Source organism: Afifella pfennigii DSM 17143, assembly GCF_000688515.1.
Taxonomy (GTDB): domain Bacteria; phylum Pseudomonadota; class Alphaproteobacteria; order Rhizobiales; family Afifellaceae; genus Afifella; species Afifella pfennigii.
Map to the genome: position 1 here is coordinate 55,643 of NZ_JHZK01000008.1, position 55,151 is coordinate 110,793.

Annotated in this window: 52 protein-coding genes, 1 tRNA gene and 1 pseudogene (2 of these 54 running past the window's edge); 25 read left to right on the forward strand and 29 right to left on the reverse strand. The window is 67.1% G+C overall.

Features of this window, described 5'->3' with window-relative positions; all coding sequences use genetic code 11:
* From Q331_RS20660 to Q331_RS0108435, 4 genes and pseudogenes are all read right to left on the reverse strand, one after another.
* Window positions 1-58 (reverse strand): annotated as a pseudogene (locus Q331_RS20660) (cob(I)yrinic acid a,c-diamide adenosyltransferase); it reaches 478 nt to the left of the window's first position.
* Between the two features lie 92 nt (window positions 59-150).
* A complete protein-coding gene (locus Q331_RS0108425) occupies window positions 151-759 on the reverse strand; it encodes an acyloxyacyl hydrolase (protein WP_034491556.1) in 609 nt (202 codons plus the stop codon).
* A gap of 155 nt (window positions 760-914) precedes the next feature.
* Window positions 915-1,094, reverse strand: a complete 180-nt coding sequence (locus Q331_RS0108430) for a twin transmembrane helix small protein (protein WP_026380320.1) — start codon at window positions 1,092-1,094, stop codon at window positions 915-917.
* A gap of 109 nt (window positions 1,095-1,203) precedes the next feature.
* A complete protein-coding gene (locus Q331_RS0108435) occupies window positions 1,204-2,031 on the reverse strand; it encodes an SDR family oxidoreductase (RefSeq protein ID WP_026380321.1) in 828 nt (275 codons plus the stop codon).
* Between the two features lie 144 nt (window positions 2,032-2,175).
* Here Q331_RS0108435 and Q331_RS0108440 point away from each other — a divergent pair, with 144 nt between their 5' ends.
* Entirely contained in the window at window positions 2,176-3,132 is a 957-nt protein-coding gene (locus Q331_RS0108440) for an AEC family transporter (RefSeq protein ID WP_026380322.1), read from the forward strand.
* On the opposite strand, the gene gluQRS is transcribed toward Q331_RS0108440, so the two are convergent.
* Entirely contained in the window at window positions 3,125-4,018 is an 894-nt protein-coding gene (gluQRS, locus tag Q331_RS0108445; protein WP_026380323.1) for a tRNA glutamyl-Q(34) synthetase GluQRS, read from the reverse strand. The genes Q331_RS0108440 and gluQRS overlap by 8 nt on opposite strands.
* Entirely contained in the window at window positions 4,005-4,934 is a 930-nt protein-coding gene (locus Q331_RS0108450) for a DMT family transporter (protein WP_051630850.1), read from the reverse strand. The genes gluQRS and Q331_RS0108450 overlap by 14 nt, the downstream gene beginning before the upstream one ends.
* 158 nt (window positions 4,935-5,092) lie before the next feature.
* Here Q331_RS0108450 and Q331_RS0108455 point away from each other — a divergent pair, with 158 nt between their 5' ends.
* The 3 genes from Q331_RS0108455 to Q331_RS0108465 all read left to right on the forward strand — a co-directional run bounded on the left by Q331_RS0108455 (window position 5,093) and on the right by Q331_RS0108465 (window position 7,823).
* Window positions 5,093-5,887: a creatininase family protein gene (locus Q331_RS0108455; protein ID WP_026380325.1), complete on the forward strand. Its 795-nt coding sequence runs from the start codon at window positions 5,093-5,095 to the stop codon at window positions 5,885-5,887.
* 71 nt (window positions 5,888-5,958) lie between these two features.
* Window positions 5,959-6,915: an NAD(P)/FAD-dependent oxidoreductase gene (locus Q331_RS0108460; protein WP_245615564.1), complete on the forward strand. Its 957-nt coding sequence runs from the start codon at window positions 5,959-5,961 to the stop codon at window positions 6,913-6,915.
* Window positions 6,915-7,823: a LysR family transcriptional regulator gene (locus Q331_RS0108465; RefSeq protein WP_026380327.1), complete on the forward strand. Its 909-nt coding sequence runs from the start codon at window positions 6,915-6,917 to the stop codon at window positions 7,821-7,823. Before Q331_RS0108460 ends, Q331_RS0108465 begins: the two co-directional genes overlap by 1 nt.
* 29 nt (window positions 7,824-7,852) lie before the next feature.
* Here Q331_RS0108465 and Q331_RS0108470 read toward each other — a convergent pair whose 3' ends face one another.
* Window positions 7,853-8,932, reverse strand: coding sequence for a Leu/Phe/Val dehydrogenase (locus tag Q331_RS0108470; RefSeq protein ID WP_034491558.1), 1,080 nt, complete (start codon window positions 8,930-8,932; stop codon window positions 7,853-7,855).
* Between the two features lie 237 nt (window positions 8,933-9,169).
* Between Q331_RS0108470 and Q331_RS0108475 the strand changes: the two genes are divergently transcribed.
* Both Q331_RS0108475 and Q331_RS0108480 read left to right on the forward strand, forming a co-directional pair.
* Window positions 9,170-9,853: a DUF1007 family protein gene (locus tag Q331_RS0108475; protein ID WP_051630852.1), complete on the forward strand. Its 684-nt coding sequence runs from the start codon at window positions 9,170-9,172 to the stop codon at window positions 9,851-9,853.
* A gap of 44 nt (window positions 9,854-9,897) precedes the next feature.
* Window positions 9,898-10,866, forward strand: coding sequence for a nickel/cobalt transporter (locus Q331_RS0108480; protein WP_245615558.1), 969 nt, complete (start codon window positions 9,898-9,900; stop codon window positions 10,864-10,866).
* A 23-nt stretch (window positions 10,867-10,889) separates the two neighbouring features.
* Here the strand turns inward: Q331_RS0108480 and Q331_RS0108485 are convergent, their stop codons facing one another.
* The gene (locus Q331_RS0108485; RefSeq protein WP_026380331.1) at window positions 10,890-11,663 is read right to left on the reverse strand and encodes a gamma-glutamyl-gamma-aminobutyrate hydrolase family protein; all 774 of its coding nucleotides are present in this window, start codon (window positions 11,661-11,663) and stop codon (window positions 10,890-10,892) included.
* Between the two features lie 181 nt (window positions 11,664-11,844).
* Here Q331_RS0108485 and Q331_RS0108490 point away from each other — a divergent pair, with 181 nt between their 5' ends.
* The 6 genes from Q331_RS0108490 to Q331_RS20670 all read left to right on the forward strand — a co-directional run bounded on the left by Q331_RS0108490 (window position 11,845) and on the right by Q331_RS20670 (window position 16,907).
* Window positions 11,845-12,936 (forward strand): TRAP transporter substrate-binding protein, encoded by a 1,092-nt coding sequence (locus Q331_RS0108490; RefSeq protein ID WP_026380332.1) that lies wholly within the window; start codon window positions 11,845-11,847, stop codon window positions 12,934-12,936.
* 194 nt (window positions 12,937-13,130) lie between these two features.
* Complete coding sequence (locus Q331_RS20665; protein ID WP_034491563.1) at window positions 13,131-13,673, forward strand: TRAP transporter small permease subunit; 543 nt, start codon at window positions 13,131-13,133, stop codon at window positions 13,671-13,673.
* Window positions 13,674-13,714: 41 nt separating this feature from the next.
* The gene (locus Q331_RS0108500) at window positions 13,715-15,331 is read left to right on the forward strand and encodes a TRAP transporter large permease (protein ID WP_156953294.1); all 1,617 of its coding nucleotides are present in this window, start codon (window positions 13,715-13,717) and stop codon (window positions 15,329-15,331) included.
* 3 nt (window positions 15,332-15,334) lie between these two features.
* Entirely contained in the window at window positions 15,335-16,108 is a 774-nt protein-coding gene (locus Q331_RS0108505) for an SDR family NAD(P)-dependent oxidoreductase (RefSeq protein WP_026380334.1), read from the forward strand.
* An 85-nt stretch (window positions 16,109-16,193) separates the two neighbouring features.
* Window positions 16,194-16,382 carry a DUF3008 family protein gene (locus tag Q331_RS0108510; protein WP_026380335.1) on the forward strand — a complete coding sequence of 63 codons (189 nt, stop codon included), beginning with the start codon at window positions 16,194-16,196 and terminating at the stop codon, window positions 16,380-16,382.
* 36 nt (window positions 16,383-16,418) lie between these two features.
* Window positions 16,419-16,907, forward strand: coding sequence for a hypothetical protein (locus Q331_RS20670; protein WP_156953295.1), 489 nt, complete (start codon window positions 16,419-16,421; stop codon window positions 16,905-16,907).
* Window positions 16,908-16,926: 19 nt separating this feature from the next.
* Here Q331_RS20670 and Q331_RS20675 read toward each other — a convergent pair whose 3' ends face one another.
* On the reverse strand, window positions 16,927-18,123 hold the full coding sequence (locus Q331_RS20675; RefSeq protein WP_051630857.1) for a Fic family protein: 1,197 nt from the start codon (window positions 18,121-18,123) through the stop codon (window positions 16,927-16,929).
* Between the two features lie 249 nt (window positions 18,124-18,372).
* On the opposite strand from Q331_RS20675, the gene Q331_RS20680 reads away from it, so the two are divergent.
* On the forward strand, window positions 18,373-21,873 hold the full coding sequence (locus Q331_RS20680; protein WP_051630858.1) for an indolepyruvate ferredoxin oxidoreductase family protein: 3,501 nt from the start codon (window positions 18,373-18,375) through the stop codon (window positions 21,871-21,873).
* Between the two features lie 216 nt (window positions 21,874-22,089).
* Here the strand turns inward: Q331_RS20680 and Q331_RS0108530 are convergent, their stop codons facing one another.
* Window positions 22,090-22,314: a hypothetical protein gene (locus tag Q331_RS0108530; protein WP_026380336.1), complete on the reverse strand. Its 225-nt coding sequence runs from the start codon at window positions 22,312-22,314 to the stop codon at window positions 22,090-22,092.
* A 491-nt stretch (window positions 22,315-22,805) separates the two neighbouring features.
* Here Q331_RS0108530 and Q331_RS0108535 point away from each other — a divergent pair, with 491 nt between their 5' ends.
* Window positions 22,806-23,114, forward strand: a complete 309-nt coding sequence (locus Q331_RS0108535) for a hypothetical protein (RefSeq protein ID WP_026380337.1) — start codon at window positions 22,806-22,808, stop codon at window positions 23,112-23,114.
* Between the two features lie 66 nt (window positions 23,115-23,180).
* Window positions 23,181-24,590, forward strand: coding sequence for a radical SAM protein (locus Q331_RS0108540; RefSeq protein ID WP_169738480.1), 1,410 nt, complete (start codon window positions 23,181-23,183; stop codon window positions 24,588-24,590).
* A gap of 7 nt (window positions 24,591-24,597) precedes the next feature.
* Here the strand turns inward: Q331_RS0108540 and Q331_RS0108545 are convergent, their stop codons facing one another.
* The 3 genes from Q331_RS0108545 to Q331_RS0108555 are packed head-to-tail and all read right to left on the reverse strand — an operon-like array spanning window position 24,598 to window position 28,263.
* Window positions 24,598-24,894 (reverse strand): DUF1330 domain-containing protein, encoded by a 297-nt coding sequence (locus tag Q331_RS0108545; RefSeq protein WP_026380339.1) that lies wholly within the window; start codon window positions 24,892-24,894, stop codon window positions 24,598-24,600.
* Between the two features lie 16 nt (window positions 24,895-24,910).
* Window positions 24,911-26,626 carry a sulfoacetaldehyde acetyltransferase gene (locus tag Q331_RS0108550; RefSeq protein ID WP_026380340.1) on the reverse strand — a complete coding sequence of 572 codons (1,716 nt, stop codon included), beginning with the start codon at window positions 26,624-26,626 and terminating at the stop codon, window positions 24,911-24,913.
* A 35-nt stretch (window positions 26,627-26,661) separates the two neighbouring features.
* Complete coding sequence (locus Q331_RS0108555; RefSeq protein WP_026380341.1) at window positions 26,662-28,263, reverse strand: GMC family oxidoreductase; 1,602 nt, start codon at window positions 28,261-28,263, stop codon at window positions 26,662-26,664.
* A 317-nt stretch (window positions 28,264-28,580) separates the two neighbouring features.
* On the opposite strand from Q331_RS0108555, the gene Q331_RS20685 reads away from it, so the two are divergent.
* From Q331_RS20685 to Q331_RS0108580, 4 genes are all read left to right on the forward strand, one after another.
* Window positions 28,581-29,135, forward strand: coding sequence for a TRAP transporter small permease subunit (locus Q331_RS20685; RefSeq protein ID WP_084174920.1), 555 nt, complete (start codon window positions 28,581-28,583; stop codon window positions 29,133-29,135).
* Entirely contained in the window at window positions 29,132-30,448 is a 1,317-nt protein-coding gene (locus Q331_RS0108565; protein WP_026380342.1) for a TRAP transporter large permease, read from the forward strand. The genes Q331_RS20685 and Q331_RS0108565 overlap by 4 nt, the downstream gene beginning before the upstream one ends.
* Window positions 30,449-30,554: 106 nt before the next feature.
* Window positions 30,555-31,673, forward strand: coding sequence for a TRAP transporter substrate-binding protein (locus tag Q331_RS0108570; RefSeq protein WP_034491567.1), 1,119 nt, complete (start codon window positions 30,555-30,557; stop codon window positions 31,671-31,673).
* 273 nt (window positions 31,674-31,946) lie between these two features.
* A complete protein-coding gene (locus Q331_RS0108580; protein WP_026380344.1) occupies window positions 31,947-32,729 on the forward strand; it encodes an IclR family transcriptional regulator in 783 nt (260 codons plus the stop codon).
* Window positions 32,730-32,792: 63 nt separating this feature from the next.
* On the opposite strand, the gene arsC is transcribed toward Q331_RS0108580, so the two are convergent.
* From arsC to cpdR, 6 genes are all read right to left on the reverse strand, one after another.
* Window positions 32,793-33,215 (reverse strand): arsenate reductase (glutaredoxin), encoded by a 423-nt coding sequence (arsC, locus tag Q331_RS0108585; protein ID WP_026380345.1) that lies wholly within the window; start codon window positions 33,213-33,215, stop codon window positions 32,793-32,795.
* Window positions 33,216-33,218: 3 nt separating this feature from the next.
* Window positions 33,219-34,316, reverse strand: a complete 1,098-nt coding sequence (gene arsB / locus Q331_RS20690; protein WP_051630863.1) for an ACR3 family arsenite efflux transporter — start codon at window positions 34,314-34,316, stop codon at window positions 33,219-33,221.
* 6 nt (window positions 34,317-34,322) lie between these two features.
* On the reverse strand, window positions 34,323-34,835 hold the full coding sequence (locus Q331_RS0108595; RefSeq protein WP_026380346.1) for an arsenate reductase ArsC: 513 nt from the start codon (window positions 34,833-34,835) through the stop codon (window positions 34,323-34,325).
* A 28-nt stretch (window positions 34,836-34,863) separates the two neighbouring features.
* Window positions 34,864-35,223 (reverse strand): ArsR/SmtB family transcription factor, encoded by a 360-nt coding sequence (locus Q331_RS0108600; protein WP_026380347.1) that lies wholly within the window; start codon window positions 35,221-35,223, stop codon window positions 34,864-34,866.
* A gap of 366 nt (window positions 35,224-35,589) precedes the next feature.
* Window positions 35,590-35,664, reverse strand: a tRNA-Val gene (locus Q331_RS0108605).
* A gap of 104 nt (window positions 35,665-35,768) precedes the next feature.
* Window positions 35,769-36,131, reverse strand: a complete 363-nt coding sequence (gene cpdR / locus Q331_RS0108610; RefSeq protein ID WP_026380348.1) for a cell cycle two-component system response regulator CpdR — start codon at window positions 36,129-36,131, stop codon at window positions 35,769-35,771.
* Window positions 36,132-36,269: 138 nt separating this feature from the next.
* Between cpdR and Q331_RS20695 the strand changes: the two genes are divergently transcribed.
* Both Q331_RS20695 and hisN read left to right on the forward strand, forming a co-directional pair.
* Window positions 36,270-37,214, forward strand: a complete 945-nt coding sequence (locus tag Q331_RS20695) for an N-formylglutamate amidohydrolase (protein ID WP_245615561.1) — start codon at window positions 36,270-36,272, stop codon at window positions 37,212-37,214.
* 284 nt (window positions 37,215-37,498) lie between these two features.
* Entirely contained in the window at window positions 37,499-38,290 is a 792-nt protein-coding gene (gene hisN, locus Q331_RS0108620; RefSeq protein ID WP_026380349.1) for a histidinol-phosphatase, read from the forward strand.
* A 5-nt stretch (window positions 38,291-38,295) separates the two neighbouring features.
* On the opposite strand, the gene Q331_RS0108625 is transcribed toward hisN, so the two are convergent.
* Both Q331_RS0108625 and Q331_RS0108630 read right to left on the reverse strand, forming a co-directional pair.
* The gene (locus Q331_RS0108625; protein WP_026380350.1) at window positions 38,296-39,264 is read right to left on the reverse strand and encodes an alpha/beta hydrolase; all 969 of its coding nucleotides are present in this window, start codon (window positions 39,262-39,264) and stop codon (window positions 38,296-38,298) included.
* A 152-nt stretch (window positions 39,265-39,416) separates the two neighbouring features.
* Entirely contained in the window at window positions 39,417-39,827 is a 411-nt protein-coding gene (locus tag Q331_RS0108630; protein ID WP_026380351.1) for a hypothetical protein, read from the reverse strand.
* Between the two features lie 286 nt (window positions 39,828-40,113).
* Between Q331_RS0108630 and Q331_RS0108635 the strand changes: the two genes are divergently transcribed.
* On the forward strand, window positions 40,114-40,590 hold the full coding sequence (locus Q331_RS0108635) for an Hsp20 family protein (protein ID WP_026380352.1): 477 nt from the start codon (window positions 40,114-40,116) through the stop codon (window positions 40,588-40,590).
* Window positions 40,591-40,863: 273 nt separating this feature from the next.
* Here the strand turns inward: Q331_RS0108635 and Q331_RS0108640 are convergent, their stop codons facing one another.
* The 5 genes from Q331_RS0108640 to Q331_RS0108660 all read right to left on the reverse strand — a co-directional run bounded on the left by Q331_RS0108640 (window position 40,864) and on the right by Q331_RS0108660 (window position 44,515).
* Entirely contained in the window at window positions 40,864-41,916 is a 1,053-nt protein-coding gene (locus tag Q331_RS0108640) for a threonine aldolase family protein (RefSeq protein ID WP_026380353.1), read from the reverse strand.
* Between the two features lie 39 nt (window positions 41,917-41,955).
* Complete coding sequence (locus Q331_RS20700; protein ID WP_034491569.1) at window positions 41,956-42,471, reverse strand: DoxX family protein; 516 nt, start codon at window positions 42,469-42,471, stop codon at window positions 41,956-41,958.
* A 3-nt stretch (window positions 42,472-42,474) separates the two neighbouring features.
* Entirely contained in the window at window positions 42,475-43,272 is a 798-nt protein-coding gene (locus Q331_RS0108650; RefSeq protein ID WP_026380354.1) for an HvfC/BufC N-terminal domain-containing protein, read from the reverse strand.
* Entirely contained in the window at window positions 43,250-44,146 is an 897-nt protein-coding gene (gene bufB, locus Q331_RS0108655) for an MNIO family bufferin maturase (RefSeq protein ID WP_034491571.1), read from the reverse strand. The genes Q331_RS0108650 and bufB overlap by 23 nt, the downstream gene beginning before the upstream one ends.
* Before the next feature lie 66 nt (window positions 44,147-44,212).
* Complete coding sequence (locus Q331_RS0108660; protein WP_026380356.1) at window positions 44,213-44,515, reverse strand: BufA1 family periplasmic bufferin-type metallophore; 303 nt, start codon at window positions 44,513-44,515, stop codon at window positions 44,213-44,215.
* Window positions 44,516-45,066: 551 nt separating this feature from the next.
* Between Q331_RS0108660 and gltB the strand changes: the two genes are divergently transcribed.
* Both gltB and Q331_RS0108670 read left to right on the forward strand, forming a co-directional pair.
* Entirely contained in the window at window positions 45,067-49,722 is a 4,656-nt protein-coding gene (gene gltB / locus Q331_RS0108665) for a glutamate synthase large subunit (protein ID WP_026380357.1), read from the forward strand.
* Between the two features lie 86 nt (window positions 49,723-49,808).
* Complete coding sequence (locus Q331_RS0108670) at window positions 49,809-51,248, forward strand: glutamate synthase subunit beta (protein ID WP_026380358.1); 1,440 nt, start codon at window positions 49,809-49,811, stop codon at window positions 51,246-51,248.
* Between the two features lie 48 nt (window positions 51,249-51,296).
* Here Q331_RS0108670 and Q331_RS20705 read toward each other — a convergent pair whose 3' ends face one another.
* Both Q331_RS20705 and galE read right to left on the reverse strand, forming a co-directional pair.
* A complete protein-coding gene (locus Q331_RS20705; RefSeq protein WP_051630869.1) occupies window positions 51,297-52,607 on the reverse strand; it encodes an SGNH/GDSL hydrolase family protein in 1,311 nt (436 codons plus the stop codon).
* A 217-nt stretch (window positions 52,608-52,824) separates the two neighbouring features.
* Window positions 52,825-53,811 (reverse strand): UDP-glucose 4-epimerase GalE, encoded by a 987-nt coding sequence (galE, locus tag Q331_RS0108680; RefSeq protein WP_026380359.1) that lies wholly within the window; start codon window positions 53,809-53,811, stop codon window positions 52,825-52,827.
* Window positions 53,812-53,950: 139 nt separating this feature from the next.
* Here galE and galU point away from each other — a divergent pair, with 139 nt between their 5' ends.
* Window positions 53,951-54,850, forward strand: coding sequence for a UTP--glucose-1-phosphate uridylyltransferase GalU (gene galU, locus Q331_RS0108685; RefSeq protein WP_034491572.1), 900 nt, complete (start codon window positions 53,951-53,953; stop codon window positions 54,848-54,850).
* On the opposite strand, the gene Q331_RS20710 is transcribed toward galU, so the two are convergent.
* Window positions 54,847-55,151 carry the 3' end of an outer membrane beta-barrel protein gene (locus Q331_RS20710; RefSeq protein WP_026380361.1) on the reverse strand. The gene runs 1,210 nt beyond the window's last position, so 305 of the gene's 1,515 nt are visible here — the last part of the coding sequence; its start codon lies off the right edge, out of view — the gene reads right to left on this strand; its stop codon occupies window positions 54,847-54,849. The genes galU and Q331_RS20710 overlap by 4 nt on opposite strands.

Here is a 55,151-nt window from a genome sequence, read left to right on the forward strand (position 1 = left end):
CGAGCGCGGTCGTGCCGTCATCGCCGGTCTTGGTGTAGATCTTGTTGAGAACGACCATCAAGCCTCCGCTCGTCTAGTTTGCGTGGCGACTATAGGGCGATGCCCCCGGCTGAAGCGAGGGGCCGGCGGGTCGAAGGGGGCAAAGAAGGCTCAGAAACGATAGCCGACCTTCACTCCGGCATGGGTGAGGCCGTCATTGTCCTTGCACAGCCCGGCATTGGAGGAATGGTCGATAAAGGCCATGGCGAGGAAGTTGCGGGTAAAGGCGAAGCCGATGCCGGCGCTCTCGCGGAAGAGCAGCGAGCAACCGAGGCGCGGGCCGGTGGGCGCGGTGGAGCTGGTGCCGCCATTGTGCACGGTGCCACCGAAGGTGCCTTCCAGGAAAATCCGGTCGGTGACGTAAAGGTCCCAGGTGAGGCCGGCATAGGCCTGGCTGGTGCCGCCGGTGGTGGAGACCGTGGCGCCGAGATGCGGTCGCGGGCGCAGGACGAAATCGAGGACGCGGTTGTCGAAGGGCCTTATCGGATTGGCGAAGATCAGCTCGCCATTGATGAAGACGCCCTTCTCCGCGTTGCGCACGCGCGGACGCTCGTCGACGAACCCGCTCGGGCCGAGGCGGATTTCCTCGATGAAGGGGCGGGCGGCGACAGGTTCGGGGCTGTAGACGATTTCAGGGCTCGGGGCGGGCAGATCGGCGGCCCAGGAGGAAGCCGGGCTAAGGGCCGCGGCGAGCCCGAGGAAGAACCATTTTTTCAGCATTATTCGCCCCGTCCTGCAATCTTGCTCCTGTAGCGGCCAAAGCCGGACGGGGCAACGCGGGCGGGGGAAACGCGTCGTCTCAGGTGGTGTATTTCTGCCGCATTGTTGCCGATCGGGCACGATGGCCGGTGCCCGGCGGCGGGCCCTTGCAGGTTCTACCCGGTGGCGATCCACAGGCCGGCCATCAGCACGATGATGGCAAGGAATTGCAGGCCGACGCGCCAGCGCATCAGGCTTTGGGAGCGATTGGGGCCGCCACCGCGCATCATGTTCCACAAGCCCAGGACGAGAACCACGAGGACCGCAAGAACGGCGACGATACCGAGATATTCCATGGGTTCCTGCCTTTCTGCGCGCCAGGGCCTTTCCGCTTACGACAGCAAAGGGCGCGACGCAAACCGATCTCGGACTGAGGGTATGGCGGTGGGCCTGCACCCTTGCGACCTAGGAGGTCATGCGGATGGCGAGGCGGTTCAGCACGCGGCGCGGCAGCAGGCGGCGGCCGAGATGGGCGATCTTCGTCTGCTTGGTGACCATGTAATGGGTGCGCGGCCTGGAGCTCTCGCAGGCCTTCACCAACACCTTCATGACGGCCTCCGGACCGAGCTGGCCGACGGTATTGCCGCCCGTCTCAAGCGCCGCCAGGCGTCGCTCGTAATAGGCGCGGTGGACCGACTTCTCCGCCTCGATGTGGCGGTGGAAGGCCTTGATGGCGTTCTCCGCGATCTTCGATTCGATCGGTCCGGGCTGGATGGTGACCACCTTGATGCCGGTGCCGGCAAGCTCGATGCGCAAGGTGTCGCTATAGGCCTCCACGGCGAACTTTGAGGCGTTGTAGGCGCCGCGGAAGCCGAGCGGCAAAAGGCCGAGAACCGAAGAGTTCATGACGATGCGCCCGCTTGCCTGACGGCGCATCACCGGAACGACCCGGCGTGTCAGCTCGTGCCAGCCGAAGAAATTCGTCTCGAATTGCTCGCGCAGGGCCGCGCCGGAAAGGTCCTCGATGGCGCCAGGCTGGGAATAGCCGCCATTGTTGAAGAGCGCGTCGAGGCGCCCGTTGGTGGTCATCAGAACGGCGGCGAGCGCGGAGGCGATGGTGTCCTCGTCGGTATAGTCGAGATAGAGGGCGCGCAGCCCTTCCTCGCGCAGAGCCTCCACATCCTCGTCGCGCCGCGCCGTGGCGAAGACCTGCCAGCCGCGCCTCGCCATGGCGAGCGCGCAGTGCCGGCCGATGCCGGACGAGCAGCCGGTAATGAGGATGGAACGGGTCATGGCGTGGCTCTTTGGGCGGATCATGGTCCTAGGGGCGGCCCTTCCTTGCCGCTTCGCGCCTCGCAATCAAGCCCGCGATCAAGCCATTGTGTGGCATGTGCCCGGCGGCCTATGCGAAAGAGCCAGGCGAAAAGCGCACCCGCCATGTCAGACACCGTCTTCATCGTCCTATCGATCTTCGGCCTCATCGGCATCGGCTATTTGGCCGCGCGAACGAGGCTTTTGTCGCAGCAAACGGGCGACGCGCTCGCCGATTTCGTCTTCACCATCGCCATCCCGCTGCTTCTCTTCCGCACGCTGGCGCGCGCCGATTTCGCCGGGCTCGATCCGTGGCGCCTGCTTTCGGCCTATTTCGCCGGCGTCGTGTTCACCTGGACCGCCGGCCATATCCTGATACGCCGCCTGTTCGGGCGCGATGCGCGCTCCGGCGTCGTCGCCGGCGTGTCGGCGGGTTTTGCCAATACCGTCCTCATCGGCATTCCGCTGGTGCGAGCCACCTATGGCGAGCCAGGCATGGTCGCCGTCCTCCTCCTCGTCTCGGTGCATCTGCCGGTGATGATGGCGGCGAGCCTCGTCCTCAACGCCTGGGCGCGCCGGCGCGACGGGCTGGCGGACGAAAGCGTCGGGCGGGTGGCGATGGCGCGCCGCTTCCTTCTCGACCTTCTGCGCCATCCGATCATCATCGGCATCCTCGCCGGCGGTGCCTGGCATCTCCTGTCGCTGCCGATCCCGGCGCTGGCGGGCCGGCTCGTCGACAGCCTCGCCGACGTGGCGGGACCGCTGGCGCTGTTTGCCTGCGGCACGGGCCTTGCCCGCTACGGCATCGCCCGCAACATCCCGGCCGCGGCGATTTTGGCGGGGTTGAAGCTTTTGTTCATGCCGGCCGTCGTGCTCGTCATCGCCCAATTCGCCGGGCTGTCGCCGGTGGCAGGGGCGGCGATGGTGCTGGTGGCGGCCTGTCCGACGGGGGTCAACGCCTTCCTCATCGCCAACCGATTCGGCACCGGCGAGGCGCTCGCCTCCAACGCCATCCTCATCTCCACCGCCGCGGGCGTCGCCACCGTCAGCTTCTGGCTGCTCGTCGTGGAGGCCGTCAGCTGAGGGCAAAGCCGAGCGCGGCGCGGATCTCCCCAGGCTTGCGGCCGGCGGCGCGCAGGTCGCGCAGCGCCGTGGCGCCGGCCGATTTCGCCAGCTTCCTGCCCTCCTCGTCGAGGATGAGACGGTGATGGTGGTAGCTTGGCTCCGGCAGGGCGAGAAGGTGCTGCAACAGACGGTGCACCGCGGTTGCGGGCTTCAGGTCCATGCCGCGCACGATATGGGTGACGCCCTGAAAGGCGTCGTCGACGGTGACGGCGAGATGGTAGCTCGTCCTCACCTCCTTGCGGGCAAGGACGACGTCGCCCCATAGGCCGGGATCGGCGGCGATCGTCTGGCAGGTGCCGGAAAACGGGTCCGTCTCGCGCCAGGAGAGCGGCGGCGCTCCGGCCGTGGCGCGGCGCATGTCGAGGCGGAGCGCATAGGGCCTGCCGCCCGTCATCTCCCGGCGCCGGCGGCTCTGAGGCCAGTCGCGCTCCGGCCCCGGATAGAGCGGGGCGCCGTCCGGATCGCGCGGCCAGGGCTTTCCGCCGGCCTCGCTCGCCGCCACCTTGGCGGCGATTTCCGAGCGGCTGAGGAAAGCGGGATAGACAAGGCCGAGACGCTCAAGCTCGCCGAGCGCAGCCGCATAGGCGGCAAGCCGCTCGCTCTGAAAGAGCACCTTTTCCTCAAAGGCGATGCAAAGCCAGGCAAGGTCCTCCAGGATCGCCGTTGCGAAGGCGGCGCGGGCGCGGGTCGGGTCGGTATCCTCCATGCGCAGGTAAAGGCGGCCGCCAAGGCGCCGTGCCGCCGCTTCGTTGGAAAGGGCGCTATAGGCGTGGCCGAGATGCAGATAGCCGTTGGGGCTCGGCGCGAAACGCAGGACCGGTGGTGCCGTCTCAGACGCCGGCATCGAGCTTCACCTCCCTGCCGGCGCGACGCTCGCGGTAGAGGAGATAAAGGCCGCTCGCCACGATGATGGCCGCGCCCAGAGCCGTCGTCTCATGCGGCACGTCGCCAAAGACGATGAAGCCGAGGCCGGCCATCCAGATAAGCTGGGTGTAGACGAAGGGCGCCAGCACCGGCGCCGGCGCCAGTTCGTGCGCCTTGATGAGAAACCAATGGCCGATGCCGCCGAAAATGCCGGTGGAGAGCAGCAGGAGCCAGGCGAAGGCGCCGGGGACCTCCTCCCACATAGCGAGCCCCGGCGGCAGCATGGCGAGCGAGGCGATCGCCGCCGGCAGGATGATCATGCTCTCCGCCGTCTCGCGGCCCGCGAGGAGGCGCGTCAAGAGTACGTAGAAGGCATAAGAGGCGGTGGCGGCGAGCGAGATCAGCATCGCCGGCTGAAAGGCGCCGGGCACCGGCCGGATGATGAAGAGCGCGCCGACAAAGCCGATGAGGATGGCCGCCCAGCGCCGCGGGCCCGCCCATTCGCCGAGCAGCGGGCCGGCAAGGGCGGTGACGATGAAGGGGGCGAGAAAGAAGATGGAGGAGGTCTCGGCGAGCTGCAGATAGCGCACGGCGATGAAGTTGAGCGTGGTCGTCGCCAGGAGGAGCAGCCCGCGGGCGATCTGCAAGGGCCGTTTGCGGGGCAGGTGGCGCGGCCATGCCCGCCAGGGCCGCAGCAGGGCGATGGCGAAGAGAAGATGGGTGAAAAACCGCATCCAGACGATCTGGGCCGATGAGAGTTCGGCGCTCAGATACTTCGCCGTCGTGTCGAGACAGGCGAAGCAGAAGAAGGCGAGAAGGATGAGGCCGAGAGCGCGAAGCCGCTGCCGCAGCTCGTCGGCGGCGGAGGCCGGGGAAAGAGATGTCATCCTCGTCATGGAAAGGCCGCCTTGGAGGCGAAGGCAAGCGCTTTGACGGTTCGCGGCCGTCTTCGCCGCCCGCCCGGGCGATGCCGGCGCGATAAAGGCGTTGCGCCGGCGCCCGCTTTCCTCTTCACATGCCGGCCTGTGGCAAGGCCAGGAAAGGAGCCAATCGGATGCTGCGTCGCTGGGCCGAGCTGACCAGCCCCGGGATCGGGGCTTTGGACGGAATGCGCGGCGTGGCGGTGCTGCCGCTCGGCGCGACGGAGCAGCACGGGCCGCATCTGCCGACGGGCACCGATACGATGATCGCCGAAGGCATCGTCGCGGAGGCGGCAAAGCTTATCTCGCCGCAGACGGAAGCTGTCTTGATGCCGACGCTGGCCGTCGGCGCCTCGCTGGAACACCGTTCCTTTCCCGGCACGCTTTCGTTTTCGGCGGCCAGGCTCATCGACGTCATCGTCGCTCTCGGCGGCGGCGTGGCGGCAAGCGGCCTGAAGAAGCTCCTTCTCCTGTCCTCGCATGGCGGCAACAATCCCGCTGTCAGCGCCGCCGCGCTGGAGCTCAGAGCCCGCTACGGCCTGGTGGCCGTTGCCACCAGCCTTGCCCGCTTCGGCCTGCCGGAGGCGCTCGCGGACGATGCGGAGCGCTCCTGGGGCATCCACGGCGGCTTCGTGGAGACCTCGCTGATGCTCCATCTTCAGCCCGCTCTGGTGCGGCGCGAGGCGCTCCGCCGCTTCGCCTCGCGTCAGGAGGAGCTGGTGCGGCGCCACCGGCATCTGCGCGCCCATGGGCCCGTCGGCTATGGCTGGCTGGCGGAGGATCTCAACCCAGCCGGCGCCGTCGGCGACGCGGCGGCGGCAAGCGCGGAGGCCGGCGCGGCGATCGCCCGCCATCAGGCGTTGGGGCTCGCCGGGCTCATCGACGAGCTCTCCGGCGCCGCGCCTGGCGATCTTGTGGCGGCAAAATAGGCGGCGCGCTTTACGCGGGAGCGCGGCTTTGTTTCAACTGCGGGAAATCTGAGGAGGGGCGCGTGCGCGAGATGCCCATCGCCATTATCGGGGCCGGCATGGCCGGGCTGGCCGCCGGCCGCCGTCTCGCAGAGGCGGGCCGCGAGGTCGTCATTCTGGAGAAGGAGGCAAGGCCGGGCGGCAGGCTGGCGAGCGAGACGCTGGCGGGGCTGGCCGTCGATGCCGGGCCGCTCTACGCCACGGCGCGCGAGCCGGCCTTCAAGGACTTCATGCAGGCGGCGGTCTTCGCCGGCCGCGCCACCGGATGGGCGCCGCGGGGCAAGCCCGACGACGAGCCCTGGCTGATCGGCCTTCCGACGATGAGCGCGCTCGCCGAATATTGCGCCGACGGCCTCGACATCCGCACCGGCCTGACGGTGGAACGGATCGGTCATGCCAGCGAAGGCTATATCCTGCAGAGCGAGGGGGCCGGGCCCCTCGGCCCGTTCGACGCGGTGATCGTGGCGATCGCCGCGCCGGGGGCGGAGCCGCTCCTCAAGGCCCATGGCAGGCCCTTTGAGAGGATCGCCGAGGTGCAGATGCGACCGACGCTTTCGGGCCTCTTTTCCTTCGGCGCCGCCTTGCCGATCGCGGCGGAGTATCTGGCCGGCATGCCGGGGATCGCGGCGGCGGCGCGCAACCGATCGCGGGCCGGGCGCGCCTGGCAAGACGAGGGCGAAATTTGGATCGTGCATGGCGATGGCGATGTCTCGCAAGAGCTCATGCAGCAATCGGACGAGGCGGCGACGGCGCGGCTCATGAAGCTTCTCGCCGATCAGGCGAGCGAGGCGCTGCCGGCGCCGATCTCGGCGAAAATCCTGCGCTATCCTCACGCGCGGGTGGACAGGCCGCTCGGCGAGGCCTGTCTTACCGGTGGGCGCGGGCGGCTCGTCGCCTGCGGTGACTGGTGCCTCGGGGCGCGGCTGGAAGCGGCCTTCCTTTCCGGCGTGGCGGCGGCGGATGCCGTGTCGGCCGGGCTTGCCGCCTGATGGACACGCTGACCCGCCTTCAGGCCTTCGTCGCGGTGGTGGAGGCGGGCGGCTTTTCGGCGGCGGCGCGCTCGGAAGGGCGTTCCAAGGCGCTGATGTCGAAATACGTCTCGGAGCTGGAGGAGGAACTCGGCGCCCGGCTCCTGTCGCGCACGACGCGCAACCTGTCGCTGACGGAGGCCGGCGAAGCGGCCTATGACGAGGCGCGCCTCATCCTGCAGCGCATCGGGGCGTTGCGCGAGAAGGTCGAGGCGACGCATGTGGCGCCGCGCGGACGGCTGCGCGTTTCCATCCCACGCGCCATCGGCGACCTCGATCTTGGCCGCGCGGTGATGGCCTTTCTCGCCGCATATCCCGATATCGATATGGAGCTTAGCCTGGAGGAGCGTTTCGTCGATCTCGTCGAGGAGCGCTTCGACGTGGCGATCCGTATCGCCAGCCTCGCCGATTCCAGCTTTATCGCCCGCAAGCTGGCGCCTTTCCGCGTCGCGGTCGGAGCCTCGCCGGCGACGATTGCCCGGCACGGACGACCGGAGCATCCGGGCGAGCTTTCGGCGCTGCCCTGCATCATCGACACCAATCTCGTCTCGCGCCATCAATGGCCGTTCAGCGCCGAGGGCAAGCGCCAGTACGTCTCCGTCTCAGGAAGGCTCACGGCCAATTCCCCGGCCGCCATCGTGACGGCGGTGCGGGCGGGGCTCGGCTTCGGGCGGGCGCCCTGGGTGAGCATGCGCGCGGAGGTGGAGGCGGGGCGGATCGTGCCGCTGCTTGAGGAATACGAAATCGACGATCTGGGCGTCTACGCGCTCTATCCGCATCGCGAGCGCATGCCGGCGAAGCTGCGCGCCTTCATCGATCATATGGCGGCCTGGTTCGAGGGCGAGCGGGCCGCCGGCCGCAGCTATTAGAGCCTTATCTCGGAAGCCTTTAGCGCTGTTTAGGCCGCCTGCGAGCGGCGCCTGGCGGTGGCAAGACGCTCCTCGGCGAGCCGGTCGGCGATGGCGGCCGTCGTCGCGCCCTCCTCGGCGGCGCGCGCGAAGATCGCCGCCAAGGTGGCGCCGATCGCCTCCACCTTCTCGGTGACCGCCTGGGCGGAGCCGCGCTTGCCGGCAAGCGCGATGGCGATGACGCCGCCGGCATTGATGGCATAGTCGGGCGCATAAAGAATGCCTCGCTCGGCAAGGCGCGAAGCGTCCTGCGGCCCGGCGAGCTGGTTGTTGGCGGCGCCGGCGACGATGGCGGCGCGGATCTGCGGAATGGTGGTGGCGTTCAGCCCGGCGCCGAGGGCGCAGGGCACGAAGATGTCGGCGCGGGCCCGATGCGCCTCCTGCGGCGCCACCGCCGCCGCGTCCCATGCGCTGACGGCCTTGTCGAGGCGGGCACGGTCGATGTCGGAAACGAGAAGCTCGGCGCCGGCCCGCGACAGCATCTCCGCGACGCGCCAGCCGACATGGCCGAGACCCTGGACGCTCGCCGTCAGTCCAGCCAGGTCGCGGGCGCCGAAACGGTGCTCGGCGGCGGCGAGAATGCCGTGAAAGACGCCAAGCGCGGTGAAGGGGGAGGGATCTTCCACGCGCGAGCCGGGCGTGCCGCGCACATGCGTCGTCGCCTCGGCGACGGCCTGCATGTCGGCCGGCGAGGTGCCGACATCCTCGGCGGTGATATAGCGTCCGCCGAGCGCCTCCACGGCCTCGCCGAACTTGCGGAAGAGCGCCGGCGCGGGCGAGGTCTCGGGGCCAAGGGCGATGACGGCCTTGCCGCCGCCGAGATCAAGCCCGGCGAGGGCGTTCTTGTAGGTCATGCCGCGCGACAGGCGCAGCGCGTCGGTCAGCGCCTCCGCCTCGTCGGCGTAGCGCCATACCCGGCAGCCGCCGAGCGCGGCGCCGAGGCTGGTGTCGTGAATGGCGATGAAGGCGCAAAGGCCGGTCGCGGTGTCCTCCACGCGCACGACCTCCTGGTGGCGATCGTAGGCGGGGTGGTCTTCAAGCTCGGGCGCGGCAAGGTGGCGCAGTTGCATGACAGGCTCCTTTGCGTTGCCTCCTGAGATAAGACGCTCCGATAAGAAGATTCGGTCGCGAAAGCGACGATGCCGTGGCGAGCGGCCAGCGATTTTTCTCCGCTTGCCCGGCCGGCGAAAAATTCTTCCGCCGCGATCATGCCGCACTTTGGCGGGAAAGAAAGAGGCGGCCCGCCGGGCTTGGGATGTGCGACAGGCAAACGGGCGACCGCGGGCTGGATGAGGAAGCGGCTTGGCATGACGGACGGCCTCTTCGTTGCAAGGATGGCGCGCCTTCTCGGCGCGATGGGCATGGCATGCGGCTTGGCGGGTATCATGGCATCTCCGGCGAGCGCGCATCCGCATGTCTGGGTCGACGTCGCCTCGGAAGTCGCCTTCGACGAGGAAGGGCGGATTATCGCCCTGCGCCACCATTGGCGTTTCGACGCGGCGTTCTCCGCCTATGCCACGCAGGGCCTCGATACGGACGGCGACGGGCGGATGACGGCAGGCGAACTGAAGCCGTTGGCGGAGGTCAACGTCTCCTCGCTCGCCGAATTCGACTATTTCACCGACCTGACCGCCGGCGGCGAGCCGGTGGAGCTCGGCCAGCCGGAGGATTACTGGCTGCAGCCGGACGGCGATCGGCTCATCCTGCATTTCACCTTGCCGCTGAAGGAGCCGCTCGCCGCGCAGGCGCCGGTCGTCCTGGACGTCTACGACCCGGAATATTTCGTCGCCTTCTCGCTGCCCTCGGAGGAGGCGGTGCGGCTGGTGGAGGCGCCGGAGGCCTGCCAGCTCACCGTGACGCTCGGCGAGGAGCCGGATGCCAGCGCGGCGGCGATGCTGGCGACCATCGGCGTCGACCAGCGCGAGCTGCCGGCGGAGCTGAAGGCGCTCACCATCGGTACGGAGAACTCCGCGAGGATTGAATGCCGGTAAGGGGCGCGCGTCCGATCGCTCCGGCCGTTTTCGGATCGGCGCTGGTGGCAGGGGCGCTTGCGCTCCTCTTTCTGCCCCAATTCGCCGCGGCGGCGACCTCGCCCTTCGGCGTCGGCCTGCCGGAGCAGGGCGGGCCGGGCCTCATTCCGCAGATCGCGGCGCTGCAGCAGCGCTTCTACCGCGAGCTGACGGCGGGTCTTGCGGCGCTGCGCGAAGACGGGCGCGCCTTCTTCTGGCTCGGCGGCGTCTCCTTTCTCTACGGCATCGTGCATGCGGCCGGTCCCGGCCACGGCAAGGTGGTGATCTCCTCCTACCTTCTGGCACATGAGCGCACGGCCAGGCGCGGCGTCCTCATCGCCTTCGCCGCCGCCTTCGTGCAGGCGCTGACCGCAATTGCCCTCATTGCCGTGATGGCCGCGCTTCTCGGCCTCACCAGCTTCGCCATCACCGATACGGCGCGGCTTCTGGAGATCGGCAGCTACGCGCTCATCCTGGCGCTCGGCGTTTTCCTGCTGTTTCGCAAGTCGCGCCCCTTCCTGGCGCGCCTCTTTCCAGCCGCCCGTCCGGCCTCGCTCGGCGCGGCGGCGAGCGTTGAGGCGGGCGATGGCGCGCAGCATGGCGAGGACGGGCATCATCACGCGCATGGATCGTGCTGCGGCCACGCCCATCTGCCCGATGCGAAGACGCTGGAGTGGGGCGGCTGGAAGGCGGCGTTCGGCGCGATCCTCTCGGTCGGGCTGCGGCCGTGCACGGGAGCGCTCATCGTCCTGGTCTTCGCCCTGTCGCAGGGCATCTTCTGGGCCGGAATCGCGGCGACCTTCTTAATGGCGCTCGGCACCGGGCTGACGGTCGCCGCGCTGGCGGCGCTGGCGGTCGGGGCGAAGGGTCTCGCGGGCCGGCTGGCCGCCTCCGGCCACGGCGCCGGCTATCTCCTGATGCCGGCGCTGGAATGGCTCGGGGCGCTCTTCATCACGCTGTTCGGGGCGACGATGCTGGCCGGCGCGCTCGCCTGAAAGAGGCGCTGTTGGAGGATGCGCTATTCGGCGGCGATGCCGAGGCGCAGCGCCTGGCGATGGCGGGCCGCCTCGGCGAAGGCGGCGAAGATGGCGCGCGAGGGCGGATCGCTCTCGGCCCAGTATTCGGGATGCCATTGTACGCCGAAGGCGAAGCTCGCCGCCTCGGCGACGCGCACCGCCTCGATGGTCCCGTCCTCGGCCGTCGCCTCCACGACGAGGCCGCGGCCGAGATGCTCGACGCCCTGGCGGTGCAGGGAATTCACCCGGATGGTGTCGCGGCCGACGATGTCGCGCAGGCGGCTGCCCTCGCGGAAGCTCACCTCGTGGGCGAGGCCGAAACGGGTATCCTGATCCTCGCTCTGCGGCGAGCGATGGTCGGCGCGGCCCTCCACCTCGTGGATCTCGGCCACAAGCGAGCCACCGAGCGCCACGTTGAGTTCCTGAAAGCCGCGGCAGACCGCCAGGAGCGGCACGCCGCGCTGCAAGAGTAGCCGGATGAGCGGCAGCGTCGTGGCATCGCGCTGGCCGTCGAAAGGCTCGTGCTTGGCCTCCGCCGCGCGTCCGTAGCGCCGCGGGTGGATGTTGGAGTGCGAGCCGGTGACGAGAACGCCGTCGGCCGCCTCCACCGCCGCGTCGAAATCGATGCGGTCGGCCATGGACGGCAGGATGAGCGGCAGGGCGCCGATGCTGGTGACGGCGCGCAGATAGGTCTCGGCGGCGGCGTGCCACTCGTAGTTGTCACCCGGCCGGACGTCGGCGGTTACCAGAATTAGGGGAGTTCCTCGGGCACGCATGCCGGTCATCCTAGCGCTCGGTTGAGGAAAAAGTCAGCCCTCTTTCCCAGCTCCCTTGGCTCTTTTCGGGGCGCTTGTCGAGAGCCTCGCAACGGGCGTTTCTCAGCCCATCGGGGCGCTAGACAGGCATTTGAGAACATGCAAGCTTTTCCGTCATAAAAACCCAAGAGGGAGGAGTAGAATGGATCGTCGTTCCTTTCTGAAGACTGCCGGTCTCGCCGGCGGCGCGGCTGCCGCATCGACCTTGGCGACGCCTGCTCTGTCGCAGAGCCGGATGGAGCTTAAATGCGTCACCTCCTGGCCAAAGAACTTCCCCGGTCTCGGCACGGCGCCTGAGAAATTCGCCGAGATTATCGGCAAGGCGACGGACGGGCGCATCACCGTCAAGGTCTTCGGTGGCGGTGAGCTGGTGCCGCCTCTCAAATGCAACGATGCCGTGCAGGAAGGCACGGCAGAAATGTACCATTCGGCCGATTACTACTATCAGGGCAAGCTGACCGGCTATTCCTTCTTCTGCGCCGTTCCCTTCGGCTTCACGCCCGCCGAGATCGATGCCTGGGTTCAGTTCGGCGGCGGCCAGGAGCTGTGGGACGAGGTCGGCGGCGAGTTCGGCATCAAGCATCTTTCCGGCGGCAATTCCGGCGCTCAGATGGGTGGCTGGTTCAAGAAAAAGATGGAGACGATCGACGACTTCAAGGGCCTCAAGATGCGCATTCCGGGCCTTGGCGGCGACGTCATCAACGCGCTCGGCGGCACCTCCGTCACGCTCGCCGGTGCGGAGATCCTTCCCGCCCTGCAGGCCGGCACGATCGACGCCACCGAATGGGTGGGGCCCTGGAACGACCTCGCCTTCGGCCTCTACAAGGTGGTGAAGAACTACCACTATCCGGGCTTCCACGAGCCGGGCTCGATGCTGAGCTTCGGTATCTCGCGCCAGGTCTGGGACAATCTTTCGGAAAGCGACCAGCAGCTGATGCGGGCGGTGGCGCTCGCCGTGAACAACAACACGCTTGCTGATTTCAACGCCAACAACACGCAGGCGCTGGACACGCTCGTCAACGAGCACGGGGTGGAGCTGGTGGAGTTCTCCGACGATATCTACCGCCAGTTCGGCGAGGCGGCGAAGGATGTACTCGCCTCGGCGGGCGATGCCGATCCGCTGACGAAGAAGGTCTATGAATCCTTCCTCGATTTTCGCCAGAAGGCGATCGAGTGGACGCGCCTCTCGGACCAGACTTACGCCAATAAGCGGGCCTTGACCCCGTTCAGCTGAGGCATGGCGGGCCGGTCCTGCACGCCGGCGGCCTCCTCCATGCCCTTTGGGGGCGGGCAAGCCCCGCCCCGTTTCTTGGCCGGCGGCGTCTTGCCATCGGTAGAGGACGGGGCCTAGGTCCTGGGTGAGTTCACGACCGGAGCTGCAGCCGTGTCCGGTCGCCGGAATCCCGCGGGCAAACCCGGAGCGAGCCAGTGAAAGCCATCATCGCCGCCATCGACGGGCTCAACTACCGCATCGGCCGCGCCGTGATGTGGCTCGCCATCCTCACCGCGCTGGTGCAGTTCGCCACGGTGATCCTGCGCTATGTCTTTTCCATCGGCTTCATCCCGATGCAGGAATCCATCTGGTACATGCACGCCATCCTGTTCATGACCGGCGCCGGCTTCACGCTGCTGCAGGACGGGCATGTGCGCGTCGACATCCTCTATCGCGACGCCAGGCCGCGCACCAAGGCGATCATCGACCTCCTGGGAGCGCTGTTCCTGCTCCTGCCGGTCTGCGTCGCCGCCTTCTGGCTCTCCTTCGGCTATGTCACCAATTCCTGGCGCATCCTGGAGCGCTCCACGGAAGTGAGCGGCCTGCCGCTCATCTTCGCGCTGAAGACCTTCATCTGGGTCTTCGCCATCCTCGTCGGCCTGCAAGGGCTCGCCTTGGCGCTGCGGGCGATCGTGGCGCTCAAGGAGCACGACGAGACTTATACGGCCGCCGGCAGTCGGCCCGACCGCGCGCGCTAGACCCAGACCTTGCCCAGCCGAGGGACGATCCAAGAGACACGATGATCGATCCCGTCCTCCTTTGCTTCATCATGTTCGGGACGGCCTGCGTCCTGTTGATGGCGGGCTTTCCGGTCGCCTTCACGCTCGCCGGCACGGCGCTCGCCTTCGCTCTACTGGGGGCCGCGCTCGACGTCTTCTCGCTGTCGCTGCTGACGGCCTTCCCGCAATCGATCTTCGGCACCATGACCAACGAGACGCTGGTCGCCGTGCCGCTCTTCGTCTTCATGGGGGTGATGCTGGAGCGCTCGCGCATCGCCGAAGAGCTCCTGGACAATATGGGCCGCCTCTTCGGCTCGCTGCCGGGCGGGCTCGCCTTCTCCGTCTGCATCGTCGGCGCGCTGCTGGCCGCCTCCACCGGCATCGTCGGGGCGACCGTCGTCACCATGGGGCTGATGTCGCTGCCCACCATGGTCAGGCGCGGCTACGACAAGCGGCTCGCCTGCGGCACCATCGCGGCCTCCGGTACGCTCGGGCAGATCATCCCGCCCTCCATCGTGCTCGTGCTTCTCGGCGACCAGCTCTCCGTCGCCTACCAGAACGCCCAGTTCTCCATGGGCATCTTCTCGCCCGACACGGTATCGGTGAACGACCTTTTCGCCGGCGCCCTCCTGCCGGGCCTGATGCTGGTCGGCCTCTATATCCTCTACCAGATCGGCTACGTCGTCATGCGCCCGCAGGGCGCGCCGGCCATCGCCGACGAGAGGCCCGAGACGCTCGCCGGCTTCGCCTTCTTCCGGCAGATCTTCCGCGCGCTTGCTGCGCCGGTGCTTCTCATCATCGCCGTGCTCGGCTCCATCCTCATCGGGCTCGCCTCGCCGACGGAGGCGGCCGGCGTCGGCGCCATCGGCGCCACCATGCTCGCCGGCTATCGGCGCGACGAAGCCCGCGGCTGGCCGATCCTCCTCGGCGTCGCCTGCATGGCCGGGCTGTTGGCGCTGACGGCGAGCTTCGACCTCAGAAGCCAGCGCACGGTGGTCAGCCAGACGGAATGGATCGCCATTGGCGCGGCGGTGGTGCTCACCTTCGGCCTCGCCTTCGGCGTCATCGTCGCCCTGATGCGCACCTTCAACTGGCGCGACCGGGACGGTGAGAGGGTGCTTGCCGCCGTCTGCCAGTCGACCATGGCGATCACGGCCATGGTCTTCACCATCATCATCGGCGCGCGCATGTTCTCCATCGTCTTCATCGGCCTTGGCGGCGCCGATTACGTGGAGGAGGTGCTCAACAACCTGCCCGGCGGCACGCTGGCGGCGGTTCTGCTCGTCATGGTCATCATGTTCGTGATGGGCTTTTTCCTCGACTTTCTGGAAATCGTCTTCATCGTCGTGCCCATCGTGGCGCCGATCCTCCTCCAGATGGAGATGCCGGACGGCGGCACGATGAACCCGGTCTGGCTCGGCATCATGATGGCGGTGAACCTGCAGACATCCTTCCTGACGCCGCCCTTCGGCTTCGCGCTCTTCTATCTGAGAGGCGTGGCCCCGCCGCAAATCAGCACCATGGATATTTATCGCGGCATCATCCCCTTCGTCTTCATCCAGCTCTTCGCCCTCATCCTGCTGTGGTTCCTGCCGCAGGTGGCGACCTGGCTGCCGCTGGCGCTCTACGGTCGCTGAGCGATGCGGGCACAGAAGCTCTTCGACCTTTCCGGCAAGGTGGCGCTCGTCACCGGCGCTTCCTCCGGGCTCGGCCGGCGCTTTGCGGCGGTGTTGGCGGCCAATGGCGCCAAGGTGGTGCTCGCGGCCCGGCGCAAGGCGCGGCTGGAGGAACTGGCGGCGGCGATCGCCGCCGATGGCGGACAGGCGCTGGCGCTCGCCTGCGACGTCACGGAGCGGGAAAGCGTCGCGGCCGCCTTTCAGGCCGCCGAGGCGCGCTTCGGTCCTGTCACGATCCTCATCAACAATGCCGGCATCGCGCCGGGCGGCGCGGCGCTCGAGATGGGGCAGGAGGCATGGCGCCAGGTACTTTCCACCAATCTCGACGCCGCCTTCTTCGTCGCCCAGGAAGCGGCGCAGCGCATGGTGCGCGCGGAAACGGGCGGTGCCATCGTCAATCTCGCCTCCGTGCTCGGCCTTGCCGTCATCAAGGGCGTTGCGCCCTATGCGGCCTCCAAGGCCGGGCTCATCCAGCTCACCAAGGCGCTGGCGCTGGAATGGGCGCGCTACAGCATCCGCGTCAACGCCATCGCGCCGGGCTGGATTGAGACGGAGATCAACGCCGATTTCCTGGCCGGGCCGGCCGGCGCGGCGATCCGACAGCAGAACCCGATGCGCCGCTTCGGCAAGGCGGAGGATCTGGACGGGGCGCTGTTGCTGCTTGCCTCCGATGCCGGCCGCTACATGACCGGCAGCCTCGTCACCGTCGATGGCGGGCAGGTGCTGGCGGGGAGCTGAGGCGGGACATCTTCAGCCCGGATGGTGTGGCGAACCGAACGGGGCCTGGCGTGTTCCTGGGGCATGAAGAGCGATGGAGAGCGCCATGCCCGCCAAGTCGAAGGCCCAGCAGAAGGCGGCCGGCGCCGCCCTTGCCGCCAAGCGCGGCGAGACGAAGAAATCGGACCTCAAAGGCGCCGCGAAATCGATGTATGAATCGATGAGCGAGCAGCAGCTTGAGGAGTTCGCCGAGGGAGCTCGCAAGGGCAAGCCTAAGCACAGCTCCGAGAGCTGAGCGCCGCCCGCCGGGCCGGGCGGCGGGGAGACGAGGATGCCGGATCGTGCTTTCATCCGATTGGCCGCGCTCGGCCTTTCCCTTCTCATCGGACTTGCGGCCTGCGGCGATGAGAGCGACAGACCCTACCTGAAGCTCGTCGGCGGCGGCTTCATCTTCAACTACCGCATTGCGGAAATGCATTATGGCGTCGTCCTCGCCCCGGAGCGCGCATTGCCGGAGGGCGCGGTGGTGGAAGCGGCCTTCGAGGATCCCGCCGGCGGGCCGCCGATAACCTTCGCGACGCCGGTGGAGGGCGGGGAGCGGAAGTTCGTCTACGACACGCCGCCGCTGACGGGAACGAGGAAGGATACGCCCTACCGCGTCACCATCCTCCTCAAAGGCGCCGACGGGGCGGAGCTGCAGCGCATCGAGAAGGATTTCACTTCTTCGGTGGAGCAGAAGGACATGCCCGACCGCCCGCTCACCGTCGGCCCGGGGTACACGCCGAACGTCACCGGGCAGAAAGAAGCCTTTACGGAGTAGGGCCACAAGAGCCTGCCTGTTAGAAAAGCTCCTGCTGGTCGGGCGGCTCGACCTTTCGCGCCCGGCGCACCCTTGCAGACATCAGAACGACTTCGGGAGCGATGAAGCGCCGCGGTTGCTTGGCGGAACGCACTTCCCGAAGAATCCCAACTTCCAGGAGCTTGTCGATAGCTGCCGCCGCCGGCGGATAGGTAACCTCGGCAATGGCAGCCGCATCGGAAATGCTGATGACAGGCTTTTCGAAGAGCGCATCAACGATCCGCAGGGCCGTGACGGACCGGGTGACCCTATGGACTTTGTCGCGATAGGTCGCTTGCAACTCACGCAGGATGTTGATCGTCTCGGCCGTCTCTTCGCAGGAGATACGAACTGCCCGCAGGAAGAACGCGACCCAGGGTGTCCAGCAACCGCGGGCGGAGACCTGGAACATCAAGTCGATATACTCATCCTTATGCTCCTCGACATAAGGGCTGACATAGAGGAGCGGTTTCTCCAGGACGCCCCGCTCGAGAAGAAAAATCGGGATCAGGATTCGGCCGACGCGGCCATTGCCGTCAGCGAAAGGATGTATGGTTTCGAACTGGTAGTGGAGCAGCGCCGCGTCGATGAGAGGCGGCAGGCCGCCATTATCGTCGCGGTTCACGTAGGCTTCCAGTTCATCCATTGCCGTCTGCGTTTCCTGGGGTGGTGGCGGGATGAATCGTGCCTCCTCTATCCTTCTGCCTCCGATGAAGTTCTGCGTTGTCTTGTATTCGCCCGGATGCTTGTGCGCGCCGCGCTCCTTGCCGAGACCGGAGAGCAACGTGCCGTGAATGGATTTGATCATCCGGTGCGAAATCGGAAGGATTCCAAGAGATTTCTCGGCCTCATCGAGGGCTCTTATGTAATTGTGAACCTCTCTCGCCGATTCGTCCGTCGTTTCCTCAGCTCCGGCCTCCAGAAGGACGAGATCGTCGGGCGAGGCGTGGGTTCCTTCCATGGAGGAAGACGTAAGGGCCTCGCTCCGCTGAAGCGGACGGATGACCATCGCTGGGTTGGCTAGATGCTTGCCGATGCCGTTGAGGTTTCCAACCGCTTGCATGGCTTCGCCGAACGCGCTGACGAGATCGCCAAGTTCAAGATTGGGCGGCAGTGGATTGGGCACGAATGCCTTCTGGCCATGCGTCGTCGGGATGAGCCTTCCGGCGGGCGATTCGGAAAAGGCGTCGTAATCCATGCATGTTTCCTATGATGCAGCGCCCATGAATTATAGAAAAACGTTAAAAACTACAAACTTTTGAGTTAACCTTCTGGTTTTCGAACAATCTGCCAATGTCGGACGGTTCGGCTGCAACCCGCCTTGACGGTCTGGCGAACGATCTCTCCCCGCGCGCGCCACAATTGAGAATGGATTTTCCCCGCGGCTGCGACAATCTTTCCGGGAAATCTGCTAATCTCGGCGAAAAAGCGCCGAGCGGGAGGATCGATGGTCTCTGGACCGACGAGATTTGCCGAGCGCGAGACGTTGCGCAACGTCAGCCTGGCGGACAAGTTCGATCTTGCGAAAGAGGACGTCCTGCTCACCGGGACGCAGGCGGTGGTGCGCCTCCTTCTCATGCAGAAGGAGCGCGACCGGCGCGCCGGCCTCAAGACCGCCGGCTTCGTCTCCGGCTATCGTGGCTCGCCCATCGGCGGGCTCGACCAGCAGCTCTGGCGGGCGGAAAAGCTTCTCACCGAGAGCGACGTCCGCTTCCAGCCCGGCCTCAACGAGGATCTGGCGGCGACGGCGCTGTGGGGCTCGCAGCAGGCCGAGCTGCGCGGCGAGGGGCGCTATGACGGCGTTTTCGGCCTCTGGTACGGCAAGGGGCCCGGCGTCGATCGCTCCGGCGACGTCTTCCGCCACGCCAATTTCGCCGGCACTTCCAGACATGGCGGCGTGCTCGCCCTGATGGGCGACGACCATACCTGCGAATCGTCCACCACGGCGCACCAGTCTGAATTCGCCTTCGTCGATGCGATGATGCCGGTGCTCAATCCGGCCGGCGTGCAGGAGCTCCTCGATTACGGCGTCATCGGCTACGCGCTGTCGCGCTTTGCCGGCGTCTGGGTCGGGCTGAAATGCATCAAGGACAATATCGAATCCACGGGCACGGTCGACGGGCGCGTGGAGCGCGTTTGCATCCGCCTGCCGGATTTCGACATGCCGCCGGGCGGGCTCAATATCCGCCGCGGCCTGCACCCGTTGGAGCAGGAAGCCCTCCTGCACGACTACAAGAAGGCGGCGGCGATCGCCTTCATCCGTCAGAGCGGCCTCAACCGCATCGTCATGCAGGGCGGGCCGAGGCCCCGCCTCGGCGTCGTCTCGCTCGGCAAGAGCTGGCTGGACACGCGCCAGGCGCTCGACCTTCTCGGCATCGACGAGGTGAAGGCCGCCGATCTCGGCCTGAGGCTGTGCAAGGTCGGCGCGCCCTGGCCCCTGGAGCCGGAGGCAATCTGCGCCTTCGCGGAGGGCCTTCAGACCATCATCGTGGTGGAGGAAAAGCGCTCGCTGGTCGAAACGCAGATCAAGGAGCAGCTCTACGGCCGCGCCGAGGCGCCGCAGGTCATCGGCAAGAAGGACGAGGAGGGCCGCGTCCTCTTCACCGCCAAGGGCGCGCTCGACGCCAATGACGTGGCCATCGCCATCGGCGAGCGGCTGATGCGCTTTGCCCCCGACGAGGCGATTTCGACCCGGCTTTCGGCGCTGAAGCGGGCGCAGAACGTCTTGCGCTCCACGCAGAGCGTTGCCGTGCGCACGCCGCATTTCTGTTCCGGCTGCCCGCACAACACCTCCACCCTGGTGCCGGAGGGCAGCCGCGCCTATGCCGGCATCGGCTGCCACTACATGGCGCAGTGGATGGAGCGTGAGACCGACGGCTTCACCCAGATGGGCGGCGAGGGCGCCAATTGGATCGGCGAGGCGCCCTTCTCCACGCGCCAGCACGTCTTCCAGAATCTCGGCGACGGCACCTACAACCATTCCGGCTATCTGGCGATCCGCGCCGCCAAGGCGGCTGGCGTCAACATCACCTACAAGATCCTTTACAACGACGCCGTGGCGATGACCGGCGGCCAGCCGAACGACGGCGGCCTCACCGTCGAGGAGATCGCGCGCCAGGTGGCGGCGGAGGGCGCCAACCGCATCGCGCTCGTCAGCGACGATCCGCACAAATACCCAAGCGGCGTGCGCTGGCCGGAGGGGATGACGATCCACCATCGCTCCGAGCTCGACGAGGTGCAGCGCGCCATGCGCGAGGTGAAGGGGCTTTCCATCCTCATCTACGACCAGACCTGCGCGGCGGAGAAGCGCCGCAGGCGCAAGCGCGGCCTTGCGGAGGATCCGGACCGGCGCGTCTTCATCAATTCCCTCGTCTGCGAGGGTTGCGGCGATTGCTCGGTGAAATCGAACTGCGTCTCCGTGCAGCCGCTTGACACCGAGTTTGGCCGCAAGCGCGTCATCGACCAATCGAGCTGCAACAAGGACTTCTCCTGCCTTAATGGCTTCTGCCCGTCCTTCGTGACGGTGCATGGCGGCGTCTTGAAGAAGGGCGTGGCGAAAGACGCCGCCCTGCCGGCCGTGCCGGAGCCTGAGATCGCCCCGCTTGAGGGCGTCAAGAGCCTGCTCATCACCGGGGTCGGCGGCACCGGCGTCGTCACCGTCGGCGCCATCCTCGGCATGGCGGCGCATCTGGAAGGCAGGGGCGTCGGCCTCATCGACATGGCGGGCCTTGCCCAGAAGGGCGGTGCCGTCACCACCCATATGAAGATCGCGTCGCGGGCGGAGGATATCCACGCCATCCGCGTCGGCGCCGAGGAGGCCGATACGGTGCTTGCCTGCGATATCGTCGTCGCCGGCTCGCAGAAGGCGCTGGCGGCGATGAGGCCCGGTGAGACCAAGGTCTTCGCCAATACCTACGAGGCCTATCCGGGCGACTTCACCCGCGACGCCGATTTCACCCTGCCCTCGCGCCGCCTCAGGCAGGCGATCGAAAGGCGCGTGGGCGAAGACAGGGCGCATTTCGTCGACGCGCAGGGGCTGGCGAGCGCGCTTTCGGGCGATGCCATCGCCGCCAACATGTTCATGGCCGGCTTTGCCTGGCAGAAGGGCGGCATTCCGCTGTCGCGTCAGGCGATCCTTGAGGCCATCCGCCTCAACGGCGTCGCCGTTGAGATGAATGTCGCCGCCTTCGAATGGGGCCGGGCCGCCGCGCATGACCTTGACGTCGTGGAGAAGGCCGCCGGCCGGGCTGACCGACAGGCGGGTGATGCCGGCGAGGCGGAAAGCCTCGCAGACCTCATCGACCGGCGCGCCGATTTCCTCGCCGGCTATCAGAACGCCGCCTATGCACGGCGCTATCGCCAGAAGGTGGAGGCGCTGGCGGAGGCGGAGGCGCGCCTTGCGCCCGGCGCGAGCGGGCTGGCGGAGGAGGTGGCGCGCTCGCTCTTCAAGCTGATGGCGGTGAAGGACGAGTACGAGGTTGCGCGGCTCTTCACCGACGGCTCCTTCCGGCGCGAGCTGGCCGGCACTTTTTCAAGCTACGACCATCTTGGGTTCCACATGGCGCCGCCGGTTCTCGCCCGCCAGGACCGGCAGGGCCATGCCAAGAAGCAGAGCTTCGGGCCGTGGATGATGAAGCTCCTGAGGCCCTTGGCGGCGATGCGCCATGTGCGCGGCTCCTTCGCCGATCCCTTCGCCTATCTCGCAGAGCGGCGATGGGAAAGGCAGCTTCTCGCCAGCTACGAGGGCGAGCTTGACGAGATCGCCAAGGAGCTGACGCCCGAGAACCACCACATCGCCGTGGCGCTGGCCGCCTATCCGCAGAAGATCCGCGGCTTCGGCCATGTGAAAGAGCAGCAGGCGCGAACCGCGCTTGCCGAGCGCGACAGGCTTCTTGCCGCATTGCGTCAGCCGATGGCGGCCCCGGCCTTGCCGGAGGCGGCAGAGTAAGGCGGCTTGCGCTTCATCATCGCCGCTTTCATCGACGGGTCGTCGACCGCAAACCCGCCCCTGCAAAGGCAGGCGGGCCAGGGGTCTTGGCGCCGAATCCTTCGGTTCTCGGCTCGTCCGTAGCCCTGCTACGGCCTCGCCGATCCCGACCCCGACCCCGCGGGCCTTGTCGCCAATGCGCTCTGGCAGAACGCTTCAACCTGGTGACAGCAGGCCCTAGCCGGCGAAGGCTCCGACCGCCTGCAAGAGCGTGCCGACGACGAGAAGAATGAGGCCGATCTCGCCAGAGCGGCGGACGTTCATCTCCTCAGTGGTTTCCTGACTGGCCCTGCCTTGTTCAGCGGCGCTGCTGCCCAAGAGGTCGATCTCCGGCAGGCCGTAGCGGAACAAGAGCAGGATGCCTGCCAGATTGAAAATCACACCGAAAAACGTGGCAATCATACTTGCCTCCAGTCCATGCGCGACCGGAGGCGCCCGGGAGGCAGCCGCGGAACCGGTGCGAGCGCGGGAGAAAGAGCGCGTTCGCATACCCGGCCCGCCAAGGCGCGCAGGCGGAGGCAGGCGATCCCCGCTCCAGCCTCCCGGCGCCCTTCGAACACCCCCCGTGGCGTCCATCCGGCCGAGACAGGACCCTAGCGCGCCTTTCGTCCCGCCGGCAGCGGACAGTTTGTCTCTGTGTGCCTGGCGGCTTCGATGCGGCGCCTGGCCGAGCGCATGCAGGTCAATCCCTAGCCCGGCGTGCCGCTTCCAAGCAATCGTCTTCCAGCTCCTGCGTTGGATCGCGCTTGAGCTTCAGTGGAGCGAAGAATACCATGTCCTTGTCTTCGTTGTTGCGCGCATTTGCCACGAAGAGACGGGGAGAGCGAAAGTCTATCATGTTTCTATTGAGCGGCCCGTCGAGTTGATCGAGGCGATGGGCATGGGAGGGGGCGATGGATAGCTATCTGAAATGGTTTCAGTCCGGCATCGACGGGCTCGTCGAGCAGAGGGACGAGGAGAGACTTCGCCGTGTCGGAGAAGCGATGAAGCAGGTCGGCCTCATCTTCAAGGAAGCGGGCGTCAACCGGCCGGGCGTGCGGGCCGATTGCTCCTCCGATGCGGGGGGCGGGGGCGATTGCGAGGACAATTCCTGCCTCATCAACAGCGGCGGCGGCGATTGCGGCAACGAATCCTGCCTCAACGCTTCCGACGGCGGCACCTGCGGCTCCAACGTCTGCAGCTCCTGCGCCAGCGCCGTTTGAGCGCGGCCGGCGACGATCGGAACCTCATCCGCGCGGCCGCGCCGCCGCGCGCGAAAGGCCATGGCCATGCGCGAACTTGACCCCGACGTCGTTCCCCATCTCAGCCGCTTCTTCTTCCTGCGGCGCGAGAGCGACAAGGTCGTCTACGCCTATCTGCCGCATCAGGCGCTGCGCACGGCAAGCCTGCATCCTTGCGAGGCGGTGGCGCTCGCCCTCATCGACGGGGAGCGAAGCTGGCGGCAGGTGGCGGCGGCGCTGTCGGCGGTCTCAGGCGAGCCGCCGCCGGAGGCGGCCGGCTTTCTGGCAAGGCTCGTCAGCGACATCGACCCCCGGGGCGAGATCGTGCGCGAGGCGGGGGCGAGCGAAGGACGCCGCTACGCGCCGGAGGATTTTCTCGTCCCGGCGGAGCGGCTCGACCTTGAAAGCCGGCTGGAAGCGCCGTTCGCCATGATCTTGAAGCCGACCTCGCGCTGCAAGACCAATTGCCTTTACTGCTACGCCCCGCGCCAGGATGCCGGACGCAAGCGGGAAATGTCGCTGGAGCGCATCTTACAGCTCTTGCGCGAAGCCCACGGCATCGGCGTGCGGCAGGTCAATCTGTGCGGCGGCGACGGCTTTGCGCGCAGCGATTTTCTCTCCATCGTGGAAGAGGCGGTCGGTCTCGGCTTCGTCACCGACATCTCCACCAAGGTGCCGCTGACGGAGGGGCAGGCGAGGCGCCTGGCCGCCAGCGGGCTCGACTATCTGCAGGTCTCCATCGACAGCGCCGATGCGGCGATCTCCGACAAGATGGTCGGGCGCAGGGGCCATCACGCGGCGCTTCTCCAGAGCATCCGCGACCTGAAGGCGGCCGGCCTTTATGTGCGCACCAACACGGTGGTGACGCGCCATAACGTGACGACGATGGCGCAGACGGTGGAGATGCTCGCCGGGCTCGGCATCGACAATATCAAGATCTCGCCGGCCTTTCCCTCGCAGCACCTGGAAGGCGCCGATTACGTCATCTGCGAGGAAGAGGCGGAGGCGCTGGAGGAAGAGGTGGCGCGTCTGCAACGCCAATGGGGGCCGCGCGGTGTCGACGTCCTCTATTCACGTCTGAAGCCGGCCGAGGCGATGGGGCCGGAAGAAAAGCGGCGCTTCTGGTTCCACGGCCGCGGCCGCTGCTCCGGCGGGCGCAGCGCCGTCTTCGTCACCCCGGAAGGCAAGGTGACCTTGTGCGAGCAGGTGCCGCATCACGCGCCCTTTGTCGTCGGCGATCTCGCTCACCAATCGCTGCTGGAGGTGTGGAACAGCCCCGAAGCGCTCGCCATGGCCTATCCGGAGCGGGCGGCCTTCGCCGGCACGCTGTGCGAGAATTGCTCGGATTTTGATCTCTGCGCGGTCAAGCGCGGGCATTGCTTCCGCGATTCCTGGTTCGCCCATCGGCGCCTTACCGGCCCGAGCCCCTATTGCCCGCACAACCGTCTCGCCGCGTGAGCGGCGCTCAGTTCGCCTCCACGATGACGAGCTCGCGTTCGCAGGCGGTGCGGGCGATGGCGACGGCCGCCTGATAGGCGGGCGAGTTGTAGCAGGTCACCGCCGCCTCGAAGCTCGGAAAGACGGCGAGCGTGTTCCAGGCCCGTTCCGGGCCTTCCATCTGCTGGTAACGGCCACCGCGGGTCAGGAAGGTGCCGCCATGGGCGGCAATCGCGCCGCGCGCCTTCGCCTTGTAGTCGGCATAGGCCTTGTCGTCGGTCACGCGCACATGCGCGATCCAATAGGCTTGTCTGGTCTCGGCCATCTTTCGGGCGTCTCTCTCAGTTCTGGTAAAGGGGAAGGTGGCGCTTGGGGTGGCGCAGCGCGTCGCGCCGATAAGGCTCCGACAGCGCCTTGCCGTCGACCATCAGTTCCAGGACGACGGGAGCCTCGGTGGCGAAGGCCTCCGCGAGCGCCGGGGCGATCTCCGCCGGATCGGCGATGCGGCGGGCGACGGCGCCCATGTCGCGGGCGAGATCGGAGAAGCTCGGATTGTCGAGCTCGGTCCAGAAATAGCGCTCGTTGAAGAAGTCGTACTGGTTGCGCCGTTCCGCGCCATAGACGCCGTTGTTCATCAGGATGGCGACGATATTCACCTTCTCCGTCACCGCCGTCATCACCTCCTGCAGGGTCATCGACCAGGCGCCGTCGCCGATGATGACGCAGACCGGCTCTTGCGGGCGGGCCATCTTGGCGCCGATGGCGGTCGGATAGCTGACGCCGATGCCGCCGAGCGAGCCGGCGCCGAGATAATCGCCGGGCCTTTCGGGGCGCAGATAGGCCGCGGCGGTGCCGCAGACATTGCCGATGTCGAGGACCGTGGTGGCGTTCTGCGGCAGCGCCCTGGCGATCTCCAGGAGAGCGCGGCGCGGATGCATGGTTTCGGCATCGATGGCCGACATCGCTTCAAGCTCCGCCTCCCAGGCCTGTTTCTCTTTCGCCACCATCGCCTTCACCGCCGCCAGGTCGGGCGAAACCGGCCTTTCCTTGAGGGCGGCGATGAGCTGCTCCGTCACGGCGGCGCAATCGCCCAGGAGCCCGGCGGCGATCGGCTTCTGCGCGCCGATCTCCAGCGGATCGTGCGAGTTTTGGATGAGACGCGCATCTTGCGGAAAAAAGTCGATCTCGTATTGGGTGTTGAGGCCGAAGGCGTTGAGGCGCGTGCCGAGGGCTAGGATGGTGTCGGCCCTGGCGACGACGTTCATCGCCGCCTTGGAGCCCTGATAGCCTATCGGCCCGAGGCCGAGCGGATGGTTCATCGGGAAGGCGTCGTTGTGCTGGAAGATGGTGGCGACGGGCGCGCCGAGCATCTGCGCAAGCTCCTCCACCTTGCCGGTGGCGCCGGAGCGCACGACGCCGAGACCGGCGAGGATGACCGGGCTCTTCGCCTGCGCAAGCAGCGTTACGGCCCTTTCGATCTCCTCCGCCGGCGCGCCGCCGCGGCGGCCGTCTGTGCGGTACTGGAAGGGCTTCAGCTCCGGCTCGTCCCATTCGTCGTAGAAGAAATCGCGGGCGATATCGACCTGCGCCGGCCCGCCCAGCGCCAGGGCGGCGCGGAAGGCGGTGCGGATCGCCTCGCCGATGCGCTCGCCGCGCTTCACCGACACCTGGTGCACGGTGACGGAGCGCAGCATGTCGATCTGGTCGATTTCCTGGAAGGCGCCGGTGCCCATCAGCGTGCTCGGCACCGCCGGGGTGATGACGACGACGGGGGTGTGGTTCAGCCTGGCGCTGGCAAGGCCGGTGACGAGATTGGTGACGCCGGGGCCGTTCTGGCCGATGCATAGGCCGGGCACGCCCTTGGCCCGGCCGTAGCCTTCCGCCATCAGCGCCGCGCTCTGCTCGTGGCGCACCTGCACGAAGCGGATGCCGGCGCGCGCGAAGATGTCGAGCGGGTCCATGAAGGCGGAGCCGACGATGCCGTAGATGACTTCCACGCCTTCCAGCCGGAGCGCCTCGGTGAAAGCCTCGCTGCCGCTCACGCGTCTTGTCTTCATGGTATCTCCGATCGGGGGCTTGAAAGGGGGCAGGCTCAGCGGCGGTCGGCAAGCATCATCTCGCTCGCCTTCTCGCCGATCATCATCGCCGGGGCGTTGGTGTTGCCGGAGATGAGCTCGGGCATGACGGAGCAATCGGCGATGCGCAGGCCGGCAAGCCCATGAACGCGCAGGCGCTCGTCGACGACGGCGCCCGGATCCTTGCCCATGCGACAGGTGCCGGCGGGATGGTAGATGGTCGTCGCCGTGTCGCGCACCCAGTTGAGCAATTCTTCGTTGCCCTCAATTTCGTCGCTCGGCGAATGCGCCTGAACAATCTCGTCGCAAAGCGGCTTCTGGGCGCAGATGTGGCGGGCAAGGCGCACGCCGGCGAGGATGGTCTGGCGGTCCGTCTCGGTGGCGAGATAGTTCGGATGGATGGCCGGATGGGCGGTCGGCTCGGCCGATTTCAACCGGATTTCGCCGCGGCTTTCCGGGCGAAGCTGGCAGACGGAGACGGTGAAGGCGGCAAAGGGGTGCACGCCCGTGCCGGGGCTGTCGGCCGACCAGGGCTGGATGTGGAATTGCACGTCGGGCGTCGCCGCTTCCGGCCGGGTCTTGAAGAAGCCGACGGCAAGACTTGCGGCCATGGCCATCGGGCCGGTGCGCCTCAGCGCGTATTCCAGCGCGATGCGGCCCCGCCCGAAAAGACTGCGCACCTCGTTGTTCAGTGTCGGCTCGCGGCATTTGTAGACGAGGCGGGCCTGCAAATGATCCTGCAGGTTCTTGCCGACGCCTGGCAGGTCGACATGGATGGGAAGGCCGTTCTCGGCAAGCTGCGCGGCTTCGCCGATGCCTGACAGCATCAAGAGCTGCGGCGAGTTGATGGCGCCGGCCGACAGAACCACCTCGCCGCGCGCCTGCGCCGTCTCCTCCGGCCCGCCGTCGCGGCAAAAGGCGACGCCGGTGACGCGGCGGCCTTCCACGATCAGCCGCGTCGTCTGCGCCTTGGTGATGATTTCTAGGTTCGGTCTTGATCTGACCGGTCGCAGGAAAGCAACGGAAGAGGAGCAGCGCCAGCCGTTGCGGGCGGTGAGCTGCGCATAGCCGACGCCTTCCTGCGTGGCGCCGTTGTAATCGGGATTGAAGGGGAATCCGGCGGCCTGCGCCGCCGCCACCCAGGCATCGCAGATGGGGCGGCTCAGCCGCAGATCGCCGACGGCGAGCGGCCCGCCGGCACCGTGGTAAGCGTCGGCGCCGCGTTCCTGGTCCTCGGTGCGCTTGAACAGCGGCAAGACCTCGTCCCAGCTCCAGCCGGCGTTGCCCATCTGCGCCCAGCGATCGTAATCCTCCGGCTGGCCGCGCACATAAAGAAGGCCGTTGAGGGAGGAGGAGCCACCCAGCACCTTGCCGCGCGGCCATGAGATGGAGCGGCCGTTGAGGCCGGGATCGGGCTCCGTCTCGTAGCACCAATCCATCTTCGGATTGTGCATCGTCTTGAAGTAGCCGACCGGGACGTGAATCCATAGGCTGTTGTCGGAGCCGCCGGCCTCCAGGAGGAGAACGCGATTGGCCGGATCGGCGCTGAGCCGGTTGGCGAGCACGCAGCCGGCCGAGCCGGCGCCGACCACGATGTAGTCAAACTCGAGCTCGCCCAATGCGTTCCCGCCCCGTGTTTTCTTTATAATGCTTGCAAATTTCTTCTAATGCGCGTTTATTGAGCCTGCAAGCATCATTTTTTGAGCAATTGCGAGAGGGAGCGCAAGGTTGGGTGCAGGAAAGGCCGTTTTCCACCCCGTCGAAGCCGTCCTCTCGTCGGCGCGCTTCTTAGCCGACGCCGCCCCGTGGGCGGGCGAATTCCGGCATGCGAGGCTTGCCCGTCGCGGCGGCGAAGACCGGCTGCGGATTACACGAAAAGATAACGACAAAAGGCGGCGCGCGGCGGCGCGACCGCTGAACGGGGAGGAGTGCCTTCATGGCAATGAGCGAGGCGAGCGAGCGCCGCCTTCGTAGGATAACCGCCATTCTCGACCTGCCGGGGCGGCTCGTCGGCAAGACGGCCGCCTGGCTGATCGTGCCGATGATCGGCGCGCTCGTCTACGAGGTGGTGGCACGCTACGGCTTCAACAGTCCGACCATGTGGGCCTACGACGCCACCTTCATGTTCTATGGCGCGCTGTTCATGCTGGGGGCCGCCTATACGCTCGGCCAGGACCGGCATGTGCGCGCCGATTTCCTGTTCAACATCCTGCAGCCGCGCTGGCAGGGCGTCATCGACGGCACGCTCATCGTGCTTCTGTTCTTCCCGGCGATGTATTTCTTCACCGAGGCGACCTTCATCTATGCCCGCACCTCTTGGGTGCAGGGTGAGCGCATCCCCACAAGCCCGATGATGCCGATCATCTACCCCTTGAAGGCGGTGATGCCGATCACCGGCGCGCTGTTGCTCGTCCAGGGCGTCTCGGAGCTTTTGAAGAGCTACTACGCCATCGTCAACAACCGCTCCTTCCGCCAGGGAGCGGCCTCATGACCGAGCCGATCCTCGGTCTTGTTGCGCTCGGCGCCATCTTTCTCGGCATCCTGACCGGTTATCCGATGGCGTTCACCTTCATCTTCGTCTCGCTCGTCTTCGGATATATCGGCATGGGCGACCGGGTGGTGGGGCTGATGCAGTATCAGTTCTTCTCGCTGATGCGTAACACCACCATGGCGGCGATCCCGCTCTTTCTGTTCATGGGTTTCGTGCTGGAGCGCTCCGGCCTGATGGACCGCATGTTCAGGGCGCTGAGGCTGCTCCTCGGCCGGTTGCGCGGCTCGCTCTATCTCGTCGTGCTTCTGGTGGCGACGATGTTCGCCGCCGCCACCGGCATCGTCGGCGCTTCGGTGACGGTGCTCGGGGTCATGGCCGCGCCGATCATGCAATCGACCGGCTACAACACCCGGCTTTCCGCCGGGGCCATCGGCGCCGGCGGCACGCTCGGCATCCTCATCCCGCCGAGCATCCTTCTCATCGTCATGGGGCCGGTGGTCGGCGTGCCGGTCTCCGACCTGTTCACCGCGGCCATCGTTCCCGGCCTTTTGCTCGCCGCCGTCTATATCGTCTACACGCTGGTGCGCAGCCAGCTTAACCCGGAGCTCGGCCCGCCGCTGACCAGCGCGGAGCTCAGCGAGACGAGCTTCGGCGAGAAGATCGTGGAGCTTCTTCTCGGCATCGTGCCGGTGATGGTGGTGATCGGCTTCACCCTCGGCGTCATCGTCGCCGGCATCGCCACGCCCACGGACGCCGCCGCCAGCGGGGCGCTCGCCTCGCTCATCCTGGCCGTCGCCTATCGCCGGATGACCTGGCACTCCTTCAAGCAATGCGTGTTCAACACGCTGGTCATGACCTCGATGATCATGTTCCTGCTCGGCTCGGCGAACTTCTTCGGCGCGGTCTTCTCCAGGCTCGGCAGCGCCGACCTCTTGACGGAGTACCTCCTCAGCCTGCCGCTGTCGCCGATGGTGATGCTGCTCATCATCCTTGCCATCGTCTTCGTCCTCGGCTCGCCGCTGGAATGGATCCCGATCGTGCTCGTCATCGTGCCGATCTTCCTGCCGACGATGGTGGAGATGGGGTACGACCCGCTGTGGTTCTCCATCCTCGTGGCGGTGACGCTGCAGACATCCTGGCTGACGCCGCCGATGGCGCTGTCGGCCTATTTCCTCAAAGGCGTCGTGCCGGACTGGCGCATGGGCGACATCTATCTGGGCATGACGCAGTTCGTCGTGCTGCAGCTCGTCGTCGTGCTGTTGCTCGTCGTCTTCCCGGAAATCGTTCTCTGGCTGCCGCGGGTTCTGCAATGAGCCGCCGCAGCCGCCTGCAAGCCACGTCAAGGAAAGGAGGCCGGCCGACAATTCTGATCAACGACAACGAAACCCAGATGAGGTTCAACAAGAGGAAACCCCAGCGATGAGGAATATCACGCAATCGCTTGCCTGCGGGCTGTTGGGCGCGGCCGTCGTCCTCGGCGGAGCCGGAGCCGCCGCCGCGCAGGACAAGACCTACAAGATGGACATCCAGACGGCAGTCCCCAATTCCAGCCTTTACTTCCAGCTCACGGAGGACTTCGCCGAGCGCGTGGAGACGATGTCGGGCGGGCGTATCGAGGTGAGCGTCCTGCCGGACGGCGCCGAGGTGGCGGCCTTCGAGATCCTCGATGCCGTCAGCAACGGCGTGGTGACCGCCGGCTATGCCTGGCCGCATTACTGGTCGGGCAAGCATTCCGCCTTCGTGCTCTTCTCCAACGTGCCGGCGAGCACCGGCATGGATCAGCAGAGCCTGATGTCCTGGTATTACGCCGGGCCGGGGCTCGACCTCTACCGCGAGCTGGTGCAGGACGTGATGGGCCTCAATGTCGTGCCCTTCCCCATGCAGCCGATGGGGCCGGACCCGCTCGGCTGGTTCGCCAAGCCGTTCGAGAGCATGGAGGAGTTCAAGAGCCTGAAGTACCGCGCCCCTCCCGGCATCGCCGGCCAGACCTATAACGAGATGGGCGTGCCGGCCGTCGCCATGCCTGGCAGCGAGCTGGTGCCGGCGGCGCAGCGCGGCACGATCGACGCGGCCGAATGGATCGGTCCGGCCGATGACCGCAATCTCGGCCTCAACAAGATCTGGAACAACTACTATCTGCAGGGCCTGCACCAGCAGACCGATGTCGGCGAGCTCCTGATCAACAAGGACTTCTGGGACGATCTGCCGGAGGATCTTAAGGCGATCGTGGAGGCCGCGGTTCTGGCCAACGCCTTGCAGACCCAGGCGACCAATCTGCACGAGAATTCGGTGGCGGTGAAGGAATATGCCGAGGCCGGAGTGAACCTTCTCGACACGCCGGACGAATATTATCCGATGTTCATCGAGGCGCAGAACAAGATCATCCAGAACTATCTGGAGGAGGACGAGTTCTTCGCCAAGGTTTACAAGTCGCAGGAGGACTTCGCCGAGCTGGTCTATCCCTATCATTCGCGGGTGCAGAAGCTGCACAACGAAGTGGTGCGCGGTGCCGAAAGCATGCGTGGGGGCGCCCAATAGCGTCACAGGGCGGCGGGCGAAGCCTTTCGCCCACGCCAAGACTGGCCTGCCGGCGTTCGCCGGCGGGCCGCCTATAGCTAATCCTCGGGCCAAGGCGCGGCGGCCAGCCGGAGATTGCTTGCTTTCAGCGCAAAGACTTGATCCGAACCTTGTTTTGCCAAATAAGGCCCCTGGCGCGCGGCATGCGGCCGGCGCGGCAGATGCGAGGCCACGGCGCGCGGCGGTCCTGGTGCGCGGCCGGTCAATGCAAGCAGAGCAGGAAAGGGTAGGACGTTGAACGCTGCCGATGCGGGCAAGAAAGGCGGGATTCCGCCCAGTCTGCGACCGCTCGTCCTGTTGGAGGAGATCGCCCGGGCGGGGGTGCCGGTGACGCCGACCAACATGATGGAGCGCGTCGACCTGCCCAAGCCCACCGTGCAGCGCCTGTTCGCGACCCTGGAGACGCAGGGCTTCCTGCAGCGCGAGCTCGACGGGCGCAGCTATACGCCGGGGCTCAGACTGCGGCGGCTGACCACCAACGTCTTCTCCTCGCTGCGCCTGAAGACCGATAACGTCGGTATCCTGCAAGGACTGGCGGAACGCATCGGCGAGACCTGCAACATCGCCGCGCCCGACCGCACCGGCATGGTCTATATCGAGCGCGTGGAGACGAAGTGGCCGCTGCGCATCCAGCTTCCCATCGGCAGCGCCGTGCCTTTCCATTGCACGGCGAGCGGCAAGGCGTATCTGTCCAGCCTTCCCACGAGCCGGCTGGAGCGGTTCGTCGGCGGTTTGCGCCTGGAGGCCTACTCGCCCAACACCATCACCGATCGCGGCCAGCTGATGGAGGAGCTGAGACGGGCGCGCCAGCAGGGCTGGGCGCAGGACAATGAGGAATTCATCGAGGGCATGATCGCCATGGCGGTTCCCATCCGCGACAGCAAGGGGCGGATGTTCTCCACGCTTTCCTTCCATGCGCCGACGCAGCGGCTCGACCTGAAGAGCGCCCAGGCGCATGTGCCGCTGTTGCGCGACACGGCGGCGACGCTTGCGCAGCTGCTGGTGGGGGACGAATAGGCCCGATCGGGCTCGCCTGCCTTGCAGCTCTGCTCGTGAAGAGCTGAGACCTCGCCGGCTCTGTCAGCCGAGGCGCCGACCTGCCTCGTCGATGACGAGCTTGCCGTCTTCCTTGGCGAGCGGGCCTGGCGGCAGCCGCTCCAGAAGATCGAGAACGACCTCGCTCGGGCGGCAGAGCCGCACCCCCTTCTTTGTCGCCACGATCGGCCGGTTGACCAGCACGGGGTGCCGAAGCATCGCCTCAAGGATCGCTTCCTCGGAGACGGCCGGATCTAGGAGGCCGAGTTCCTCTGCGGGCGATTTCGTCGTGCGCAGCGCCTGGCGCGGCGTGATCCCTGCCGCCGCGAAAAGGGCGAGGAGCTGCGGGCGCGTCCAGCCTTCCTTGAGATACTCGATCACGACCGGCCGGTAGCCCGCCGCCTCGATGATGGAAAGGACGTTTCGGGACGTGCCGCATTGGCGATTGTGGTGGATGACGACGTCCATGGCTCAGCTCGCGGCTCCCTCGCGCATGGCGGCGGGCGTCGTGCCCGCGGCTTCCCGCTCGGCCCTTCGCCTGACGGCGGGCCCCGCCTCGTACCAGCCCTTGCTGGCATTGACGATTTTCACCACCGACAGCATCACCGGCACCTCGATGAGGACGCCGACGACGGTGGCGAGCGCGGCGCCGGAAGTGAAGCCGAAAAGGCTGATGGCCGCCGCCACGGCGAGCTCGAAGAAGTTGCTCGCCCCGATCAGGGCCGAGGGGCCGGCGACGCAATGCGCCTCGCCGCTCGCCCGGTTGAGCAGATAGGCAAGGCCGGAATTGAAGTAGACCTGGATGAGGATCGGCACCGCCAGGAAGGCGATGATTGCCGGCTGCGCCAGGATCTGCTCGCCCTGGAAGGCAAAGAGCAGGACGAGCGTGGCGAGCAGCGCCACCAGAGAAAGCGGCTGCAGCCAGGTGAGGATGCGCGCAATGGCGCTCTGGCCGCCCGCCGCGAGCAGCCGCGCCCTTAAGAGCTGCGCCAGCGCGACCGGTACGACGATGTAGAGGAAGACCGACAGAAGAAGCGTCTCCCAGGGCACGGTGATTGCCGAAAGCCCGAGCAGAAGCCCGACGACGGGAGCGAAGGCGACGATCATGATGACGTCGTTGAGCGCCACCTGGCTCAGCGTGAAATGCGGCTCGCCTCTGGTCAGGTTGCTCCACACGAAGACCATCGCCGTGCACGGCGCGGCGGCGAGCAGGATGAGGCCGGCGATATAGCTGTCGATCTCGCCTGCCGGCAGGTAGGGGCGGAAAAGAAAGCCGATGAAGAGCCAGGCCAGAAGCGCCATGGAGAACGGCTTCACCGCCCAGTTGACGAGGAGGGTGACGCCGATGCCGCGCCAGTGCTGTGTCACCTCCTTCAGCGCCCGGAAGTCGATCTTCACCAGCATCGGCACGATCATCGCCCAGATGAGGAGGGCGACGGGCAGGTTGACCTTGGCGACCTCCATCGCGCCGATGGCCTGGAAGATGGCCGGGAAGAAATGGCCAAGGGCGATGCCGACAAGGATGCACAGCGCCACCCAAAGGGTGAGATAGCGTTCGAAAATGGACATGGGATCTCAGGCGTTTTCGGGCTTGGGCGAGAGCGTGCCGATCTCGGCCACGCGCTTTTCAAGCGCCAGACGGTCGAGCGAGGCGATCGGCAGGCTGACGAAGGCCGTGATGCGGTTGAAGAGCATCCGATAGGCTTCGGCGAAGGCGAGCCGCTTCTCGCTTTCCTTGCCGGTCGCCGCGGCTGGATCGGGGACGCCCCAATGCGCGCTCACCGGCTGGCCAGGCCAGACGGGGCAGGGCTCGGCAGCGGCGGCGTCGCAGACGGTGAAGACGAAATCGAGATGCGGCGCGTGCGGCGTCGCGAATTCGGCCCAGTCCTTGGAACGGGCAAAGCCGGTGTCGTAGCCGAGCGATGCGAGAAGGTCGATCGTATAGGGGTGCGGCGCGCCCTTGGGGTGCGAGCCCGCCGAATAGGCGCGGAAGCGGCCTCGGCCTTCCCGGTTCAGGATCGCTTCGGCCAAGAGCGAGCGGGCGGAATTGCCCGTGCACAGAAACAGCACGTCGTAAGGCCTTTCCATCGTCTCCTCCATTCAGGGCCTTTCGGGGCTAGGCGGATGCATTGTCCGCCGCGCAGGCGACGCATTCGGCCGCCAGCGCGGCGAGCGGAGCGCAGACCTCCGGACGCCCGCCGCAGCAGTCGCGGATGAGAAAGCCGACAAGAGCCTCAATGCGCGCGTAATCGGCACGGTAGCGGATCGACCTTCCCTCGCGCGTGGCGCTCACCAAACCGGCGCGCGAAAGCTGGGCGAGATGCGCCGAAAGCGTGTTCGGCAGCACCGAGAGCCCTTCGGCGATCTCGCCGGCCGCAAGGCCGTCCGCGCCGGCTGTTACCAGGGCGCGAAAGACCGACAGGCGGGTCTCGTGGGCAAGGGCGGAGAGGCCGTCGAGGGCGTCTTTCGCTTCCATATTTCGAGAATACGCGAAATATGGAAACGTGGCAAGCCTCGTCGCGAAAGGGATCGCCCGGCATGTGCCCGGGCCCTTGCTTCGGCTCTTGGCGCGCGGCCGCGCCTCCGGCGTGAAGGCGCCAGGTGCGGGCGGCGAAGGCGTCCGGCAGGCAGGGTCGAAGAGCTGCGGGCCACGGGCGGCCGGGCTCGCCGAGGCGGCCGGCGCCATCTCATGCAGGATCGGCCTTGTTCAGAACCGGTGCTGCGACGAAGAGGCAGGGGGGCTTGGGCGCAGCGCGGCCGGCGGACACCGGCGACAGGCGCGAACGCCTCTCGCTTCGTTCTTGGCTGCTTGAAAAAACTGCGGCCGGGACAGGCAGAGAAATGGTGGGCGCGACAGGGATTGAACCTGTGACCCCTACGATGTCAACGTAGTGCTCTCCCGCTGAGCTACGCGCCCTTCAAAGGGGTACCGCCGAAGGCGGTCCGGCGGATATATCGTCTGGTGTGGCGGGGCGCAAGAGCGGCGGAGCGATTGCGTTCGCCAGGGCCGGAAGGCCCGCCTCAGGCGGCCATCAGCCTGCCGACCTCGTTGACGAGATCGCGCAGGTGGAAGGGTTTGGACAGGATCTTGGCGTCCTGCGGCGCCGCCATGTCGGGGTTGAGGGCCACCGCGGCGAAGCCGGTGATGAACATGATCTTCAGATCCGGATCGAGCTCTGTCGCCTTGCGGGCAAGCTCGATGCCATCCATCTCCGGCATGACGATATCGGTCAAAAGCAGGTTGAACGGCTCGTCGCGCAGGCGCTGATAGGCTGACAGCCCGTTATCGAAGGCAACGACGTCGTAGCCGGCGTTCTCCAGCGCCTTCTGGAGAAAGCGACGCATATCCTCGTCGTCCTCGGCAAGCAGAATTCGGCCCAACATGCGTCCCCGGCTATGTCCTCGCTCGTTCCAGTTCTTGTGCGCTCAGGCGGTAAATATCGGGTAAGCAAGGCAGATACAATCGCCGCCCGTGTCCGTGGCGCCACGCAGTTGTGGACAGGCCGAGGCCGCCCCGGCAACATGGGACGGGGCAAGACGCGCATTCACCTTGAGCCGGAGAGCAGAAGCTGCATGTTCCCCTCGCAATCAGAGCCCGTGCCGCAAAAACCGTTCTGCTTTCTCGGCCCGGACAGGCCGACGACGCCGTTCCTCTTCTCCTCGCCGCATTCGGGCCGCTACTACCCGCCGCAATTCCTCGCCGCCTCGCAGCTCGATCCGCTCGCCATCCGGCGCTCGGAGGATTTCATGATCGATATGCTGTTCTCCTCGGCGCTGGAGGGGCGCGCGCCGCTGATCGCGGCGGTCTATCCGCGCGCCTATGTCGATCTCAACCGCGAGCCTTACGAGCTCGATGCGAAGATGTTTCGCCAGGCCCTGCCGCCGCGGGCCAACGGCCGCTCGCTGCGTGCCGCCGGCGGGCTCGGCACCATCCCGCGCATGGTCTCGGAGGGGCGGCATATCTATGCCGGGCCGATCGATCTTTCAGAGGCGCTTTGGCGAATCGAGAGCATCTACCATCCTTTTCACGAGGCGCTGCGCCGCTACCTGGCGGAGACCCTCGCGCAATTCGGCATCGCCGTCCTCATTGACTGTCATTCCATGCCGTCGACGGCGCGCAACGCCGCGCCCGGCCTCAGGCCCGATTTCGTCGTCGGCGACCGCTTCGGCGTCAGCTGCGCCCCGGAGCTGACGGAATGCGCGGTGCGCGTCTTGCGCGGGCTCGGCTATTGCGTGTCGCGCAACAAGCCTTATGCGGGCGGCTTCATCACTGAGCATTACGGCCGGCCGGCCGCCGGCCTGCATGTCCTGCAGGTGGAGGTGAACCGAGCCCTTTACATGGACGAGGAGGCGATCCGCCTGCATGATGGCTTCGAAGCGCTGCGGCGCAATGTCGGCGTTCTGGCGGGGGAGTTGATGGCCACGCGCCTTGAGCCGCCGGCGGCGCTGGACGAAGCGGCCGAATGAGACAAACGCGAAGCAGCCCAAGGGCTTGGTGGTTCCCTGAAAGAAAAAAGGCCGCACCGAAGTGCGGCCAAGTCTAGGGAGGAAACGCCCAATGAGGGCTGCGATACAGCGTATCGCAACGCACAATTTATGCTGCTTTGCACAAGATGCAAGTGCGCCACCGCCACATCTTGGCCCGGAGCGCCGGTTGACGGCGCAACAAACCCGCCGAGACGACGAAACACCCATTTAAGCTACTGAAATCATTGAATTTTCAGGTGCTTTTGCAAAAAGGCAACCCAGCTATGCAATCTGCAGAAAACTACCTTCCCTTCCTTGCCGAGCTGGCGGATGCGGCCGCCGAGGCAGTGCTGAAGCATTTCCGCGTTCCGATCGAGGTGCGGCACAAGGAGACGACGGAGAAGGCTGGCTTCGATCCGGTGACGGAGGCCGACCGGGAAGCGGAGACGGCGATGCGGCGGCTCATTCGCGCGCGCTTTCCCGAGCACGGCATTCTCGGCGAGGAATTCGGATCCGAGGGCGAAGGGCGCTCGCATCAATGGGTGATCGACCCGATCGACGGCACCAAGGCCTTCATCTGCGGCCTGCCGCTATGGGGTAGCCTCGCCGGGTTGACGGTGGAGGGACGGCCCGTTTGCGGCATGCTCTCCCAGCCCTATCTCGGCGAGCGCTTTTTCGGCACGCCGCAAGCCGCCTTTCTGGAGCGCGGCGGCCGGCGCGAGCGGCTGAAGGCGCGGCCCTGTCCGGCCCTTGACGCGGCAATGCTCGCCGCGACCAGTCCGGACATGTTCTCCCCGGCGGAGGGCGAGGCCTTCCGCCGGCTTGGCTCAAAGGTCCGGCTGACCAGGTTCGGCTATGATTGCTACGCCTACGGCATGCTGGCCATGGGCTTCGTCGATATCATCGCGGAGGCCGGCATGAACGCCTACGACATCGTGCCGCTCATTCCCATCGTGGAGGGGGCGGGCGGCCTCGTCTGCGGCTGGGACGGCAGCGAACCGGCGCTCGGCGGGCGCATCCTCGCGCTGGGCGACCGGCGCCTGAAGGAGGCGGCGGTCGCCTGTCTTCAGGTTTGAAACCTTCAGGTCTGAAGCGCGGCGCTCCACCTTTGCGCCGTGTCGCCGATGAAGGCGTCGAAGGCGGCCCAGAAATCGTCGCGGAAGCGGCTCGCCTCCTGCAGCAGCTCGTGCTTGGCGCCGACGATGCGCACGCTGGCGACGGTCTTGGTTCTGAGCGCGAAGGCCTCGATGGCGGCGTTGGAGACGACGCTCTCGCGGCCGGCGAAGGCGATGAGAACCGGCAAGGGCACGCGCTCGGCAAAGCCCGGGGCGGCGATATATTCGGCCGCGCGCAAGGCCGAATGCAGCCAGGCGAAGGTCGGGCCGGAAAGGCCGAGGGAGGGGCTGTTGTCGATAACGGCCTGGTTGCGCTCGTAACGACGCCGGTCGCTGGTGACCGGATTGTTCTCAAAAGGCGCTAGCTGCACCAGCCGGCCGCGGTCGGGGCCGGCATAGACCTCGCCGAGACCGAGATAGTTGATGAGGCCGGTCAGGCGGCTGAGGGTGGCGGTGTGCCCGAAGGCGAGGCCGAGAAGCGGCGCCGTCAGCACCATGCGCTCCACCTGGGTGCGGGCGCGGGCGGCATAGAGCAGCGCCACGGCGGCGCCGGTGGAATGGGCGAGGATGTGGAAGGGCGGGGCGCAGCGCGCCAGCGCCAGCTCGTCCATGATGGTGCTGAGATCGACTAGATATTCGGAGAAATCGTCGACATGGCCCTTGCGGGCATCGCGCAGGCTGCGCGTGGAGCCGCCCTGGCCGCGCCAGTCGAAGGCGACGACGCCGAAACCGCGCCGGCGCAAATCCTGGACCGTCTCGAAATACTTCTCGATGAACTCCGCCCGCCCTTGCAGGAGCACCACAGTGCCCTGGCGCGCGGGCGCGTCCGGACCCCACCAGGCGGCGCGCAGCTCCTTGCCGTCCGGCGTCGCAATCATGGCGGTGCGGGCGCCGGGAGGTACCGGGTTGTGCGGAATGGCGACGAGATCTCGCAAGGAAACGCCTTTGCGGCCGGACTGCATCGAAACCGCTGATAGACGCGCGGGACGGTGGCGGCAAGCCAAGGAAGCGAGCCGGCGGCCCTGGGGCCGCCGGCTCTCCACCGGACACCGGAGGGGGCGATAGCGATGTCCGGTATCTCTGAGGCTCAGCGGTAGCGCGGGCCGGGGCCCCAGCCACCGCGCCCCGGCCGCCCGAGCCGGCGCAGGCTGACGATCTCGCCGGTATAGGCGTTGACGGCGACCCGCAGCGGGGCGCCGCGCCGGCCGCGGGCCGCCAACTCGTAGGTGCGGCCGCGCGTGTCGAGGAAGCGAATGGGCGTGATCCCCTGCCGGCGCAGGATATGGCGCACGCGCTGCGGCGAGAGCCTGTCGAAGCGGCGGTTGTCGCGGTCATGACGCCAGTTCGGGCCGCGCCGGTTCGGGGCGCGCCAGTCGGCCACGATCGCCGGGCCGCGGGCATCCAGGGTGAGGGTGACGTTCGCCGCCTTGGCCGGGGCGGTGAAGGTGAGAGCGGAAAGGGCGACGAGCCCGGCGGCGGCGAACGGAACGAGCTTCATGACGGTTCTCCTGACTGTCGGGGCCGGCGCCCCTTGGAAATGACAGGCGGAGATTAGGAAGCGGCGACTGAACCGGCTCAGAACCGGCCATTCATCTTCCATTCAGCCTTGGAATCGTTGGGCATTCCCTTTGTTTTCAGTAGCTTAGCGGCGCTTGAAAGGCGCGCGGACAATGCCCATCTCACCCTTGTGGGATGCCGACAGGGTCCCAACGGTGCCGGCGGGCCGCGTTTCGAAATGGCCGCCCGCGCCGAATGCAATGTCGCTTCACTAGGAGGACTACATCATGCGTCAGTTCGATCTCAGCCCGCTCTACCGCTCCACCGTCGGCTTCGACCGGCTGTTCAACATGCTCGACACGATGGGCGGTCACGACAATGGCGGGCAGACCTATCCGCCTTACAACATCGAGCGCACCGGCGAGAACGCCTACCGCATCACCATGGCGGTCGCCGGCTTCGGCGAAAACGATATCGATATTGAATCGAAGCAGAACATCCTCACCGTCAAGGCGCAGCGCAACGAGGAGACGGAGAGCAAGGACCGCGAGATCCTTTATCGCGGCATCGCCGCCCGTTCCTTCGAGCGCCGCTTCCAGCTCGCCGACCATGTCGAGGTGACCGGTGCGACGCTGGAGAACGGTCTTCTGCATATCGATCTCGTGCGCGAGATTCCGGAAGCCATGAAGCCGCGCAAGATCGCGATCGGCACCGGCGCCGATGCCGGCAAGCAGATCGACGCGACGGTCAACAAGGCCGCCTAAGGCGCGCCGCATCGGCTTTTCCAAGGCGCCCCTTGCGGGCGCCTTTTTTATGCAAGCTATGCCAGTCTTGGCGCGGCGGCCCCGCCGCTTTGCGCTCATGGCCTTGGTGTCGCTTCCCCGAGGCTCCACCTTGGCATGCATCCCGTTTCGCCGTCCGGGCATGAAGGCACGAACCGCCTTCTCCCATGGGCACGGCCGCCTTGTGCGCAAAGCGTGCCGTATCTTGTGGCAGGTGCCATCGGCCCGGTGCCGGGCGGCGAGGGGCGTGCCGTCTCAGGCGCCGAAAAGCGCCAGGAAGCGGTCGACCTCATCCTCGCTGGTCTGGAAGTTGGTGACGAGGCGCACCAGAAGCTCGCTTTCGTCTGAGCCCAGAGCGAGGCCGTGCGGGTGCGGCCAGTCGTAGAAGGTGGCGCCGGCCCGGCGCGCCGTATCGGCCGCCTCTCGGTCAAGCAGCGCAAAGCTCTCGTTGGTCTCGGTCGGCCAGGCGAGGCGCGCCGTCTTGGCGGCCTGAAGACCTGTCCGCAGGCGTTCGGCCATGGCGTTGGCGTGGCGGGCGAGGCTGAGCCACAGGTCGTCCGCAAGATAGGCCTCGAATTGGGCGGCGATGAAGCGCGTCTTGGAAAAGAGGTGGCCGGCGCGTTTTCTGAGGTAGGGCAGCTCGGCGGCCATCTCCGGATCGAAGAAAATGAGCGCCTCCGCCGAGACGCAGCCATTCTTGGTGGCGCCGAAGGAGAGGATGTCGACGCCGCGTCGCCAGGTCATGTCGGCCGGGCTCGCCTCAAGGCGCACCATGGCGTTGGCGAAGCGCGCCCCGTCCATATGCACCGGGATACCGCTCTTCTTCGCCAGGGCGCAGAGCCGCTCCAGCTCGGCATGGCTGTAGACGGTGCCGATCTCGCTCGCCTGGGTGAGGGAGAGTGCCATCGGCTGGCCGGCATGGATGAAACCCGGCTGGAAGCGGGCGAGTGCCGATTCAAGCTCGCGCGGCTCGATCTTGCCGAGCTCGCCGCCCAGCTGCATCAGCCGGGCGCCGCCGCTCTGAAACTCTACCGCGCCGCACTCATCCTCCACGATATGGCTCTCGCGGTGGCAGAAGACGGCGCCGCCGGGCTTGTTGACGGCGGCCAGCGCCAGGGCGTTGGAGGCCGTGCCGGTGCCGACGAAAAAGACCGCCACCTCGCGCTCAAAGAGGGCGTTGAAGCGGTCCTCCACCGCTCGGTCGAGAGCGCTGACGCCATAGGCGTCGGCATGGCCGGCGGCCTGACGGGCTATCGCCTCCACGACTTCCGGCGCCGCGCCCGACCAATTGTCACTGGCAAACTGCATTTGTCGCGGCTTAGGCCTCCGGTGGGCGACGCGCAAGCCTTACCTGTTGGCGACGCCGTTCCAGCGCGCGAGCCTGGAGAGGAAAGAGTCGAGCGAGAGCTTGCCGGGGCCGTAGGCGAGGATGGCGAGCAGCATCGCCGCCCAGGGCAGGTGAAAGTTCGACCAGCCGCCGGGCTCGGTGAGCTGGATGATGCCGGTCATGACGAGAAGGCCGAGCGCGGCGAGGCGCGTGCCGAAGCCGGCGATGAGAAGACAGGGCAGGATCACCTCGGCGAGCGCCGACATCCAGGCCATCATCACCGGCGCCGGGAAGGCATAGGTGGCGCCCAGAATGTGCAGACGGAACTCCTCGCGAAACAGCAGGATCGCGACGTCGGAGAGCTTCAGGAATCCGTCCCATTTGAGAAAGCCGGATTTCAGGAAGGGGATGGCGACGGCGAGGCGAAGGACAAGCTGGACGAGGCTCATCGGGATGAGGCCGAAGAGCCGTGCCGGCAGCTCGGCGAGAGCTGCGGCGCCGGAGGCGGTGGGGGGCGCGCTGCGCGTCTCACTCATGGGTCAGCTCGGCCTCAAGGTCGAAGCAATCTTTTCAAGCGGCAGGAAGGCGCCGGCGCCGAGCGCGTCGGCGAGGTTCGCGGCAAGGTCGAAATTTGGCTCGGCGGCGGCTCTTGCGGCCGCGGCGCCAAGGCTCTTGCCGGCGAAGAGCGCCGACAGGAAGGCGTGTCCGCCGGGGCGCAGGCGCCTCAGCTCGACATTGAGGCCGGGCCGGGTGACGAGGGCCGTCTCGGCGCTTGAGAAATCGACCGGCGCCGGCTCGGCGAGGCCCGAATTCATCATCCACACGGTGACGATGGGAAAGCGCGAGGCAAGCAGGCGCGCCGCCGGATGCGGGCGAAGGCTGAGCCCGGCGAGGCTTTCGGGCGCCAGCGCGGCGATATCGGCAGGGGCGAGAAAAGGCGCGTCGGCGGCGTGATAGGCTTCAAGCCGCGCCCGCTCCAGCCGCGCCACATCCGGCAGATAGGGGTGGGGCCGCGCCGGCTCGAAGTTCTCCAGGAATTGCGGCAGCTCGGCGCCGTAATCGATGAGCATCGGCCGGCGCGGCGGATGCCGGCGGACATAGACGCCCGCCATGTCGGCGAAGAAGGCATCGCCGAGGATGCTGCGGAGCGCCGGATAAGCATCGCGCAGGGCGCGCGACAGCGAGACGACGACGTTGTTGCGATAGACGGCGAAGCGCTTCTCGTCCGGGCGCGCCCGGCCGGTGGCGCTGGCGAGCCCGGCGGGCGGCGGCAAATCGGGGTCGATCAGCGCCGCTGCGAAGCGGGCCTGCAGCTCAGGAAGCGACGCGGCGGCCATGACAGGGCTCCCGGCGGGCGTTGAGGATCGTTTCGGCGCGCTTCGCCTCTGCGGCGAGAACCGGCCAGTCGGGCAATTCGGAATCCCATTCCACCAGGGTCGGCAAGGGACCGGCGCGGGCGATGACCCGCTCGTAGAGGGTCCAGACGGCATCGGTGACGGCGCGGTCATGGGTGTCGATGAGGAGCGGCGCGCCGGCCTCGTCGGCGTCGACGGCGTGGCCGGCCAGATGAACCTCGCCGACCAGATGCAGCGGGAAGCGGTCGAGATAGGCCTCAGGCGAATAGCCGTGATTGGTTGCGGAGACATAGACGTTGTTGACGTCCAGCAGCAGGCCACAGCCGGTGCGGGCGGCGAGCTCGGCGAGGAAGTCCACCTCGTCCATGTCGCTGGAGGAGAAGGCGACATAGGTGGAGGGGTTCTCGATCAGCATCGCCCGGCCGAGCCTTTCCTGCACCTCGCTCACATGCGCGGCGACGAGGCTGAGCGTCTCTTGCGTGTAGGGCAAGGGCAAGAGGTCGTTGAGGAAGCCCGTATCGTGCGTTGACCAGGCAAGGTGCTCCGAAAAGCTCTGCGGCTGATAGCGGTCGAGTAGCTCGCGCAGGCGCTTCAGATGCGCCTTGTCGAGCGGGCCGGCGGCGCCGATCGACAGGCCGACACCGTGCAGCGACAAAGGGTAACGCTCGCGGATGGCGGTCAGATAATGATGCGGCGGACCGCCAGCCCCCATGTAATTCTCCGGATGCACCTCGAAGAAGCCCATATCCGCCTTGTCGGCGAGGATCTCGCTCACATGGTCGAGCTTCAGGCCGACGCCGGCCCGGTGAGGCAGGCGGTCGGCGAGGGCAGCTTCGCTGCGCAGGGAAAGGGGCATGGCGGTCCTATCTTGTCGTAGCGGCCGGTCTTGTCGTAGCGGCCGGCCGTGGCGAGGCCGGTCGGGTCAGCCCTGGGGCACGTCGCGCTCGAGCGGCTCCAGCGAGCCCATGCGGTCGCCCGGGACCTCCATGGTGGCGCAGGTGCCGGCATCCACGTACTTCCAGGCATTGCCCTGGTAATCGACCTTGGACGTGCCCTGGCAGGTGGTGCCCGGCCCGGCGGCGCAATCGTTCTGGCTGGCAAGCGCCACGCCGTAACATTTTTCCTTGTTGTCCTGGGCGCTTGCGGGCGCCGCCATCATGCTGGTCGCGGCCAGTACGGCGCCGGCGAGCGCAGCGGCGGTGAAGCCCTTGGGGGTGGATGACATCAGCGTTCTCCCTATCTTTCGGTTCAACCGGCGGGGGATGACGCCGGCGCGTGGAGGTTGACGGAAGCTTCCGGTCGGTGGAACTCAAATCACAACAGTTCGCCGTGAGGGCGCGTTGACGGAAGATCACGGAGCGTCGTGGCCTTCGTGAAGAACGCACAGCCAAAAGGCCGCGACGGTTGCGCCGACTTGCCGAGGCCGGCAAAATCTGAGATGGTGAAAGAATAGGACAGGCGTCCTGTCCTAGTTGGCGCTCCATCGCGTGGCGAGGGGCGCGAGCAAGGCGCCGGATTGCGCATCGGCCCGGGGGAGGCCGCGCGACGCGGCGCGAGGATTTAGGATAAGCTGAGCGCAAGGCCCGAGGGGCCGATGGCTCGAGCCGCATCTCCCGAACGGAGTGCGACCCGAACGAAAGAGGTGCCCCAAGACGCCTGCGCCGGCAGGCGTTGTGAAAGGCAAGAGGCGGAGGCAGGCCCGTGAAGCTGACAAGCTGTGACCGCAGGACGCTAAGGCAGGGCGAGGCGCGTGCCGCCGCCGGCCGAGCCGCGCGCATGGACGCGGCGGCCGCCGCCAGGGGCAAAGGCCTTGTCGACCCGCGCGGCGAGCGCGATGCCTGCGGCGTCGGCTTCGTCGCCGATCTTGAGGGCCGCCCCTCCCACACGATCATCGAGCACGGCCTGCAGATCCTGGAGAACCTTACCCATCGCGGCGCCGTCGGGGCGGACCCGGAAGTCGGTGACGGCGCGGGTATGCTGATCCAGCTTCCCGACGCCTTCTTCCGCGCCGAGGCCGAGGCGGCCGGCTTTGCCCTGCCGCCGCTCGGCCGCTACGGCGTCGGCGTCTTCTTCATGCCGCAGGATGCGCAGCTGCGCGCGCATCTGGAAAAGCTGGTGGAGAACGTCGTCGCGGAGGAGGGGCAGAAGGTGCTCGGCTGGCGCGACGTGCCGGTCGACAATGCCTGTCTGTCGAAGGCGCCGAAGATCCGAGAGGCCGAGCCGGTGCATCGCCAGCTCTTCGTCGGCGCCGCGGAAGGACTTGAGGGCGACGATTTCGAGCGGCGGCTCTACGTCCTGCGCAAGGTCGTCTCCAATCGCGTCTTCGCCGAGAGCGACGGGCGCGACAAGGGCTTTTACATCTGCTCCTTCTCCAGCCGCACCACGGTCTACAAGGGCATGTTCCTCGCCTATCAGCTCAGGCGCTACTACAAGGACCTGTCGGACCCGCGCTTTGCCTCGGCGCTGGCGCTGGTGCATCAGCGCTTTTCCACCAACACCTTCCCTTCCTGGAAGCTCGCCCATCCCTACCGGATGGTCGCCCATAACGGCGAAATCAACACGCTGCGCGGCAACGTCAACTGGATGGCGGCGCGCCAGGCCTCGATATCCTCGCCGCTCTTCGGCGAGGATATCGAGAAGCTGTGGCCGATCTCCTATGAGGGACAGTCCGACACCGCTTGCTTCGACAACGCCCTGGAATTCCTCACCACCGGCGGCTACGAGCTCGCCCATGCGGCGATGATGCTGGTGCCGGAGGCCTGGGCCGGCAACCCGCTGATGGATGAGACCAGGCGCGCCTTCTATCAGTACCATGCCGCGCTGATGGAGCCCTGGGACGGGCCGGCTGCCATCGCCTTCACCGACGGGCGGCAGATCGGCGCCACGCTCGACCGCAACGGGCTGAGGCCGGCGCGCTACGTCGTCACCGAGGACGGCCTCGTCATCATGGCGTCGGAGGCCGGCGTCTTGCCGGTGCCGGACAAGAGCATCGTGCGCAAATGGCGCCTGCAGCCGGGCCGCATGCTGCTCATCGACCTTCAGGAAGGCCGCATCATCGACGATGCGGAGCTGAAGGCGCGGCTGTCGGAGGCCAATCCCTATCGGCAATGGCTGGCGCGCACGCAGATCGTCCTGGAAGAAATGCCGGAAGTGGGCTCGCGGGCGCCGGCGACGGCGGCCTCGCTGCTCGACCGCCAGCAGGCCTTCGGCTACACCCAGGAAGACCTGAAGCTGCTGATGGCGCCGATGGCGGTCACCGGCCAGGAAGCCGTCGGCTCCATGGGCACCGACACGCCGGTTTCCGTGCTCTCCGACAAGCCGAAGCTGCTCTATACCTATTTCAAGCAGAACTTCGCCCAGGTGACGAACCCGCCGATCGATCCGATCCGCGAGGAGATCGTCATGAGCCTCGTCTCCTTCATCGGGCCGAGGCCGAACCTTTTCGACCTGGAAGGCCTTTCGGAGCGCAAGCGTCTGGAGGTGCGCCAGCCGATCCTCACCAATGCCGACCTTGAGAAGATCCGCGGCATCGGCGAGATCGCCGACAACCATTTCCAGACCAAGACGCTCGACATCACCTACAATCTCGGGCGCGGCGCCGATGGCATGGAAGAGGCCATCGAGAAGCTCTGCCAGCGGGCGGAGAAGGCGGTCCTCGACGGCTACAACATCATCATCCTCTCCGACCGGCTGGTCGGGCCGCAGCGCATCGCCATGCCGGCGCTGCTGGCGACTGCCGCCGTTCACCACCACCTCATCCGCAAGGGGCTGAGGACCTCCGTCGGCCTCGTGGTGGAGACCGGCGAGGCGCGCGAGGTGCACCATTTCTGTGTGCTCGCCGGCTACGGCGCGGAGGCGATCAACCCCTATCTCGCCTTCGAGACCTTGGCGGCGATGCACCAGCGCGGCGACTTTCCCGAGGTCGTCGACGCCCGGGAGGTGGTGGAGCGCTTCATCAAGTCCGTCGGCAAGGGGATTTTGAAGGTGATGTCCAAGATGGGCATCTCCACCTACCAATCCTATTGCGGGGCGCAGATCTTCGACGCGGTGGGGCTTGCCTCCGCCTTCGTCGACCGCTTCTTCTTCGGCACGGCGACGATGATCGAAGGCATCGGCCTTGCCGAGATCGCCGAGGAGACGGTGCGCCGTCACCGGCTCGCCTTCGGCGAGGACCCGGTGTTGCGCCGCTCGCTGGAGATCGGCGGCGAATACGCCTACCGCATGCGCGGCGAGGACCATGTGTGGACGCCCGACGCCGTGGCGCATCTGCAGCACGCGGTGCGCGGCGAGGGCTTTGAGCGCTATCGCACCTATGCGGAGATGGTGAACGGCGAGGCGGCCAAGCGGCTCACCATCCGCTCGCTCTTTCGCATCCGCGAGGCGGAGGCGATGGGCTTTGAGCCGGTGCCGCTGGAGGAGGTCGAGCCGGCGGCGGAGATCGTCAAGCGCTTCTCCACCGGGGCGATGAGCTTCGGCTCCATCTCGCGCGAGGCGCATACGACCCTGGCCGTCGCCATGAACCGCATCGGCGGCAAGTCCAATACCGGCGAGGGCGGCGAGGAGACGGAGCGCTTCACGCCCAAGCCGAACGGGGATTCGGAGCGCTCGGCCATCAAGCAGGTCGCCTCCGGCCGCTTCGGCGTGACGACGGAATACCTCGTCAATTCCGACATGATCCAGATCAAGGTGGCGCAGGGGGCCAAGCCCGGCGAGGGCGGCCAGCTGCCCGGCCACAAGGTCGACGCGGTGATCGCCAAGGTGCGCCATTCCACGCCCGGCGTCGGGCTGATCTCGCCGCCGCCGCATCACGACATCTATTCCATCGAGGACCTGGCGCAGCTCATCTTCGACTTGAAGAACGTCAATCCGGCCGCCGACATTTCGGTGAAGCTCGTCGCCGAGGTGGGCGTGGGTACCGTGGCGGCGGGCGTCGCCAAGGCGCGCGCCGACCATATCACCATCTCAGGCTATGATGGCGGCACCGGCGCCTCGCCGCTCACCTCCATCAAGCATGCCGGCCTGCCCTGGGAGATCGGCCTTGCGGAGACGCATCAGACGCTGGTGCATGAGGGCCTGCGCTCGCGCATCGCCCTGCAGGTCGACGGGGGTCTGAGGACGGGGCGCGACGTCATCGTCGGGGCGCTGCTGGGCGCCGACGAATTCGGCTTCTCCACCGCGCCCTTGATCGCCGCCGGCTGCATCATGATGCGCAAATGCCATCTCAATACCTGTCCGGTGGGCGTGGCGACGCAGGACCCGGTGCTCAGGAAGCGCTTCCGCGGCCAGCCGGAGCACGTCATCAACTATTTCTTCTTCGTCGTCGAGGAGGTCCGCGAGATCATGGCGGCGATGGGCGTGCGGCGCTTCGACGAGCTCATCGGCCAGAGCGAGCGGCTCAACACCATGCCGCTGATCGACCATTGGAAGGCCAAGGGGCTCGACTTCTCGGCGATCTTCCAGCGCCCCGACGCGCCGGAGGAGGAGCTGCGCTGGACGCGCCGGCAGGAGCATCCGATCGCCGATGTGCTGGACCGCAAGCTGATCGGGGAAGCCGAGCCGGCGCTCGCCCGCGGCGAGGCGGTGAGCATCGAAACCAAGGTCGCCAATCTCGACCGCTCGGTCGGCGCCATGCTGTCGGGCGAAGTGGCCAAGCGCTACGGCCATGCCGGCCTGCCGGACGACACCATCGTGGTGAAGATGCAAGGCACGGCGGGCCAGTCCTTCGGCGCCTTCCTCGCCAGCGGGATCACCTTCGACCTTGTCGGCGATGCTAACGATTATGTCGGCAAGGGGCTGTGCGGGGGGCGGATCGTGGTGCGCCCGCCGGCGGAGCTGCCGGTCGATCCGGCCAAGGCGATCATCGTCGGCAACACGCTTCTTTACGGCGCCATCGAGGGCGAATGCTATTTCTCCGGCGTCGCCGGCGAGCGCTTCGCGGTGCGCAATTCCGGCGCCATCGCCGTCGTGGAAGGCTGCGGCGACCATGGCTGCGAATACATGACCGGCGGCATCGTCGTCGTCATCGGCGAGACGGGGCGCAACTTCGCCGCCGGCATGTCGGGCGGCATCGCCTATGTGCTGGACGAGGACGGCACCTTCGAGCGGCGCTGCAACCTCGCCATGGTGGCGCTGGAGCCGGTGCCGGAGGAAGAGGCGCTGCTTGAGGAACTGCATCACCATGGCGGCGATATGGAATGGCACGGGCGCGTCGACGTCTCCTCCAACATGAACGCACATGACGAGGAGCGGCTTTTGACGCTGATCACCAACCACCACCATTACACCGGCTCCGAGCGCGCCAAGCACATCCTGGAGAACTGGTCCGATTACCGGCCGAAATTCGTCAAGGTGATGCCGGTGGAGTACCGCCGGGCGCTTCTGGAGATGGAAGAGCGGCGCCACGGCGAGGCGCGCCGGATGGCGGCGGAATAGGAGCGCGCGCGGACGCCCCCGCGCTGGGTGCATCGCCCAAGACGGGCGCGGGGCGGCCAGGGCGCGCAAGGACGTGAAGGACGGTTATGGCTAAGGTTACGGGCTTTCTGGAGATCGACCGGCAGGAGCAGCGCTACCAGCCGGCCTCCGACCGCATCCGGCATTTCAAGGAATTCGTGCTGCCGTTGCCGGAGCCGGAAGTGCGCCGGCAGGCGGCGCGCTGCATGGATTGCGGCATTCCCTATTGCCACGGTCCGACGGGCTGCCCGGTGCACAACCAGATTCCCGACTGGAACGATCTCGTCTGGCAGGGGGATTGGGAAGAGGCGGCGCGCAACCTGCATTCCACCAACAACTTCCCCGAATGGACCGGCAAGCTCTGCCCGGCGCCCTGCGAGGAAGCCTGCACGCTGAACCTTGAGGACGTGCCGGTCACCATCAAGACTATCGAGGAGGCGATCGCCGACAAGGCCTGGGAGAACGGCTGGGTGCAGCCGCAGCCGCCGGAGCGGCGCACGGGCAAGCGCGTCGCTATCATCGGCTCCGGACCGGCCGGGATGGCGGCCGCCCAGCAGCTCGCCCGCGTCGGCCATGACGTGCATGTCTACGAGCGCGAGCCGCGCGCCGGCGGGCTGTGCCGCTACGGCATTCCCGATTTCAAGATGGAAAAGCACCATATCGACCGGCGGGTGGCGCAGCTGGAGGCGGAGGGCGTCGTCTTCCATTACGGCGTCAATGTCGGCGTCACCCATCCGATGCGCGAAATCGTCGAGGGGCACGACGCCGTCCTCATCGCCGCCGGCGCGGAACGGCCGCGCGATCCCGGCATCGGCGGCATGGAGCTCGACGGCGTGCATTACGCCATGCCCTATCTGGTGCAGTCGAACAGGCGCGTGAACGGCGAGCCGGTGCCGGAGATGAACCATCCCGACGACATCTGGGCGGGGCGCAAGCACGTCGTCGTCGTCGGCGGCGGCGACACCGCTTCCGACTGCGTCGGCACCGCCTTCCGCCAGGGGGCGATCTCCGTCACCCAGCTCGACATCCGGCCCTGTCCGCCGGAGAAGGAGAATAAGGGGCTGGTCTGGCCCTATTGGCCGACCAAGCTTCGAACCTCCTCCAGCCAGGCGGAGGGCGCGGAGCGCGAGTTCCAGGCCGCGACGCTGGAATTCGTCGGCAAGAACGGCGTCTTGACGGGCGTGAAATGCGCCCGTGTGGACGAAAAGCGCGTGCCGGTGGAAGGCACGGAGTTCGTGCTGAAGGCCGATCTCGCCTTCATCGCCATCGGCTTCGCCGGGCCGCTTGAGGATACCTTCGTCAAGGAGCTCGGCGGCGGGCTGAAGCAGGACCGGCGTACCAATATTCTCGCCGACGAGGAGAGCTACCGCACCTCCCTCGATAAGGTCTTCGCCGCCGGCGACGTGCGCCGCGGCCAGTCCCTGGTCGTCTGGGCGATCCGCGAAGGCCGCCAGGCGGCGCGCGCCATGGACGCGTTCATGATGGGCGAGACCTCGCTGCCGCGCTGAGGCGCGCGCGAGCCCGTCCATCCGGTCGGGAAAGAGCGAAGAAACGCCTCAGTTCGGCCGCGACCAGCGATAATCGTCGATCCGGCCGGCGGGCGTTCTCGCGCCGGAGATGGCTTCTGCGGTCAGGGCTTCGACGACGGTGCGCTCGTCCGCCTCTTCTTCTTGCGCCTCCGCCTCCGTTGCCTGTGCGCCTGGGGCGGGCACGCTTGCCGCGCCGGGCGCCGGTGCCTGGGTCGCGGCGGCGGTGAGCGAGGGGCCCGTCTCGGCGCCGGGATCGGGCGGGCCCGTCTTGGCCGCGGCGCCGGACGGCTTTTCCTCCGCGAAAGTGGAAAGGCCGGTCGAAGGGCCGGTGATGACGGCGTCGATCGACATCATCGGGCTGATCGCCGGCACGGAGGCGGCTCCCAGGTTGCCGCCGCCCTCAAGCGAGGCCAGGAAGTTGCCGCCCGATTTCAGGATCGATTGCAGGTCGCGCTCGGTGAAGAAGGCGAGCTTGCGCTGGCCGGCGCGGGTGAAGTTCAGCCCGTCGCCGACGCGAAGCTGCCGTGTCTGGCCGTTCATGTCCGGTCCGGAGCCGACATATTTGCCTTCGTCGTCGGCAAAGCCGTTCCACACATCGATGAACTTCACCGGCGAGTTTTCCAGTGTCTCGCGGTAAATGGAGTTGAAGGCGGAGTAGCCGCGCGACATGGAGGCGGAGGCGACGGGCACCAGCCCGACCCACAGGCCGGGCTTGTCGGCCTCCACGATGGAATTGGCGAGCGCGGCGACGCGGCTCGCATAGACCTTGCTGAAGGCCTCCGTGCCCGGTGCCGCCTTACCGCCCTCGGCGGAAATCTCCTGGCGGTCGTTGCCGCCCAGCATGACGACGATGGCGTCGGGCTTGTGCTCCTCCATGAGTTCGGGGAGCTTGGCCGGCCAGTCGTAGAAATCGTCGCGCACCAGGCCGGAGGAGCCGTTGGCCGCCTGGATGATGACGACGTTCGGGTCCTCCGCGAAGGCTTCGTTCAGCCCCTTGGCGAGGCTGCGGGCGAAGAAATCGCCGATGACCATGACGCGCTTGGCGTCCTCGGCCTTGTCGACGACGGCCAGAGCCTTGACGCTCGGCTCGCGCGGGGCGGTGCGGCGCGTGGTGGTGGAGCGGCGCGGCGTGACGCGGCGCTGCTGAAGCTGCTCGCGGGGGCGCACGTTGCGGCGCTGCCGGCTGCTGTCGCGCGGGCCGAAGAGGAACCGGAAGAGGGAGGGCTGGTTCGATTGGGCGAGCACGATCGGCGCTTGGGCGGCGGCAGGCGCGGGCAGCGCCGTCGCCTGGAGGGCGAAGGCCGCCAGAAAAGCCGCCAGAAATGACATATGCCGCATGAAACGCTCCCGTGGGCCATTTCGGATCGTCGCGATCCGCCCCCGAAGCCACGCCGAATTCTAGCGCGCGCGGCGCCGTCGTCAAAGCCCCCGCGGTGACCCTCCGGCCATTCCTGGGGCGAGGGCGGGCGAGGGCGGGCGAAACGGCGCGCGCAAGAAGGCGTGACCTGCCGGGACGGTTCGTTCGGAAAAAGGGCGTGTTTGCGGCAAAGCCGCTTCAGGCCGCTGCGGCGGCGGAGCGCCGCTCCCAGGCAAGGGCGTGGCCGAGGATGATCTGAAGCGCGGAAAAGCGCGGCCGCCAATCGAGCTCGGCGCGAATGCGGCTTGCGGCGGCCACCAGCGAGGGCACATCGCCCGGCCGGCGGGCGCGGGCGCGCACGTCCAGAACGCGCCCGGCAAGCCGCTGCACGGTGTCGATGACCTCCAGCACGCTGTGGCCTTCGCCATAGCTGCCGTTGAGGGTGAGGCTGCGTCCGGGCCCCCGCAGATGCCTGAGCGCGGCAAGATGCGCGGCGGCGGCGTCGCTGACATGGATGAAGTCGCGGATGCCGGTGCCGTCGGGCGTATCGTAGTCGGTGCCGAAGACGGGAATATGGTCGCGTCGTCCCAGAGCCGCCTGCAGCGCCACCTTGACGAGATGGGTGGTGCCGATGGTGGACTGGCCGGCCCGGCCCAGCGGGTCGGCGCCGGCGATATGGCCGAAACGCAGCACCACATAGGAGAGCCCGTAAGCCGCGTCGGCCTCCCCAAGCATGCGCTCCACGGCGAGCTTGTGGAGGGCGTAGGGCGTTGCCGGCGCGCATGGGGCGTCTTCGCCGAGCGGCAGGCAGGTCGGCGGCCCGTAGACGGCGAGCGAGGAGGGGAAGACGAAACGGCCGATGCCGTTGGCCGCCGAGGCGGCGATGACCTCGCGGGCCTTGACGGTCTGGTCCAGATAATAGGCGAGCGGGTCGGCCACCGAGGCCGGCGGCGCCAGAGCCCCGGCCAGATGCATGACGGCTTCGACCTTGCGGGTGCGCAGGACGTGGTTGAGCAGCAGTCGGTCGCCGGCATCGCCGACGATGAGCTCCGCCGGCTCCGGCACGGCCCATTCAAAGCCGGTGGAGAGGTTGTCGAGGACGACCACCTCTTCGCCGGCGCCCAAAAGCTCCAGAACCAGATGGCTGCCGAGATAGCCGGCCCCACCGGTCACCAAGACGCTCATGCCCGTCCCTTCTTGCGCGCGTCCCTTCACGCTTCGGCCGCGCCGCGGGTCCGCCTCTTGCGCGAGGTCGCCAACTGGACTTCGGCCGAACCTTCATTCTAAACGGGCGAGCCTGAAGCACGTACCGCGAGAGGTGACATTGGTTAACCGCATCAAAAAGGCCGTCCTGCCCGTGGCGGGGCTCGGCACCCGCTTCCTGCCGGCGACGAAGGCCGTGCCCAAGGAGATGCTGACCATCGTCGACCGGCCGGTCATTCAATACGTGGTGGACGAGGCGAAGGCGGCTGGGATTGAGCACATCGTCTTCGTCACCGGACGCGGCAAGGCGACGATCGAGGACCATTTCGACATCCAGCCGGAGCTGGAAGAGACGCTGAAGGCGCGCGGCAAGGAGGCCGAGCTTGCAGCGCTCGCCGCCGAGCTGCCGGCGGCGGGCGGCGTCTCCTTCACCCGCCAGCAGGCGCCGCTCGGCCTCGGCCACGCCATCTGGTGCGCGCGCGAGATCGTCGGCAAGGAGCCTTTCGCGGTGCTTCTGCCCGACATGCTGATGCGCTCGGAGCCCGGATGCCTCGCCCAGATGATGGCGGCCTACGACAAGCACGGCGGCAATGTCATCGCGTTGGAAGAGACGGTGCCGGAGAAGGTGCACAAATACGGCATCGTCGCCCTCGGGGCGGAGGACGAGGCCGGGGTGGAGATCACCGGCATGGTGGAGAAGCCCAAGCGCGAGGAGGCGCCGTCCACCTTCTACATTTCCGGCCGCTATATCCTGCAGCCGGAGATTTTCCAGATTCTGGAGACGACGCAGCCCGGCGCCGGCGGCGAAATCCAGCTCACCGACGGCATGATCCGGCTCGCCGAGAGGCAGCGCTTCACCGGCGTGCGCTTTACCGGCGCGACCTTCGATTGCGGCGCCAAGGCCGGCTTTCTCGCCGCCAATGTCGCCTATGCGCTGGAGCGGGCGGATATCGCGGCGGAGTTCAAGGCGGAGCTGAAAAAGACCCTCGGCGAGGCGGCCATCAAGCAGCTTCTCAGCTAGCGCTTCAGCCTGAGGCGAACCGAAAAGGTGTTGGTGTCGGTGCGCTCGCCCGGATCGTTCTCAACCCGCTCGTAGCTGTAGCGGCCGACCAGCGCGGCATAGCGGTTGAGATCGTAGACGAGCCCGCCGAAGGCCGACCAGGTGGTCTCGGTAAGATCGATGCCGACATAATCGCGCCAGTCGAGGCCGAGACCGGCCTCGGCGGCAAGGTTGTGGCGAAGCTCGCGGCTCGCCGTCAGATCGGCGGAATAGATGAGCGAGCCGGAGGCGCCGGGGATGGTGGAGCCGTCCGCCGTGGTGG

Excerpts from the sequence above, each read along its gene's own strand:
- Q331_RS0108535 (WP_026380337.1), top strand. The coding sequence starts at position 22,806 with ATGGATAGCTATCTGAAATGGTTTCAGTCCGGCATCGACGGGCTCGTC.
- Q331_RS0108465 (WP_026380327.1), top strand. The coding sequence starts at position 6,915 with ATGGACACGCTGACCCGCCTTCAGGCCTTCGTCGCGGTGGTGGAGGCG.
- Q331_RS0108440 (WP_026380322.1), top strand. The coding sequence starts at position 2,176 with ATGTCAGACACCGTCTTCATCGTCCTATCGATCTTCGGCCTCATCGGC.
- cpdR (WP_026380348.1), bottom strand. The coding sequence starts at position 36,131 with ATGTTGGGCCGAATTCTGCTTGCCGAGGACGACGAGGATATGCGTCGC.
- arsB (WP_051630863.1), bottom strand. The coding sequence starts at position 34,316 with ATGTCCATTTTCGAACGCTATCTCACCCTTTGGGTGGCGCTGTGCATC.
- Q331_RS0108505 (WP_026380334.1), top strand. The coding sequence starts at position 15,335 with ATGCGGGCACAGAAGCTCTTCGACCTTTCCGGCAAGGTGGCGCTCGTC.
- Q331_RS0108455 (WP_026380325.1), top strand. The coding sequence starts at position 5,093 with ATGCTGCGTCGCTGGGCCGAGCTGACCAGCCCCGGGATCGGGGCTTTG.
- Q331_RS0108650 (WP_026380354.1), bottom strand. The coding sequence starts at position 43,272 with ATGGCCGCCGCGTCGCTTCCTGAGCTGCAGGCCCGCTTCGCAGCGGCG.
- gluQRS (WP_026380323.1), bottom strand. The coding sequence starts at position 4,018 with ATGCCGGCGTCTGAGACGGCACCACCGGTCCTGCGTTTCGCGCCGAGC.
- Q331_RS0108545 (WP_026380339.1), bottom strand. The coding sequence starts at position 24,894 with ATGGCCGAGACCAGACAAGCCTATTGGATCGCGCATGTGCGCGTGACC.
- Q331_RS0108630 (WP_026380351.1), bottom strand. The coding sequence starts at position 39,827 with ATGAAGCTCGTTCCGTTCGCCGCCGCCGGGCTCGTCGCCCTTTCCGCT.
- Q331_RS0108635 (WP_026380352.1), top strand. The coding sequence starts at position 40,114 with ATGCGTCAGTTCGATCTCAGCCCGCTCTACCGCTCCACCGTCGGCTTC.
- Q331_RS20705 (WP_051630869.1), bottom strand. The coding sequence starts at position 52,607 with ATGCGGCATATGTCATTTCTGGCGGCTTTTCTGGCGGCCTTCGCCCTC.
- Q331_RS20675 (WP_051630857.1), bottom strand. The coding sequence starts at position 18,123 with ATGGATTACGACGCCTTTTCCGAATCGCCCGCCGGAAGGCTCATCCCG.
- Q331_RS0108450 (WP_051630850.1), bottom strand. The coding sequence starts at position 4,934 with ATGACGAGGATGACATCTCTTTCCCCGGCCTCCGCCGCCGACGAGCTG.
- Q331_RS0108540 (WP_169738480.1), top strand. The coding sequence starts at position 23,181 with ATGCGCGAACTTGACCCCGACGTCGTTCCCCATCTCAGCCGCTTCTTC.
- Q331_RS20695 (WP_245615561.1), top strand. The coding sequence starts at position 36,270 with ATGGGACGGGGCAAGACGCGCATTCACCTTGAGCCGGAGAGCAGAAGC.
- gltB (WP_026380357.1), top strand. The coding sequence starts at position 45,067 with ATGGACGCGGCGGCCGCCGCCAGGGGCAAAGGCCTTGTCGACCCGCGC.
- Q331_RS20700 (WP_034491569.1), bottom strand. The coding sequence starts at position 42,471 with ATGAGTGAGACGCGCAGCGCGCCCCCCACCGCCTCCGGCGCCGCAGCT.
- Q331_RS20685 (WP_084174920.1), top strand. The coding sequence starts at position 28,581 with ATGGCAATGAGCGAGGCGAGCGAGCGCCGCCTTCGTAGGATAACCGCC.
- Q331_RS0108570 (WP_034491567.1), top strand. The coding sequence starts at position 30,555 with ATGAGGAATATCACGCAATCGCTTGCCTGCGGGCTGTTGGGCGCGGCC.
- Q331_RS0108670 (WP_026380358.1), top strand. The coding sequence starts at position 49,809 with ATGGCTAAGGTTACGGGCTTTCTGGAGATCGACCGGCAGGAGCAGCGC.
- galE (WP_026380359.1), bottom strand. The coding sequence starts at position 53,811 with ATGAGCGTCTTGGTGACCGGTGGGGCCGGCTATCTCGGCAGCCATCTG.
- Q331_RS0108460 (WP_245615564.1), top strand. The coding sequence starts at position 5,959 with ATGCCCATCGCCATTATCGGGGCCGGCATGGCCGGGCTGGCCGCCGGC.
- Q331_RS0108500 (WP_156953294.1), top strand. The coding sequence starts at position 13,715 with ATGATCGATCCCGTCCTCCTTTGCTTCATCATGTTCGGGACGGCCTGC.
- Q331_RS0108475 (WP_051630852.1), top strand. The coding sequence starts at position 9,170 with ATGACGGACGGCCTCTTCGTTGCAAGGATGGCGCGCCTTCTCGGCGCG.
- Q331_RS0108430 (WP_026380320.1), bottom strand. The coding sequence starts at position 1,094 with ATGGAATATCTCGGTATCGTCGCCGTTCTTGCGGTCCTCGTGGTTCTC.
- bufB (WP_034491571.1), bottom strand. The coding sequence starts at position 44,146 with ATGCCCCTTTCCCTGCGCAGCGAAGCTGCCCTCGCCGACCGCCTGCCT.
- Q331_RS0108530 (WP_026380336.1), bottom strand. The coding sequence starts at position 22,314 with ATGATTGCCACGTTTTTCGGTGTGATTTTCAATCTGGCAGGCATCCTG.
- Q331_RS0108490 (WP_026380332.1), top strand. The coding sequence starts at position 11,845 with ATGGATCGTCGTTCCTTTCTGAAGACTGCCGGTCTCGCCGGCGGCGCG.
- Q331_RS0108600 (WP_026380347.1), bottom strand. The coding sequence starts at position 35,223 with ATGGAAGCGAAAGACGCCCTCGACGGCCTCTCCGCCCTTGCCCACGAG.
- Q331_RS0108425 (WP_034491556.1), bottom strand. The coding sequence starts at position 759 with ATGCTGAAAAAATGGTTCTTCCTCGGGCTCGCCGCGGCCCTTAGCCCG.
- hisN (WP_026380349.1), top strand. The coding sequence starts at position 37,499 with ATGCAATCTGCAGAAAACTACCTTCCCTTCCTTGCCGAGCTGGCGGAT.
- Q331_RS0108435 (WP_026380321.1), bottom strand. The coding sequence starts at position 2,031 with ATGACCCGTTCCATCCTCATTACCGGCTGCTCGTCCGGCATCGGCCGG.
- Q331_RS0108565 (WP_026380342.1), top strand. The coding sequence starts at position 29,132 with ATGACCGAGCCGATCCTCGGTCTTGTTGCGCTCGGCGCCATCTTTCTC.
- Q331_RS20670 (WP_156953295.1), top strand. The coding sequence starts at position 16,419 with ATGCCGGATCGTGCTTTCATCCGATTGGCCGCGCTCGGCCTTTCCCTT.
- Q331_RS0108485 (WP_026380331.1), bottom strand. The coding sequence starts at position 11,663 with ATGCGTGCCCGAGGAACTCCCCTAATTCTGGTAACCGCCGACGTCCGG.
- Q331_RS0108660 (WP_026380356.1), bottom strand. The coding sequence starts at position 44,515 with ATGTCATCCACCCCCAAGGGCTTCACCGCCGCTGCGCTCGCCGGCGCC.
- Q331_RS0108510 (WP_026380335.1), top strand. The coding sequence starts at position 16,194 with ATGCCCGCCAAGTCGAAGGCCCAGCAGAAGGCGGCCGGCGCCGCCCTT.
- Q331_RS0108640 (WP_026380353.1), bottom strand. The coding sequence starts at position 41,916 with ATGCAGTTTGCCAGTGACAATTGGTCGGGCGCGGCGCCGGAAGTCGTG.
- Q331_RS0108550 (WP_026380340.1), bottom strand. The coding sequence starts at position 26,626 with ATGAAGACAAGACGCGTGAGCGGCAGCGAGGCTTTCACCGAGGCGCTC.
- arsC (WP_026380345.1), bottom strand. The coding sequence starts at position 33,215 with ATGGACGTCGTCATCCACCACAATCGCCAATGCGGCACGTCCCGAAAC.
- Q331_RS0108595 (WP_026380346.1), bottom strand. The coding sequence starts at position 34,835 with ATGGAAAGGCCTTACGACGTGCTGTTTCTGTGCACGGGCAATTCCGCC.
- Q331_RS20680 (WP_051630858.1), top strand. The coding sequence starts at position 18,373 with ATGGTCTCTGGACCGACGAGATTTGCCGAGCGCGAGACGTTGCGCAAC.
- Q331_RS0108470 (WP_034491558.1), bottom strand. The coding sequence starts at position 8,932 with ATGCAACTGCGCCACCTTGCCGCGCCCGAGCTTGAAGACCACCCCGCC.